General features: G+C 37.1%; 47 protein-coding genes (1 of these 47 running past the window's edge). 34 read left to right on the forward strand and 13 right to left on the reverse strand.

Annotated elements, in window-relative coordinates; genetic code table 11:
* Positions 1-651 precede the first annotated feature (651 nt).
* Together ybeY and mnmG are read left to right on the forward strand one after the other, a co-directional pair.
* Positions 652-1,071: an rRNA maturation RNase YbeY gene (gene ybeY, locus ACPDG9_RS09010; RefSeq protein ID WP_430527426.1), complete on the forward strand. Its 420-nt coding sequence runs from the start codon at positions 652-654 to the stop codon at positions 1,069-1,071.
* A gap of 21 nt (positions 1,072-1,092) precedes the next feature.
* Complete coding sequence (gene mnmG, locus ACPDG9_RS09015; RefSeq protein ID WP_430527427.1) at positions 1,093-2,970, forward strand: tRNA uridine-5-carboxymethylaminomethyl(34) synthesis enzyme MnmG; 1,878 nt, start codon at positions 1,093-1,095, stop codon at positions 2,968-2,970.
* Positions 2,971-3,079: 109 nt separating this feature from the next.
* Here mnmG and ACPDG9_RS09020 read toward each other — a convergent pair whose 3' ends face one another.
* Entirely contained in the window at positions 3,080-3,340 is a 261-nt protein-coding gene (locus ACPDG9_RS09020; protein WP_430527428.1) for a hypothetical protein, read from the reverse strand.
* 599 nt (positions 3,341-3,939) lie between these two features.
* Between ACPDG9_RS09020 and ACPDG9_RS09025 the strand changes: the two genes are divergently transcribed.
* The 3 genes from ACPDG9_RS09025 to ACPDG9_RS09035 all read left to right on the forward strand — a co-directional run bounded on the left by ACPDG9_RS09025 (position 3,940) and on the right by ACPDG9_RS09035 (position 8,045).
* A complete protein-coding gene (locus ACPDG9_RS09025; protein ID WP_430527429.1) occupies positions 3,940-4,800 on the forward strand; it encodes a class I SAM-dependent methyltransferase in 861 nt (286 codons plus the stop codon).
* A gap of 267 nt (positions 4,801-5,067) precedes the next feature.
* Positions 5,068-5,664 (forward strand): OmpH family outer membrane protein, encoded by a 597-nt coding sequence (locus ACPDG9_RS09030; RefSeq protein WP_430527430.1) that lies wholly within the window; start codon positions 5,068-5,070, stop codon positions 5,662-5,664.
* Between the two features lie 95 nt (positions 5,665-5,759).
* Positions 5,760-8,045 carry a helix-turn-helix domain-containing protein gene (locus ACPDG9_RS09035; RefSeq protein ID WP_430527431.1) on the forward strand — a complete coding sequence of 762 codons (2,286 nt, stop codon included), beginning with the start codon at positions 5,760-5,762 and terminating at the stop codon, positions 8,043-8,045.
* A gap of 5 nt (positions 8,046-8,050) precedes the next feature.
* Here the strand turns inward: ACPDG9_RS09035 and ACPDG9_RS09040 are convergent, their stop codons facing one another.
* Positions 8,051-9,196, reverse strand: coding sequence for an ATP-binding protein (locus ACPDG9_RS09040; protein WP_430527432.1), 1,146 nt, complete (start codon positions 9,194-9,196; stop codon positions 8,051-8,053).
* 201 nt (positions 9,197-9,397) lie between these two features.
* Here ACPDG9_RS09040 and ACPDG9_RS09045 point away from each other — a divergent pair, with 201 nt between their 5' ends.
* The 3 genes from ACPDG9_RS09045 to ACPDG9_RS09055 all read left to right on the forward strand — a co-directional run bounded on the left by ACPDG9_RS09045 (position 9,398) and on the right by ACPDG9_RS09055 (position 13,132).
* Positions 9,398-10,588: a phosphoglycerate kinase gene (locus tag ACPDG9_RS09045; protein WP_430527433.1), complete on the forward strand. Its 1,191-nt coding sequence runs from the start codon at positions 9,398-9,400 to the stop codon at positions 10,586-10,588.
* A 56-nt stretch (positions 10,589-10,644) separates the two neighbouring features.
* A complete protein-coding gene (locus ACPDG9_RS09050; protein WP_430527434.1) occupies positions 10,645-12,138 on the forward strand; it encodes a transglycosylase SLT domain-containing protein in 1,494 nt (497 codons plus the stop codon).
* A 67-nt stretch (positions 12,139-12,205) separates the two neighbouring features.
* Positions 12,206-13,132 carry a DUF4837 family protein gene (locus ACPDG9_RS09055; protein ID WP_430527435.1) on the forward strand — a complete coding sequence of 309 codons (927 nt, stop codon included), beginning with the start codon at positions 12,206-12,208 and terminating at the stop codon, positions 13,130-13,132.
* A 106-nt stretch (positions 13,133-13,238) separates the two neighbouring features.
* On the opposite strand, the gene rnpA is transcribed toward ACPDG9_RS09055, so the two are convergent.
* From rnpA to ACPDG9_RS09075, 4 genes are all read right to left on the reverse strand, one after another.
* On the reverse strand, positions 13,239-13,652 hold the full coding sequence (gene rnpA / locus ACPDG9_RS09060) for a ribonuclease P protein component (RefSeq protein ID WP_430527436.1): 414 nt from the start codon (positions 13,650-13,652) through the stop codon (positions 13,239-13,241).
* 127 nt (positions 13,653-13,779) lie between these two features.
* Positions 13,780-15,672, reverse strand: a complete 1,893-nt coding sequence (locus ACPDG9_RS09065) for a M1 family metallopeptidase (RefSeq protein ID WP_430527437.1) — start codon at positions 15,670-15,672, stop codon at positions 13,780-13,782.
* An 81-nt stretch (positions 15,673-15,753) separates the two neighbouring features.
* On the reverse strand, positions 15,754-17,367 hold the full coding sequence (locus ACPDG9_RS09070) for a S8 family peptidase (protein ID WP_430527438.1): 1,614 nt from the start codon (positions 17,365-17,367) through the stop codon (positions 15,754-15,756).
* Between the two features lie 73 nt (positions 17,368-17,440).
* The gene (locus ACPDG9_RS09075; RefSeq protein WP_430527439.1) at positions 17,441-18,301 is read right to left on the reverse strand and encodes an MBL fold metallo-hydrolase; all 861 of its coding nucleotides are present in this window, start codon (positions 18,299-18,301) and stop codon (positions 17,441-17,443) included.
* A 429-nt stretch (positions 18,302-18,730) separates the two neighbouring features.
* Between ACPDG9_RS09075 and ACPDG9_RS09080 the strand changes: the two genes are divergently transcribed.
* From ACPDG9_RS09080 to sufD, 4 genes are all read left to right on the forward strand, one after another.
* The gene (locus tag ACPDG9_RS09080; RefSeq protein WP_182647906.1) at positions 18,731-19,060 is read left to right on the forward strand and encodes a HesB/IscA family protein; all 330 of its coding nucleotides are present in this window, start codon (positions 18,731-18,733) and stop codon (positions 19,058-19,060) included.
* A gap of 87 nt (positions 19,061-19,147) precedes the next feature.
* Positions 19,148-20,596: a Fe-S cluster assembly protein SufB gene (gene sufB / locus ACPDG9_RS09085; RefSeq protein ID WP_430527440.1), complete on the forward strand. Its 1,449-nt coding sequence runs from the start codon at positions 19,148-19,150 to the stop codon at positions 20,594-20,596.
* Positions 20,597-20,656: 60 nt separating this feature from the next.
* Positions 20,657-21,403, forward strand: coding sequence for a Fe-S cluster assembly ATPase SufC (gene sufC, locus ACPDG9_RS09090; RefSeq protein WP_430527441.1), 747 nt, complete (start codon positions 20,657-20,659; stop codon positions 21,401-21,403).
* 55 nt (positions 21,404-21,458) lie between these two features.
* Positions 21,459-22,778, forward strand: a complete 1,320-nt coding sequence (gene sufD, locus ACPDG9_RS09095; RefSeq protein ID WP_430527442.1) for a Fe-S cluster assembly protein SufD — start codon at positions 21,459-21,461, stop codon at positions 22,776-22,778.
* A gap of 189 nt (positions 22,779-22,967) precedes the next feature.
* Here the strand turns inward: sufD and ACPDG9_RS09100 are convergent, their stop codons facing one another.
* On the reverse strand, positions 22,968-23,618 hold the full coding sequence (locus tag ACPDG9_RS09100) for a DNA-binding response regulator (RefSeq protein WP_430527443.1): 651 nt from the start codon (positions 23,616-23,618) through the stop codon (positions 22,968-22,970).
* Positions 23,619-23,708: 90 nt separating this feature from the next.
* Here ACPDG9_RS09100 and tssO point away from each other — a divergent pair, with 90 nt between their 5' ends.
* The 20 genes from tssO to ACPDG9_RS09200 all read left to right on the forward strand — a co-directional run bounded on the left by tssO (position 23,709) and on the right by ACPDG9_RS09200 (position 48,732).
* Positions 23,709-24,212 (forward strand): type VI secretion system TssO, encoded by a 504-nt coding sequence (tssO, locus tag ACPDG9_RS09105; RefSeq protein ID WP_430527444.1) that lies wholly within the window; start codon positions 23,709-23,711, stop codon positions 24,210-24,212.
* A gap of 6 nt (positions 24,213-24,218) precedes the next feature.
* Complete coding sequence (locus tag ACPDG9_RS09110; RefSeq protein ID WP_430527445.1) at positions 24,219-24,743, forward strand: type VI secretion system transmembrane protein TssO; 525 nt, start codon at positions 24,219-24,221, stop codon at positions 24,741-24,743.
* Between the two features lie 3 nt (positions 24,744-24,746).
* Positions 24,747-25,655: a PKD domain-containing protein gene (locus tag ACPDG9_RS09115; RefSeq protein ID WP_430527446.1), complete on the forward strand. Its 909-nt coding sequence runs from the start codon at positions 24,747-24,749 to the stop codon at positions 25,653-25,655.
* A 107-nt stretch (positions 25,656-25,762) separates the two neighbouring features.
* Complete coding sequence (gene tssR, locus ACPDG9_RS09120; protein ID WP_430527447.1) at positions 25,763-28,141, forward strand: type VI secretion system protein TssR domain-containing protein; 2,379 nt, start codon at positions 25,763-25,765, stop codon at positions 28,139-28,141.
* Between the two features lie 15 nt (positions 28,142-28,156).
* Positions 28,157-30,652 (forward strand): ATP-dependent Clp protease ATP-binding subunit, encoded by a 2,496-nt coding sequence (locus ACPDG9_RS09125; RefSeq protein WP_430527448.1) that lies wholly within the window; start codon positions 28,157-28,159, stop codon positions 30,650-30,652.
* 1 nt (position 30,653) lies between these two features.
* A complete protein-coding gene (locus tag ACPDG9_RS09130) occupies positions 30,654-31,094 on the forward strand; it encodes a GPW/gp25 family protein (RefSeq protein ID WP_430527449.1) in 441 nt (146 codons plus the stop codon).
* 10 nt (positions 31,095-31,104) lie between these two features.
* Entirely contained in the window at positions 31,105-33,000 is a 1,896-nt protein-coding gene (locus ACPDG9_RS09135; RefSeq protein ID WP_430527450.1) for a type VI secretion system baseplate subunit TssF, read from the forward strand.
* A 3-nt stretch (positions 33,001-33,003) separates the two neighbouring features.
* The gene (locus tag ACPDG9_RS09140) at positions 33,004-33,942 is read left to right on the forward strand and encodes a type VI secretion system baseplate subunit TssG (protein WP_430527451.1); all 939 of its coding nucleotides are present in this window, start codon (positions 33,004-33,006) and stop codon (positions 33,940-33,942) included.
* 15 nt (positions 33,943-33,957) lie between these two features.
* The gene (locus tag ACPDG9_RS09145; RefSeq protein WP_430527452.1) at positions 33,958-34,848 is read left to right on the forward strand and encodes a TssN family type VI secretion system protein; all 891 of its coding nucleotides are present in this window, start codon (positions 33,958-33,960) and stop codon (positions 34,846-34,848) included.
* 5 nt (positions 34,849-34,853) lie between these two features.
* Positions 34,854-36,005, forward strand: a complete 1,152-nt coding sequence (locus ACPDG9_RS09150; RefSeq protein WP_430527453.1) for a hypothetical protein — start codon at positions 34,854-34,856, stop codon at positions 36,003-36,005.
* Positions 36,006-36,017: 12 nt separating this feature from the next.
* Positions 36,018-36,650: a type VI secretion system contractile sheath small subunit gene (locus tag ACPDG9_RS09155; protein ID WP_430527454.1), complete on the forward strand. Its 633-nt coding sequence runs from the start codon at positions 36,018-36,020 to the stop codon at positions 36,648-36,650.
* Between the two features lie 8 nt (positions 36,651-36,658).
* Positions 36,659-38,020, forward strand: coding sequence for a DUF5458 family protein (locus ACPDG9_RS09160; protein ID WP_430527455.1), 1,362 nt, complete (start codon positions 36,659-36,661; stop codon positions 38,018-38,020).
* Positions 38,021-38,270: 250 nt separating this feature from the next.
* The gene (tssD, locus tag ACPDG9_RS09165) at positions 38,271-38,678 is read left to right on the forward strand and encodes a type VI secretion system tube protein TssD (RefSeq protein WP_430527456.1); all 408 of its coding nucleotides are present in this window, start codon (positions 38,271-38,273) and stop codon (positions 38,676-38,678) included.
* A gap of 335 nt (positions 38,679-39,013) precedes the next feature.
* Positions 39,014-40,987: a type VI secretion system Vgr family protein gene (locus ACPDG9_RS09170; protein ID WP_430527457.1), complete on the forward strand. Its 1,974-nt coding sequence runs from the start codon at positions 39,014-39,016 to the stop codon at positions 40,985-40,987.
* 2 nt (positions 40,988-40,989) lie between these two features.
* The gene (locus ACPDG9_RS09175; RefSeq protein ID WP_430527458.1) at positions 40,990-42,333 is read left to right on the forward strand and encodes a tetratricopeptide repeat protein; all 1,344 of its coding nucleotides are present in this window, start codon (positions 40,990-40,992) and stop codon (positions 42,331-42,333) included.
* Entirely contained in the window at positions 42,330-42,632 is a 303-nt protein-coding gene (locus tag ACPDG9_RS09180; RefSeq protein ID WP_430527459.1) for a hypothetical protein, read from the forward strand. The genes ACPDG9_RS09175 and ACPDG9_RS09180 overlap by 4 nt, the downstream gene beginning before the upstream one ends.
* Before the next feature lie 99 nt (positions 42,633-42,731).
* Entirely contained in the window at positions 42,732-47,288 is a 4,557-nt protein-coding gene (locus ACPDG9_RS09185; protein WP_430527460.1) for a DUF6531 domain-containing protein, read from the forward strand.
* 5 nt (positions 47,289-47,293) lie between these two features.
* Positions 47,294-47,785, forward strand: a complete 492-nt coding sequence (locus ACPDG9_RS09190; RefSeq protein ID WP_430527461.1) for a hypothetical protein — start codon at positions 47,294-47,296, stop codon at positions 47,783-47,785.
* 10 nt (positions 47,786-47,795) lie between these two features.
* A complete protein-coding gene (locus tag ACPDG9_RS09195; RefSeq protein ID WP_430527462.1) occupies positions 47,796-48,185 on the forward strand; it encodes a hypothetical protein in 390 nt (129 codons plus the stop codon).
* 70 nt (positions 48,186-48,255) lie between these two features.
* Positions 48,256-48,732, forward strand: coding sequence for a hypothetical protein (locus ACPDG9_RS09200; RefSeq protein WP_430527463.1), 477 nt, complete (start codon positions 48,256-48,258; stop codon positions 48,730-48,732).
* A gap of 331 nt (positions 48,733-49,063) precedes the next feature.
* Here ACPDG9_RS09200 and ACPDG9_RS09205 read toward each other — a convergent pair whose 3' ends face one another.
* From ACPDG9_RS09205 to ACPDG9_RS09230, 6 genes are all read right to left on the reverse strand, one after another.
* On the reverse strand, positions 49,064-50,758 hold the full coding sequence (locus ACPDG9_RS09205) for a ribonucleoside-diphosphate reductase subunit alpha (protein ID WP_430527464.1): 1,695 nt from the start codon (positions 50,756-50,758) through the stop codon (positions 49,064-49,066).
* 28 nt (positions 50,759-50,786) lie between these two features.
* Positions 50,787-51,764, reverse strand: coding sequence for a ribonucleotide-diphosphate reductase subunit beta (locus tag ACPDG9_RS09210; protein ID WP_430527465.1), 978 nt, complete (start codon positions 51,762-51,764; stop codon positions 50,787-50,789).
* Positions 51,765-52,167: 403 nt separating this feature from the next.
* On the reverse strand, positions 52,168-53,208 hold the full coding sequence (locus ACPDG9_RS09215; protein ID WP_430527466.1) for a hemin-degrading factor: 1,041 nt from the start codon (positions 53,206-53,208) through the stop codon (positions 52,168-52,170).
* 12 nt (positions 53,209-53,220) lie between these two features.
* The gene (locus ACPDG9_RS09220) at positions 53,221-53,997 is read right to left on the reverse strand and encodes a heme ABC transporter ATP-binding protein (RefSeq protein WP_430527467.1); all 777 of its coding nucleotides are present in this window, start codon (positions 53,995-53,997) and stop codon (positions 53,221-53,223) included.
* 1 nt (position 53,998) lies between these two features.
* Entirely contained in the window at positions 53,999-55,030 is a 1,032-nt protein-coding gene (locus ACPDG9_RS09225) for a FecCD family ABC transporter permease (protein ID WP_430527468.1), read from the reverse strand.
* A gap of 7 nt (positions 55,031-55,037) precedes the next feature.
* Positions 55,038-55,904 (reverse strand): heme/hemin ABC transporter substrate-binding protein, encoded by an 867-nt coding sequence (locus tag ACPDG9_RS09230; RefSeq protein ID WP_430527469.1) that lies wholly within the window; start codon positions 55,902-55,904, stop codon positions 55,038-55,040.
* A gap of 277 nt (positions 55,905-56,181) precedes the next feature.
* Here ACPDG9_RS09230 and ACPDG9_RS09235 point away from each other — a divergent pair, with 277 nt between their 5' ends.
* Positions 56,182-56,979, forward strand: a complete 798-nt coding sequence (locus tag ACPDG9_RS09235) for a M48 family metallopeptidase (RefSeq protein WP_430527470.1) — start codon at positions 56,182-56,184, stop codon at positions 56,977-56,979.
* 322 nt (positions 56,980-57,301) lie between these two features.
* Positions 57,302-57,671 carry the start of an aminotransferase class V-fold PLP-dependent enzyme gene (locus tag ACPDG9_RS09240; RefSeq protein WP_430527471.1) on the forward strand. The gene runs 845 nt beyond the window's last position, so 370 of the gene's 1,215 nt are visible here — the first part of the coding sequence; the start codon lies at positions 57,302-57,304; its stop codon lies beyond the right edge, outside the window.

Raw genomic sequence — 57,671 nt, forward strand, 5'->3', positions numbered from 1 at the left:
TGGAGTATGAGTTGAGATATGCAAAATGTAGCGCCCTGTTTTTTGTTCGATCTTTAAATTGCTTCTTCCTGTATTTGGCGTAAACAAAAATTATTGGAGTATGAGTTGAAATAGGCAAAATGTAGCGTCCTCTTCTTGCTTAACCTTCAGAGTTATTTGTCTCGTGTTTTGGTTAAAAAATAATATATACAAGGTGGTAGCAAATATGAAAAATATAACGTTTACTTTTGTTGCACAATAAAACTCCTCTAGACTATATTCGGTATAAAAAAATAGAGTAGTAGGAGGGAACAAAATAAATGAACGGAAAAGTTTATTTACTTTTTATTTTTTGGCTGCTGTATTTTGTGCAGTTAGATGTAAAATGATTTGTTTCATTTTTAATCAAAGCTAAAGAGGGTGTTTACAATGTTGTTGTAGTTTCCATATTTGTAATTTTTTATTTCCTTTTTTGTTTAAAGCAAACGTCAAGAGGTTGATTGGCGATAGGCGTCAAGTTTTCCTTTGTTTTGGTTCGCATAGTTGTAGTTTGGATGACAAGGGATGTTTTTTTAAAAGATAATAGGGACTTTTATTTGGGAATGTTTTTAGATTTCAGTGTATTACTGTTTTAATTTTCATCGTACCTTTGTCGGATATTTATATTTTTATATGATAACTTTTAATTACGAATTAGATTTTTCTCTTCAAAAGGAGGAGCAGTATGAGGCGTGGATCGAGTCCATTATTACTTCAGAGGGCTTTCATTTGGGGGAAATTAATTATATTTTTTGCACCGACGCGTATTTACATGAACTGAATGTAAAATATTTAGATCACGATACCTTAACTGATATTATTAGCTTTGATTATACTGATAATCAAGTAGTTAGTGGTGATATTTTTATTAGTTTAGAACGTGTTAAAGAAAATGCTTCTGATTTTTCAGTTGCTTTTGATACGGAATTATTGCGTGTTATGGCACATGGTGTTCTTCATTATTGCGGATATAAAGACAAAAGTGAGGCTGAAGAAACGCTAATGCGTCAAAAAGAGGAAGAAAAAATGAAAATGTTCCACGTGGAACAATAAAATGATTAGAATTTTACAAAAATGAGTATTTTTCAAGATAAATATGATGTTATTGTAGTAGGAGGTGGACATGCAGGTTCTGAAGCGGCAGCGGCAGCTGCTAATATGGGATCTAAGACCCTTTTAATTACAATGAGTTTGCAGAATATTGCACAGATGTCATGTAATCCTGCTATGGGTGGGATTGCGAAAGGACAAATCGTGCGTGAAATTGATGCCCTAGGAGGGTATTCTGGAATTGTTTCCGATCAAACAGCTATTCAATTTAAAATGTTGAATAAGTCTAAAGGACCTGCAATGTGGTCTCCTCGCGTGCAATCGGATCGCATGCGTTTCTCTGAAACTTGGCGCTTGATGCTGGAAGGAACTCCTAATTTAGACTTTTACCAAGATATGGTAAAATCACTTTTGGTTGAGAATCACCGAATAGAAGGAGTTGTTACGAGCTTGGGATTAACCATCAAAGCGAAGACTGTAATTTTGACGAATGGAACCTTTTTGAATGGATTAATTCACATAGGTGAGAAGCAGTTTGGAGGTGGTAGAGCAGGAGAAGGTGCTGCATTTGGTATCACGGAAGATCTAGTCAAACTTGGTTTTACTGCTGGCCGTATGAAAACAGGAACACCTCCGCGTGTAGATGGACGTTCTTTGGATTACTCCAAAATGGAAGTTCAAGGCGGTGATAGTAATCCTTCGAAGTTCTCTTATATGGATGTAACCTCGCCTTTAAAACAACAAAGAGACTGTTTTATGACCTATACTTCTGCAGAGGTTCATGATCTTCTTCGTGAAGGTTTTGATCGTTCTCCGATGTTTACAGGAAGAATAAAGAGTTTAGGTCCGCGCTATTGTCCGTCTATAGAAGATAAGATTAATCGCTTTGCGGATAAAGAAAGACATCAGATTTTTGTTGAACCAGAAGGGTGGAACACGTGTGAGATTTACGTCAATGGGTTCTCTACTTCTTTACCTGAGGATATTCAATTTAAAGCTTTGCGTGCCGTTGCAGGTTTTGAAAACGCCAAGATATTTAGACCAGGTTATGCTATCGAATACGACTACTTTCCGCCAACGCAATTAAAGCATACCTTAGAGACAAAATTAGTCGATGGTTTGTATTTTGCTGGTCAAATTAATGGTACAACAGGATACGAAGAAGCAGCATCTCAAGGGTTAATGGCGGGTATCAATGCACACCTAAAAGTACGCGAAATGGAGCCTTTGATCTTGCGAAGAGATGAAGCTTATATCGGAGTTTTGATCGATGATTTGATTACAAAAGGGACAGAAGAGCCTTATCGTATGTTTACTTCTCGTGCAGAATATCGCACTTTATTGCGTCAAGATAATGCTGATTTTCGATTGACACCGATGTCATATGCGATCGGTTTAGCTTCAGAAGCACGCATGAGAAGAATGGAATATAAGCGTGATGAATCTGAAAAATTCGTAGAATTTTTTAAAGAGACAAGCGTGAAAACGGAAGAGGCAAATCCTATTTTAGAGGCTAAAGGATCCTCTTTAATGAGTCAACCTGATAAGATGTTTAAGGTGTTTTCTCGACCACAAATTGAGCTAGAAGACATTCTAAAATTTAAAAAAGTAGAGGAGTATATTACAGAAAATAACCTGGATCAGGAAGTAATTGAACAGGCAGAAATTCAAGTAAAATATTCGGGATATATTGAAAAGGAAAAGAACAATGCGGATAAGTTAAATCGATTAGAAGACGTTAAGATTCCAGAGAACTTCGACTACGATAAGATTGTTTCCCTTTCGTTTGAGTCACGAGAAAAGTTCAAAAAGATCCGTCCAATAACGATCTCTCAAGCCTCTAGAATCAGTGGGGTAACCCCAACAGATATATCGATTCTCTTAATTCATATGGGAAGATAACAAATGAATTGAACGATAAGATAAGGATTGTTCCACGTGGAACAATCCTTATTTTTTTGTTGAGTAGGTAAGAAGCAATAGTCACCTTTACACCCCATTACAACGTTGCTTAAAGTAATAGATGAAGTGATAATACGTGATAAACAAGCCTAAAATACTGTATTAGTTCAGCTTTGTATTTAACGTATTCTGTTTGATAGAACGTTAGACTATCCTCTTTGAATAAATCAAAATTGATTTGTTTGCAGTTACTTTCTTTTACCGGATTGGCTGCTTGTAAATCTTCTTCAAATAAAAATATAGGCATGTCGAAAAGAGAAGGAGAAGAAGTTAGTTGAATGAGATGAAAAGCAAAAAGAGCACAATTCAACTACATGCTTTTTAAAACAAAAGGCTAGGGTATCGATGTAGTTAAATTTGATTTTTACCCTCGTTTTTTTTAAAATAAAAAATCCCCTAATAGAATAGTTGAGCAAGAATTTTTAGACCTAAAAAAAAGGATACTTTTAAAAGTAGAAAGATGAAAAAAGTTCAAAAAGAAAACTGTTTTTGCCTTTCTCTTTTTGGTTAAAAAATGGAGTTGAAAAAATGGAGTTGAAAAAAAAGTGAAAGAAGATTGAAGAAAAAAAGTTTTTACTTTTTAGTAAAAAGAGCTTTTTAACACAAGTGGAGTATTGAACTATAAATGCGGTAAAAAACATAAAAAAATATAGGGAAGGAAAAAGTGATTCAAAAAAAATTACTCGTCTTTTTTTGACAAAAAAAAGACTTTTAAAAATAGAATAGAAATTTTTGTTTTTTGGATACAATGAGGATGGAAAAAGTTTGACGTATTTTTGGAAGAAATAAAGTTTAAAAAGAAAAAGATATCCTTCGTGGTATTCTTAGAATAAATTATAATTTTGAAAGGTATACGTACTTTTTATAGAGCAATAAAAAGTGAAGGGTTGAATTAAAAGAAGCGTTGTAATGGAATACCTAAATTTTAGTAAAGACGAAAAAATAGCAGAAGTAAAAGATTATAGCGTTTCTCAAGAAGTGTTTTCTTTATACTATGATCGCACTTATGATTTAGTCATGACAGATCCAGTTCTGTCTAAAGAAAAATTAGGAGACTACTACCTAAGCGAAAATTATATATCGCATACGGATGGAAAGCGAAATTTTTTTGAACGCCTTTATCAAAGTGTAAAAAAAATTGCGTTGCGCAGAAAAGTTGATTTATTGTTTAGACAAAATAATACGGTTGGAACGCTTTTAGATATTGGTTGCGGTACGGGTGACTTTTTAGTTGAGGCAAAAAAAAGAGGGTGGACGGTTACCGGATTTGAACCAAGCGATCAAGCTCGAGCATTAGCAGAAAAAAAGGGAATACAATTGATTGCAGATTACAAGACATTAGCGGATGCTTCTTTTGATGTTATTACGCTTTGGCATGTTTTGGAACACATTCCAAATCTAGAAGAGCAGATTGTAGAAATAAAACGTTTGCTAAAAGCCGATGGAAAATTAATCCTCGCCGTGCCTAATTACAAATCGTATGATGCATCGCATTACAAAGAGCACTGGGCTGCTTATGATGTGCCTCGCCATATTTGGCATTTTTCTCAAAATTCTATCGTCCGTATTTTTTCTACCTTTCAGTTTAAGGTAGAAGAAGTTCAACCGATGATTTTTGACAGTTTTTATGTTTCTCTTTTATCTGAAGAATATAAAACAGGAAAACGAAATTGGATCAAAGCATTTTTAGTTGGCTTGCGTTCGAATGTAGAGGCGAGAAATTCTATGGAATACTCCTCTTTAGTTTACTGTTTGGTCAAATTGGAATAAAAGCTTTGTATCGTTCAAAAAAGAGGTTTATAGAAGAGTAAGAACGTTTTTAAAGCGATTTAAGACACTTTTTATCTATAAGTGGGATAATGGTATAAATAAAAAAAGATAAAGCAAGAGAGATAAGCATTTAAAACCTGTTTTAATAGTTTTTATTTATTGATTTTTATTTATCAATAAATTTAATTGATCAAAAGATATAAATACAAATAATGTAGTAAACATTAAAAGTTTTTTTAATTTTACATGTTTTTAAAAAAATCAAAAATGAAAAAAGGTATTTTCGTATTAGGATTAGCTGGATTGTTATTTTCTTGTAACAATAATACAAACACTGCTGCAACAGAATTTAAAACTGCGTATATTGATTCTTCTAAATTAATGACAGAATATCAAGAAGTAAAAGATATTGAATCAAAATACAAAATAAAATCGGAAGAGAAAGGAAAAGAGTTTGAAGGGGAAATTGCACAATTTCAACGCGAAGTTCAAAACTTTCAAACGAATGCAGCTCAAAAAGGTCAAGCTTGGGCTCAACAAAAAGGTGGTGAGTTACAACGCAAAGAGCAACAATTACAGATGAAACAGCAAACGATTTTTCAAGAATTGCAAGCTGAAAGTGCGAAAGAAATGGATTCTGTAGTAAAGAAAGTAAAATCTCATATTGCTGATTTTGCTAAGAAAAAGAGCCTAGATTACGTATTTAATACAGAAGAAGCATCTACTGTTATCTACGGTAAGGAAGAGTATAATATCACAGAGGATATTATTAAAGAATTAAATAGCAAGTACAAAGGTTCTTCAGCAGCTACTACAGTAGATGATAAGAAGGCAGAAACACCTGCAACTAAAGAAGAAAAATAAGAATATTTAATTACGTATATTATTCAAATAGTCCTAAGCATTCTTAGGGCTATTTTTATTTTGAAAGCAGTTAATGTTTTATCTTACCTAAAAAAATGGAAAATTTTTCTAGAGAAGCGAAGTATGTTTTACAGTTTATCAACGAGACCAAGCAGTCCATTTTTTTAACAGGAAAAGCGGGAACTGGTAAGACAACTTTACTAAAAGAAATCGTTAGTAGTACGCATAAGAATACGGTGATTGTTGCACCAACAGGAATAGCCGCTTTAAATGCTGGGGGTGTTACGATTCATTCGTTTTTCCACTTTCCATTGGCTGCTTTTATACCCGATGCTGTAAATCCACCGATTTTCAGTGAATATGTCAAATTTGAGAATCGCGTTTCGATTAAGAAGCATTTTCGCATGAGTAATACGCGCCGGTCTCTGTTTCGTAACTTGGAATTGCTCATCGTTGATGAAGTGAGTATGCTGCGTGCAGATGTATTGGATGCCATGGATTTTATGTTGCAAACGATTCGAAGAAACAAGCAACCTTTTGGCGGCGTTCAATTGCTGTTTATCGGAGATTTACTTCAATTACCCCCCGTAGTAAAAAATGAGGAATGGGAGGTTTTAAGACGTTATTATGACGGATCATATTTCTTTCACTCTAACGTCGTTCAAGCCAATGCGCCTTTGTATATCGAATTGGAGAAAGTGTATCGTCAATCCGATGATGCGTTTATTCAGATTTTAAATAACCTGAGAAATAATAGAATTAGTACGGCTGATTTACAAGTGCTCAATCAATATGTAAATCCAAATTTTGATCAAAGCAAAGCTGAGGGCTATATTACTTTAACCACACATAATGCTAAAGCTGATAAAATCAATTCTGATTCATTGGAGGCTTTAGAAGCTAAAGCCTATACGTACCAAGCAGAGGTTGTTGGCGATTTTCCAAATTCAATATTTCCCATTGAAAATCAGTTGCATTTGAAGGTGGGTGCTCAAGTTATTTTTGTTAAAAATGACTTGTCTTTTGAAAAGAAGTACTACAACGGTAAAATGGGAATTATTCAAAAGTTAAGTCCCAGTGAGATTTTTGTCAAATTCCCCGAAGAAAATGAAGTTATAGAAGTTGAACGCTATGAATGGCAGAATATTCGGTACAAAGTAAATCCCAATACCAAAGAGATTGAGGAAGAGCTATTGGGAACCTTTACGCATTATCCCTTGAAACTCGCTTGGGCGATTACCGTGCACAAGAGTCAAGGATTAACCTTTGAAAAAGCTATTTTAGACGTTTCTAAGGTGTTTTTACCCGGTCAGGCTTATGTTGCCCTATCTCGATTGAAATCATTGAAGGGATTAGTTCTTTTAACCCCGATTCAGATGAATGGGTTGCAAAATGACTACGAGGTAATGCAGTATGCGAAAAACAAGGCAGATAAAGAAACGTTAGAGGAGGAGATTCTGCGACAAACACTTTTGTTTTTAGAAGAGCAATTGATTGAAGCTTTTTCGTGGAAGAATTTGACGCAAAGTTGGCGCAATCACTTGTATTCCTTTGGAGAAGAAAACGATAGAAGTAAGAAGAGCGAGTATAAAAGTTGGACGCGAAAGATTGTGCAAACACTGGAGGAACTTGTAGTTTTAGCTGAGAAGTTCACCAACCAATTGAGGCATATTTTTTATCAGCAACCCGTTGATATCAAGTATGTAAAGGAGCGCGTTGATAAAGCTTATACCTATTTTTTTCCTACTTTGGATCACGTGGTTTTCGAACTGCTCTTTACCCTGGCTCAAGTTAGGGGAAAACGACAAATGAAAGCGTTTTTTACGGAGTTGGAAGAGTTGGAAGATCAAACGATTAAAACTGTACTAACGCTAAAAAAAGCGAAATTGCTCGTGGAGTTAGTCCGTAAAGAAGAGCGAATAACCAAAGAAAATCTTCGTAGTTTGGAAGTAGGGGAATATCGAATTAACCACTTGACACATATTGCTTCTCTGTTGAGAACTAGTCGTTTAGATTTACAGGATGACTATGATCTCCTAGAGGATTTAAAGTCGAAAGACAAGGCAAAAAAAGAAAAAAAGAAGAGTACTTTTTTACTGACGTATGAATTGTGGAAGGAAGGGCTTCGCGTCGAAGAAATTGCCGAAGAGCGCAAGCTTACAACAACGACGATATTTTCGCATTTAGCTAAGTTAATTAGCGATGGAAAGATTGAGTTGAGCGAAGTACTAGACGAAACTAAAATAAAGCGCTTAGAAGAGGTATTTACCCAAAATGAGGGCAAAACCCTTGCGGAAGTTAAAGTGGCTTCTAACGACGAATTTACTTGGGAAGAACTCAAGTTATTTCAACGAACAATACCGAATAGCGAAACGAATTAGTTTCGCTATTTTTTATGGATTAATCGCGTTAGTTTAATGGATAAATCAGTAAAAATCATCTTGCTATTGCCGTTTCTTTCGATGTGATAGATCGCATTCGACAATTCTTCAAAGATCTCGTCTATATTGGCTCCGTTAACGAAAGGAGCGAAGTTTTCGAGTTTGAATTTATCTACGGATGTTTGATAGTAAACTAGGTTTGGCGATTGGTAATTGCAAAGTAAGGCCTGTCTAAAGAGCTCAATGCAAAATTCGAGAAACTGTTTTTGTTGCTCACGGCCTAACGTGGCCAAATCTTCACTCCAGTCTACTAAATCTTTGATCACAGCAGCATTTCCTTTTGCGCGAAAAGCAGCTCTAACCCAAGAGACAAATTTATGTTCGAAATCAGATGAATCTGTTGCATTAGAAAGCAATTGAAGGGCTTTGTTGTAATTCCCCTGTGCTTGTCGTGCTAGCAAAGTTGCCTGTTGTTTAGCGCAACCTTGTTCACTTAAAGCTTGTTCGATTTCAACACTGTTTAACGGATTGAAACGCAACAATTGGCAGCGGGATAATATGGTTTGCAAAATGGACGTTTCACTTTCTGCAATCAGAATGAAAATCGTTTTGGCAGGTGGTTCTTCTAAAATTTTTAAAATCTTGTTTGATGCTTCTGTATTGAGTTTATCAGCCATCCATATGATCATGATTTTATACCCACCTTCATATGATTTTAACGCAAGTTTTTTGAGAATTTCTCCCGCTTCATCAACGCCTATTTGCCCTTGTTTGTTTTGTATATCAATGTGATTATACCAATCATTTAAACTCCCGTAGGGATTGTTTTTTATGAAATTTCTCCAAGGTTCTGCAAACTTATCACTCGTTGGGTGTTTTGTTACTTCACTCGTTGTCGCAACGGGATAAACGAAGTGTAAATCAGGATGCATTAATGCATTAAACTTGGTATTACAACTTTCATTTCCCCCTGTATTTTCTCCACCAACATTGCGACAAAGCAGGTATTGAGCATAAGCAATAGCCATAGCGAGTGTTCCTGTTCCTTCCTGTCCAATAAACAATTGAGCGTGAGGGATTCGACCTGATGTAGCACTTTGTACTAAGTGATTCTTGATGTGGTTTTGACCAACGATTTCTGAAAATAACATAATGCAAATATAAGTGAATTCTTTGGGTATGAATAAGCCTTGAAAAAGAAAACTTTCTTTCGCTCTAGGTTCTTTTCACCTCAAAGTACTCTTGTCAAATAGAAGTAGAAAATTAATATAATAATCTAAAATAATCGCACTTTGGATTTTAAAAAGATTTATATTTGCGTTAATTGGAATATATTTTAGAAAAATACAACTATGAAAACAATTGATAATGTGAATTTTAAAAATAAAAAAGTATTAATTCGCGTTGATTTTAATGTCCCTTTAAACGATGCCTTTGAGGTAACGGATACGAATCGTATTGAAGCGGCAAAACCTACGATTGAAAAGGTTATTAAAGATGGAGGAGTGGCTATTTTAGTTTCTCATTTGGGACGTCCTAAAGGAGAGCGAAATGACGCTTTTTCACTTCGTCATATTGCCGATAAAACGGCTGAAGTTTTGGGTACTAAAGTTACTTTTGTAGAGGATTGTATTGGAGAAAAAGTAAAAAAAGCAGTTGCCAATAGCCAAGCAGGTGATGTTCTTTTGTTGGAAAATTTGCGTTTCTATGCACAAGAAGAAAAAGGAGAGGAGCAATTTGCGAAAGAGTTAGCTTCTGTTGCGGATTTTTATATTAATGACGCGTTTGGAACAGCACACCGCGCACATGCGTCTACCACAATTGTTGCTCAATTTTTTCCGAATGACAAGTGCTTTGGGTATTTATTGGCCAAAGAGATAGAAAGTATCGATAAAGTATTACACAGTACCGAAAAACCTGTAACGGCTATTTTAGGTGGATCAAAAGTTTCTTCTAAAATTACGATCATAGAAAACATTTTAGACAAGGTAGATCATATGATTATCGGAGGAGGAATGGCCTTTACTTTTGTAAAAGCATTAGGAGGAAGTATTGGAAACTCTATCTGTGAAGACGATAAAATCGATTTAGCTTTGCGTATCTTAGAGCAAGCTAAAGTTAAGAATGTTCAAATTCACTTGCCTATTGACGTGGTTGCTGCTGACGCTTTTTCAGCTGATGCAAATACCCAAATAGTAGATGTAAATGCAATACCAGCAGGCTGGCAAGGGCTTGATGTGGGGCCTCAAACTTTGGCTAGCTTAAAGAAAGTGATTTTAGATTCTAAAATCATTCTTTGGAATGGACCTTTAGGGGTTTTTGAAATGGAGAAATTTGCCAATGGAACCATTGAATTAGGAAACTTTATCGCTGAAGCAACGAAAAAGGGTTCTTTCTCTTTAGTAGGAGGAGGTGATTCTGTTGCAGCTGTGAAACAATTTGGATTAGCACCTAAAATGAGCTATGTATCAACAGGTGGAGGTGCGATGTTAGAAATGTTAGAAGGACAAATATTGCCTGGTATCAAAGCAATACAAGAATAATTAGTTTAGGGTATAGCTACTGATAGTAGTTATACCCTATTTCAAAATACAATATCATGAATTATAAAGGAGTAGCGTTATCCCTTATTAGCCTATTATCTTTTAGCTTAATAGCACAAGAACAAACAGAAGGAAATGATTTTGGGAAAAAAGAAGTAGAACCACAGGTCTATTTAGATTCTATTAAGGCAAGTTTTGTCAATCATTCTGCTAGCCAACGCATCGAGAAGCTTTGGCTAGATGAATTGATCAATCAAGAGTTGTATGAAGAAATGAATGCTGATTTGGCGGATGATTCTTTTTTTTCGAATGAAGATGGAGAATGGGATGGTTTAACTACCGAAATATTGAAAGAGCGCTTAGCTTTAATCAATGAAAAAACGCCTTTCAATGTGGAGTATAACGAGTCATTGGAACGTTTAATCAAATCTTTTTTAAAGAAGAGAAAGAAGTCCTTTGAGCGTTTATTAGGGCTTTCGGAGTACTATTTTCCTATGTTTGAAGAGCAACTAGCAAAAAATAATATTCCGTTGGAAGTTAAGTATTTAGCTATTGTTGAATCGGCATTGAACCCTAAGGCTGTTTCTCATATGGGGGCAACAGGGTTGTGGCAATTTATGTATGCAACGGGAAAGCAGTATAATTTAGAAGTTTCTTCCTTTAAAGATGATCGCATAGATCCGTTAAAATCATCTGAAGCAGCAGCTAAGTTTTTGAAGGATTTGTATGGTATTTTTGGCGATTGGGATTTGGTTTTAGCTTCTTATAACGCAGGACCCGGTAATGTTTCAAAAGCTATTCGCCGTTCTAATGGTTTAACCAATTATTGGAATATACGTCCGAATTTACCGCGTGAAACGCAAAATTACTTACCTGCATTTTATGCGACGATGTATATTTTTGAGTATGCTAAAGAGCATGGTATTCAAGCCGATAGCAATATTCCAATGAAGATGGTGCAAACGGATACCGTGGCTATAAAACGCATGATGAGTTTTGATCAAATCTCTAAGTTGTTAGATGTTAGTCAAGAAGAACTAGAGTTTTTGAACCCAACGTATAAATTAAAAATTATACCTTATTCGTCAAGTGAATTGAACTTCGTGCGTTTGCCATTAGACAAAGCGGGGGTTTTAGTGTCGAATGAAGAGAAAATTTACGCTTATGTCGATTTTGAAGAGGAGCGAAAAGAAAAGCCTAACTACGATATTGCCATTGCGCAAACATCGGGCGTTCGCAATAAGTATCACACCATTCGCAAGGGTGAAAATGTTGGAGTTATTGCTAAAAAATACGGACTTTCGGTGGTTGAATTGAAGCGAATGAACAACATGAAAACCAATGTTATTTATCCGGGTAAAAAGCTAATTGTCGGTAAATCTACAATTGCACAGGCTTCTACTAATGGTGTTTATGTTGTTAAAAAGGGAGATTCCCTGTATTCAATTAGCAAAAATCTGCCGGGGGTGACTATTTCTAAGTTGAGAGCTTTAAATAATATGGGTGAAAAATCAACGCTTCAACCAGGAATGAAATTGAGAATTAATTAAGAGTCTTTTGAAACATTTTGTTGTCTATATTGCTTGTTTTATCTTTTGCATAAGTTGTAAAGAGCCTATGCGAAAACAAGATACACTTACTCCTTCTCAAGGACCGATCAATCAAATCTTGGTGGTCATTGATGATGATTTGTGGTTGAGTGATGTAGGCGACACGATTCGAAATTATTTAGCAGCCCGCATAGATGGTATTATTCCAGCTGAACCTACGTTTGATATTGATCAACAATCACCGCGAATATTTGCCAATACAGCTAAAAGCAAAAAAAACATTGTTTTCGTGAGTACAAAGGCGGAACAAAATAACTTTCAGCTCTTTGTAGATCAATACGCACAACCTCAAAATTATTTTTTAATTGAAGGAAAAGACCATAGAAGTGTAATTGAAAACTTTAAACAACATAAAGATTCGATCATCAATTGTTTCCACCATCAAGAAATTGAAGATATTCAAACTCGAATTAAGGAAGGACCAATGTATGAAACGGTGTATTTACACGATCATTACAACATTGATATCGATTTACCTGCGTCGTATAAACGCGTTTTAGTAGAGGATAATTTCGTTTGGTACAAAAAGGAAATTGCCTCAGGAAATAACAATATTTTGGTTTATAGTTTGCCTTTCCATGTGGTTAAGCCCTTTACAAAGAAAATTGAGTTTATTCAAGATATGGATTATCTGAGAGATTCCGTTGTTGGGAAATTCATTCGCGGTTCAGAACCAGATACTTTTATGAATATGAGTGTTGATTTTGAACCTTTTAATCGAACGATTTATGTAAGAGGGCAAGAAATAACGGAGGTCAAAGGAACTTGGGATATGGAGAATAGTTTTATGGGTGGACCTTATTTGTCCTACATCATCAAAAAAGAAAACTACTACCTTATTTTGGAAGGTTTTTCTTATAAACCGTCAATGAGTAAGCGAAATGAGATGTTAGAATTAGAAGCAATATTGCGCACTGTAAAAGTATATAAATAAAAGAGCGGGTCAATGACCCGCTCTTTTATTTTGAAGCTAAATTAATCGTTTAGAGGGATTGTATTTTTTAAAGGGATTAAGTTGTCTTTTTGTTTTTAAAAAGGGCTTAAATTGCTTTATTTTCCTCTTCTGATACTGTAGCCTTGTATTGTTTGACAAACTTTTCAAACAAACCCTTCATTTTGTGTTCTACTTCTTGATAGTTTAAGCGATCTTTAGTTTGATAAAAAAGCATCATAGCAAATTTTTGATCTAATTGATCGAGTATGATGGTTTTGTTTTTTCGGTAATTTTCTCGAAGCAAGCGTTTGTAATAGTTGCGATCTACGGCCTTTTTAAAGTGGCGTTTAGACACGGAAACTCCTGTTTGTAAAGGTGGGGCTTGTTCTTCGTTAACCTCAATATAAACCAAGCGAAGAGGGTATTTACTAACAGATTTACCTGTTATAAATAATTCATCTATAAGCCTTTTAGCTTTTAGTTTTTCTTCTTTTGGATAAGTTTCGTTTTGTTTTGTCATAGATCCTGCAAAGGTAGAAAAGGAAAGTGATATGTATAAAAAAAGTCCTAGAAAATGCTAGGACTTTTTTTTATACTTTTCGTGTTTGTGTAAACCACAGTTGCGTATTGTATAGATCGCGCTTTTGTTAATTGTTGTACACGTTGTTTTCTTGATTGACATCTGCCATAAATTGACTAGGGTCAATAAGAATAGTTTTAATCGTACTTTTTGGCTTATTGATAATGAATTTGTACTCAGGTTGAGCCCATCCCCATCCTTCTAAGATCGTGCGTTCATATTCGATGTACTGATTGGGTTTGCTCCAAAGCATGGCTGTATAGGGGATGTAAAACGTCTCCATAGTGCCGTCTTGATAGGTCACCAAAATATCTAATGGCATGCCCGCTCGTCCGATGCGTTTTAAAGTAACTAACGATTGATTTTTCTGAATTTCTTCAACAAACATGATACCGTAATCGACCGTATTCGTAGTCATCGTCCAATCGGTCATATACCAGTCTAAATTTGCTCCAGAAATGCGTTCTGCCGTGCGCTTAAAATCGTTTGGTGTTGGATGCGTAAATTTATACTGACTATAAAACTCGCGAAGTGTTTCCATCATGTTATCCCACCCAATGATATACGCTAATTGCGTTAAGAAAATTGAACCGCGACTATAAGCAGAGATAGAGTAAGCTCTATTGGTTAAATAGTGATCAGAATGCGTTGTCAAGGGTTCTTGAATGTTGCGTGCGATCATGTTGTAATAGCTTTTATACGTCGAAGCAAATGGATTTTCATCTTCTAAATTTTCTTTGGGCAAAATTTGTAGAAGTGCAAGGTCTGAAATAAAGGTCGTAAACCCTTCATCCATCCATTCGTGTTTCGTTTCATTCGTAGCTAGAGTGTGTTGAAACCAGCTATGCGCTAGCTCATGAGCAGTTACGCCTACTAGACTAGCAAAGTTTCGTTCGCCTGTAATCAGCGTACACATAGAATATTCCATTCCACCATCACCTCCTTGGATTACTGCGTACTGTGTGTAGGGATAGTCTCCAACATTTTTATTGAAGAAGTCCATCAATTGAGCCGTTATCGGCTGTAATTTTTTCCAATTTTCGATAATCGCAGGATTGTTTTTGTACAAGAAGTGCAATTTAACGCCGTTAGGTCCTTCATAGATGTCGTGCAGGTAGTTTGGATCTGCAGCCCAAGTAAAATCCAATACATTTTCAGCTTTGAAATGCCAGGTCAATGTTTTGCCTTTGGCAGGTGCTACTTTTACCCCTACATCTTCGTAACCGTATCCGATTTCATTGTTATTTTGCAAGATACCTGTTCCACCTACAATATAGTCTTTATCTAGTGTAATTTTAACATCGTAGTTGCTCCAAACGCTGTGAAATTCTCTTCCTAAGTATTGTTCTGTATGCCAGCCTTCGAAATCATATTCTGCTAATTTTGGAAACCATTGTGCCATAGATAAAGCAACACCTTCTTTGCTATTTCTACCTGCTCTGCGGATCATTTGCGGAACTTGTCCTTCAAAAGTCATATCCAAAACAGTTGTTTGTTTGGGTGCTAGAGGAGTTCGCAAGGTTACTTCTAATACAGTTCCAACGACTTTACTTTCTAAAGGAGCTCCATCTTGTGCTAGTTTTTTTACCTTTAGAAAGCCGATTTCGTTTTCTTTTAACTTGTTAATTCTGCTTTCGAATATTTTTCGACCTCTGATTTCTTTGGTATCAACCATACGAGGATCTGGATCTGGAATACTCATTAGCAAGGCATCCATATCGCTATTTGGTTGGAAGGCATTGAAATACAAGTGATAGAAAACTTTGCGTAAGGTATCAGGCGAATTGTTCGTATAAGCAACCGCTTGTGTACCTGTATACGTGAATTTTTTCACATCCATTTTCACATCCATGCTGTAGTCTGCATATTGTTGCCAATACCCAGGGTTAGGGTTCTGTTGTGCATTTGCCTGTTGCATGAAAGGCAAACACAGAAATAAAGCTACGATTAATTTTTTCATGTTTCAGTTTAAATTAAAACTCCACAATAAAGTAATACTTTGTTGTGGAGTATAAGATCTTTTTCTTTGAGAATAAAAAGTTTATTTTTTTGCTTGAGCTAATTTTTCTGCTAAAAGCAATGCATTGTATGCATTAACAAATTTTCCAGAAGTAGAAATGGAATTAAAATTTCTCACCTCTCTTTTTTCTCCAACGATTACGTCCAGATTTACTGGTACCCCTGAGTCCATGATGATTTTTTTCACTTCAGCAGCTGTAAATTGCGGATAGTATGCGCGTAGTAAAGCAGCAACTCCAGCAACGTTTGGCGATGCCATAGACGTTCCTTGTAAATATTCATATGAATTGTGTGGCGTTGTCGCGTATATTTTTACCCCTGGAGCAAAAACGTCTACATCGTAATGACCGTAGTTTGAGAAAGTAGCCACCATGTTTTCTCCAAATTTAGGATTTAAAGCTCCTACTACTAAGAAGTTGTTTGCTACTTCAGGTCCCATTTTTACGTTGTCATTGGGATAGCGCTCTACACCACCTTCGATGTTTAAATCCATCGCGTCATTTCCTGCCGCTACAACGATTAATACATCTTTAGACTCTGCGTAGATTATTGCGTCGCGTACCCATTGGCTATTTTCTTCAAAATACTTTCCGAAACTACCGTTGATTACTTTCGCTCCGTTATCTGCTGCATAGCGAATTGCTAAAGCAATGTCTTTATCGTATTCGTCTCCATCTGGTACCGCACGTAAAGCCATAATTTCAGCTACATCTGATGCAACACCATCACCCCCTAATTTGTTGTGTCTGGTTTGTGCAATAATTCCTGAAACGTGTGTTCCGTGTTTCGCTTCATCGCGATCAGGACCAATTACATCATTGTTTCCGTATACGCGATCATCAATATTGGTATGGTCATCACCTACAAGCTCACGACCATTGAAATCAATATTTAAGTGATATTTTAATTTGCTATCTCCGTAGTTTTTGAACGTTTCTAACCAAGAAAGCTCACGACCATTGTTTAAAATATTAGAGATTGCGTTTTTAGAGTGTATGATTTCTTCAGAGGCATCATCACCAATGCTTTTTAAATCTTCTAACGTATAGTCTTTTTTGCCTAAGAAAGTAGCTAATCTCTCGTTAGCACGCATTAACATATCTGCTCTAACTTGTATTTCTTTTGCTTCTTGTATTTCTTTTGCAAGTTCTTTTACTGCTCTTTGGTATTGTTCAGAACCATCATTTCCTCTTCTCACTACACGAACCATTTCCACATTTTCATGTACTGATTTTCCTAAGAAATTCCACCCGTGGATGTCGTCGATATAACCATTGTTATCATCGTCAACGTTGTTTCCTGCGATTTCTTTTGGATTGGTCCAAACTTGATCTTTTAAGTCTTCGTGGTCAATTTCAATTCCAGAATCAATTACCCCCACAACCACTTTTTTAGGTAGTGGTTTTCCTTTTAACAACTCTTCGTAAGCACGGTCAACAGACATACCAGGAACGGTGTCTCTAAGGATGTCTAGGTGACTCCATCTTTTCATTTGTTCTTCCGACAACGGAGTTGTTCTCGTTGGTAATTGATCTACAGTTGAGATTGGATTTTGTATGATAGCTTTCGAGCCTCCACAGCTAGTTAAAGCAAATGCCAAAGCTGCTGAAAGATAAATAGGTTTAATCAAACGCATTGTTCTTGGTTTTAAATTTCGTTTAAGACCGATAAAAATAGTATATAATTGGTTGAAAACGTTCAGCTTAACATTAAATTAAGATATCTGATACTTTATGTGTTTCATTTAATCGCACTCCTTTTTCGGTATGTTTTACTGTAATTATTTCGTTATGAGCATCATGTTCTAAGAAGAGTAGCCAGTTTTCATCAGCAGCCAGATTTAAAAATTTTTCTTTTTCACTTAACGTTAACAAAGGACGTGTATCATATCCCATGACATAAGGCAAAGGAATATGACCTGCAGTTGGCAACAAGTCAGCCGTAAAGGCAAGCTTGCGCCCTTTGTAGTCGAGAATGGGAATCATTTGCTTGTCTGTGTGTCCATCGGCAAATAAGATGGAAAAACCTAACTCGCTATTCGCTATGAAGTCTGTTTGTTCTCTAGTGATAAATTGTAGGGCTCCACTTTCTTGAATGGGAAGGATATTCTCCGGCAAGAAAGAAGCTTTTTCTCTTGAATTGGGATTTATAGCCCAATTCCAATGTTCTTGATTTGACCAATATTGGGCATTTTTAAATGCATTAACGTAACCACTTCGATCGGCATTCCAGTTAACCGCACCCCCTACGTGATCAAAGTGCAGGTGAGTCAAGAATACATCTGTAATATCATCTGGGTGAAATCCGTGATTGGCTAGTGATCTTTCTAAGGTGTGTTCACCCCAAAGGGAGTAATAACCAAAAAATTTATCCGATTGTTTGTTACCCATTCCCGTGTCAAGTAAGAGAAGGCGATTTCCGTCTTCAATGAGTAATAAACGCGCCCCTAAATCAATTTGATTGTTGGAATCCGCAGGGTTGGTTTTATTCCAAATCGATTTGGGAACCACGCCAAACATCGCTCCACCGTCTAGTTTAAAATTACCGCTTTCGATACTATATAGTTTCATGCTCTTTCCTTTTTTGGATGTGATTGGTGCAAAGTAAGAAAAATATTAGGAATGGGAAAGGAGAGAAAGGTAAGAGGTAAACGTGATTTGCCAATCGACAAACACCTCCCAAAATCAACTTTCCTTCGATTTGTTCAATTCTTTCTTTTATTTGTGTCTTGATAATCAAAAAATAGATACGAAATTTGTAATGAAAGCTTTTTAAATAGAAAAAGAATTTATTTACCGTATTAAACCGATTTGGAATTGGTAGTGAATTAGCTAATCTACTGCTTAATAAGTAATTAAAAATGGATTCAAACAATAGATTTTATCGATTTTAGTATTAAAACTTCTAATCGTTATAAATATGTTAGTTAGTGTCAGAAACCATTTTTTTATAATACCTTTGTCCATCGGTATAGAATTAATCTATTTTAAGCAAAACGTATGATAAAAGTTTCAGATATAGCAAGTAAGCGCGTAGCTCTTTTAATGGAGGACGAAGGTTTCGATTCTACCATAGACTATGTTCGCGTAGGGGTTGAGAGCGGAGGATGTTCCGGCTTATCGTACCAATTGAAATTTGACCACGGAATCTCAGAAGATGACAAAGTTTTCGAAGATAATGGGGTAAAGATTGCTGTTGATAAAAAAAGCTTTTTGTATTTAGTAGGAACGACTCTTGAGTATTCAGGAGGGTTAAATGGAAAAGGTTTCTACTTTAACAACCCAAATGCAAGTAGAACTTGTGGTTGTGGAGAAAGTTTTTCTTTATAGAACAAAAAGGGGAGGATTTTTCCTTCCCTTTTCACAAAGTAAAGTCTAATGTAGAAGCAGGTAATAATTGCTTTTAAGTACCAATATATGAGCAAGTATACAGAAGAAGATTTAAAAAAAGAATTAGAAGGTAAGGAGTATGAGTATGGATTCTATACAGATATAGAGTCAGAAACATTTCCGATTGGATTGAATGAAGACATCATCAGAGCTATTTCTGCGAAGAAAGAAGAGCCTGAATGGATGACAAACTGGCGTTTAGAGGCATTCCGCATTTGGAAGGAAATGACCGAACCGGAATGGGCGAATGTGCATTACGAGAAACCAGATTTTCAAGGGATCTCTTACTATTCAGCGCCAAAGAGTAAAGATAAATATAACAGTTTAGATGAAGTTGATCCAGAATTGTTGGAGACCTTCAATAAGTTGGGGATTTCGATTGATGAACAGAAACGTTTGTCGGGTGTAGCAATGGATATTGTGATGGATTCCGTTTCTGTTGCCACGACGTTTAAAGAAACATTAGCAGAGAAAGGAATTATTTTCTGTTCTATTTCTGAGGCAATTCGAGAGTATCCAGAATTAGTAAAAAAATATTTGGGAACGGTTGTACCGCAAACAGATAATTTCTATGCGGCATTGAACTCGGCTGTTTTCTCTGACGGATCGTTCTGTTATATTCCAAAAGGCGTTCGTTGTCCGATGGAGTTATCGACGTATTTCCGAATCAATCAAGCGGGAACCGGTCAATTTGAGCGTACTTTAGTAGTTGCGGATGAGGGAAGTTACGTTTCGTATTTAGAAGGGTGTACGGCACCCTCTCGTGATGAAAATCAATTACACGCAGCTGTTGTAGAATTAATTGCTTTAGACGATGCAGAAATTAAATATTCAACTGTACAGAACTGGTATCCTGGAGATAAAGAAGGAAAAGGGGGAGTATTTAACTTCGTTACCAAACGCGGATTGTGCGAAACAAACGCGAAGATTTCTTGGACACAGGTAGAAACAGGATCTGCGGTAACATGGAAATATCCATCTTGTGTATTGAAAGGAGATAATTCAGTAGGAGAGTTTTACTCTGTTGCTGTAACAAATAATTTCCAACAAGCGGATACAGGAACGAAAATGATTCACTTAGGAAAGAATACGAAATCGACGATTATATCGAAAGGTATTTCAGCGGGTAAATCTCAAAATAGTTATAGAGGTCTAGTACAAGTCGGTCCACGTGCCGAAAATGCTAGAAACTTTTCTCAATGTGATTCTTTGTTGATGGGTAACGAATGTGGAGCGCACACGTTCCCTTACATTGAAGCAAAAAATTCAACGGCTCAGATTGAGCACGAGGCAACGACAAGTAAAATTGGGGAAGATCAGATTTTCTATTGTAACCAACGCGGAATTCCTACAGAAAAAGCCATTGCGTTGATTGTTAATGGGTTTTCTAAAGAAGTGTTGAATAAATTACCGATGGAATTTGCCGTTGAAGCACAAAAATTACTAGAGATTTCATTAGAAGGAAGTGTGGGTTAATCGCCACTTATTCTGATGAAAGTATTCGTATCATTACAAATTTAAAATAACAAACAGTTTATGTTACAGATAAAAAACCTACACGCAAGTGTTGAAAATAAAGAAATATTAAAAGGAATTAATTTAGAAGTAAAAGCGGGTGAAGTCCATGCTATTATGGGACCTAATGGTGCTGGTAAGAGTACCTTATCTTCTGTGATTGCTGGAAATGAGGCTTTTGAAGTAACGGAAGGTGAAATGTTATTGGATGGAGTAGAGTTAGGTGAATTAGCTCCTGAAGAAAGAGCACACAAGGGCGTGTTTTTATCTTTTCAATATCCAGTGGAAATTCCAGGGGTTTCCGTAACTAATTTCATTAAAACGGCAATCAATGAGGCAAGAAAAGCAAAAGGAGAAGAGGAAATGCCTGCCAATGAAATGTTGAAGAAGATCAAAGAAAAATCAGAATTACTTGAAATCGATAGAAAATTCTTATCGCGTTCATTGAACGAAGGGTTTTCGGGTGGAGAGAAAAAGAGAAATGAAATCTTCCAAATGGCGATGTTAGAGCCAAAAATTGCAATCTTGGATGAAACGGATTCAGGATTGGATATCGACGCTTTACGCATTGTAGCGAATGGAGTAAATAAATTGAAGAGCGAAGACAACGCCGTAATTTTAATTACACACTACCAACGTTTGTTAGAATATATCGTACCTGATTATGTACACGTTTTACACGATGGTAAAATTGTAAAAACAGGAGGAAAAGAATTAGCCTTAGAACTAGAAGAAAAAGGATACGACTGGATTAAAGAATCGCTATAATCAAAGCGATTGAAACAGGATACAGTCATTTTAGTCTAATAGGTAAATAAGGAATATGGAACTTAAAGATAAATTAATAACGTCTTTTGTAGCTTTCGAACAGCAATTGAGAGGAGAACACGATTCACTTCACAATATTCGCTTGGAAGGTTTAAAGACATTTGAAGATAAAGGCTTCCCAACAAAAAAAGAAGAAGCGTGGAAATACACTTCGTTGAATTCAATTTTAAAGAATGACTTTTGTGTGGTGCCTAAAAAAGAAGTTGCTGTTGAATATAAAGATGTAAAACAGTACTTTTTGAGCGATTCAGATACGTATAAATTGGTGTTTATCAACGGTATTTTTAGCTCACATTTGTCCTCAACGACACATGATGGACTTGATGTATGTTTGATGTCGTCTGCTTTGACTAAGCCAAAGTACAAAATGATAATCGATACGTATTACAATACCATTGCAGATAAAAGCGATAGTTTGACTGCTTTAAATGCAGCCTATGCTGTTGAAGGAGCATTCATCAATGTTCCTAAGAGTAAAGTGGTTTCTAAACCGATCGAAATCATTTATTTGTCAACTTCAGGAGAACAAGCACTATTGGTTCAACCGCGTAACTTGATCATCGTTGGTGAAAATGCACATGTTCAAATTTTAGAACGCCATCAAAGTTTAGATGAATGCAGTGTATTCACGAACTCGGTAACTGAGATTTTTGGACATAAACGCGCAATCGTAGATTTCTACAAATTACAAAATGATTTGGATACAGGAACTTTGATTGACAATACATTCATCAAGCAAAAGCAAGAGAGTAGAGTTGCAGTACACACGTTTTCTTTTGGTGGTAAATTAACGCGTAACAACTTGAATTTTTATCAAGATGGGGAACGCATTGATAGTACAATGAAAGGAATTACTTTAATTGGAGGTAAACAACACGTAGATCACTATACTTTGGTATCTCATGATAGTCCTAATTGTGAGAGTCACCAAAATTACAAAGGATTGTATGACGACAATTCAGTTGGAGTATTTAATGGTAAGATTTACGTGGATAAAATCGCACAAAAAACAGACGGTTTCCAACAAAGTAACAATATTTTGTTGAGCGATAAAGCACAGGTATATACCAAACCTCAACTCGAAATTTTCGCGGATGATGTTCGCTGTTCGCATGGTTGTACGATCGGACAACTGGATGAAGAGGCTATGTTTTATATGCGTCAACGCGGTATTCCACAACGCGAAGCAAAGGCGTTGTTGATGTATGCCTTTACAGATGAAGTAATGGAGTCTGTAAAAATTCCAGAATTAAAAGGAAAACTAGCAAAGTTAATCGCAACCAAGCTAGGAGTATCGATGGGATTTGATATTTAAACACATTTCGTTTATACAACATATACAAAAGGGTAATTGACTGAAAAGTTAATTGCCCTTTTTCATTTTAGCGCTTTTAAGCCGCTAAATTTGGTTAGCTACGGAAAATATTGATAATGAAGATCCGCGACCTTAAATCGACTCTATCAAGCTTAAATAGGCTTGTGGCTGACTCCTCGCTATTGTAATCTATTTGTACGTGTGTAGACTCTGTTCTACACAGTAGGTGATCAATTGAATCTTGTTTTTAACCCGAAACTTTTCCGTTAGTTTTTTGATGTGTGCCTCTATCGTTCTTCCGCTGAGGTGTACGCGTTCTCCGATTTCTTTGTTTGTCAGTCCTTGACAGGCATGATTGATGATTTGCAACTCTAAGGGGGATGGGTTGTATATCGTCCTCTGTTCTGAGCTAAATTGAAGGCCTATGTCCGTCTTGATCTGTTGCCATTGTGTGATTTGCTCTTGATGAAAAGGAAGGTTACCCTTGTGTAATTCCGACAACAAACCAAAAATTAAAGTACTGTTTTTCGGGCAATAGTACACCTGTTCATATTGAGAAAGTACGGTATGTACATCTTCTTGATAAACTTGGGAATAGGCGATAATCGGCGTGTTATTTTTTTTATTTCTCAAAATTTTAATGGCTTCTATACCCGTCATAATTGGTGTAAAAAGATCGATTAGTAGAAAATTATTCTGTTTGAAATATAATCGGTTAATTAACTCAAAACCATTGCAATAATGATCAACGAGATTGTATATACAGCTGCGATTTATAGCATCAAATAAGAGATTTTTAAAGCGCAAGTCTGACTCGCAAATTGACAGGAGAATAGGCATTTGTATTTTTTTGATTTGGATAATGTAAAATTAATATTATTTTTGAAGTAATTAAATTTTTCTCATTAAAAACTAATAATTTATTATTTTATGTATTTGAAAATTGAAAATATAAAGCATATTTATTTGAAATTACTGTATTTTATTGCTAATTTTTTATTTTTGATATTGATATGTTTTTTAAGTATTTATTTCTTTTTTGAAACCTCTGATCGTCAATTTAAGCAAGTGGAAAGAGGTGTTATATTCTATAAGAACAGGCTTAATCAACAGTATGTTTTAAAGAATAAAGTAGATACACTTTACTATCATATGCGTTTGCTAAATACGGGTAAAGTAGAGCACAATCACTTCTTGAAACAGTATATTTCAAAAGAAATTGTAGAGATAAAAAATCTACTAAAAGAAAATAATACAGATAATTTCAATTGTTATGAGATGCTGCTTACTCAGCTGGATAGTATTTTATTGTTAAAAGCTCAACTGATTCAAATTGGCAATAAAGAAAGTTTAGCACTGAAAGACTTGAATGAATGTATGTTTCGATTCAAAACGGTCTACACTGAATTAATGGACGATCCTAATCGCAAATAATGTATCATGTCACAAAATAAATTTCAAACGCTTTCATCCAGTGAAAAGATTCATCAATTTTTCTATTTATTGGGCATGCTAATTTTCACGCAAGTATTACTTGGTTTTATTTGTTTGAAGAATTACCACTCTCCTTTTTCCCAATCGGCAATTTTAGATGGACAGTTATTGGAACAAGAAAACAAGTTTAACAATCAGCAGCGCATTGTCAAACCGCTATTGGAATCTGCCTTTCACAAAATCAATGTACTTGCTGATGTAAGTCCACAACCTCAAGAGGAGAATGAGATAATTACGAGTATCAATGCAGTGGCAAATTCCTTTGCTAACACAGCAATTTACGATCCGCGTAAAGAGGCGTATATGCAGATTAGCTATTTCTACCAAATGTTTTTTGAAGACAAAAAAGTTGCTGCAAAAAAAATGGAAAACATCCTGCAGTTTTCTAAGCAGTTTGAGGAATGCTCTATCGGTTTTAAGGATAAAGAACAGCAGTTAAATCAGCGAAAAAACGCGCAATCAATTAGGTAGACGATGATGAAGTACAAAAGAAAAAATAGCGATAGGATTATGCTTTATCTCGGCGCTGTGATGCTTGTCCTCTTTTTTGGGATTTATCTTTTTCAAAAGAAGTTCTATTACTATAGGGGGGATTTTGATATTGCAGTGTATCCTGCCTTACTACAGGTTGGAGATACGCTGTATTTTAGGGAAAATTCACCGGTCCACGGAATAAAAAAATGGACGTTTGGCGATGGGAACTTTTCCTTGGCTGACCAAGGGTATCACCAGTACAAAAAACCAGGATTTTATCAAGTAACCTATACGGTGAATGACGAATATACGCAACAGTATTCGATTGAGGTAAAACAGCGTGAAAAAGAGGATTTTGGCGACTATTTTACTGAGATAGATGCGCCTTCGGAAGCGATGCAGTATGAACACATCGTTTTTCGCGCGGTAACGGAAAAAGCAACTATGTTCAGTTGGAAGTTTGGTGAATCGGGTAGTATAGATGCTAAAGACCCCTTTGTTATTTATGAATACAAAGAAGCAGGGGATTACGAAGTTTTTCTTTATACGGATGAAACAGCCTATCCTGTGGTCCATCAAATTAGAATTCTTCCCTCATTCAAAAATTTAACGGACGCATTGAATATGGAGGATACTTACCGAGCAATTGACTTTGATTTTAAAGAGCACTTGCAGCAGATAGCGTTGGGAGAGAATTTTAATTTTCATTACAACTATTTGGTAAATAAGTATTTATGTAATAATGAGAATGTCCCGGTAACGGTGAATACGGATAAGCGAAATTCCTTTTACTACTACTGTATGGGGTTGAGATTTGATCGAAAAGCTGTTATTCAATCTGTCAAAGTAGGCTTTGACGAACAGGCAAAGTGTGTAAGTAAGGTTGCGGTCGTTCAAATTAGCAAGTAAGTATGATGGTAAATAGTAAATATAGAGCATGGAGCGGTATTCTTCTTCTTGGGACCTTTCTTTTGGGGTGTGGTGCAAAGAAAACAACAGTTCAAAAGACCCCCAAAATGAGTGTAGTTTATACGGATCAAACACGTGGTTTTCTTTCGGGTTATCCTGCGTATGCAGTACCGTGGATTGTTTTTTCGGCTCAAGATGAAATGCGCGTTTACGCTTCTCCTACAGCGCAGACTGCAGATAAAAAAAGTTTGTTTTTAGAACCCTTCCTTGTTTTAAAGAAAAAAGCAGGGCGTTTGCAAGTAGCAAAATACGCGGTTGGAAGTGTTGTTGATTTTAAAATGGCTAAAAATCTCGCTCAGCCTTATGGATGGGTAGACGAAAAAGATGTTTTGTTGTGGATGGGATCACTTTCTAATGCCTACAATGGTTTTAGTTTCAAAGGGTTCTTGGGGATACACGATCAATCGATCATGGCACAAAGTGAAAGATTTATGGAAAGCGATTCTGTTTTTGTGTATAAGGACCCTAGTCTGTTACATAAAACTGCGGTTAGATTGCCGATTAATTCTATCGTCTACCTTTTTAAATTTACAGGAGACCAGAAAAAAGTTCTCATTGGGGGGCGACCGAGAATTGCGGTAGATGATCTTGAAAGTATGCCATACGGATGGATAGATGCGCGTATGTTGGCTATTTGGGGTGAGCGAACCGCTTTGCGAATGAAGCCCACTCCCGCTGTTGATGCGCTGCAGATTGGAATAGAGAAAAAAGGACAATTTTCGTCAGTTTTTACGCCTATTATTTCTTCTAGTACGCAAGTAGATCGCCTAGATCTCTCTTCTATTTTTCCTCTGTCTTACCACAGGGGGACGGATAGTTTTGACCTTCACTATTTGGATCATCAGCTGGATTACAGTGAAAATTGGGTGTATACGGTCAATGGAAAACAGTTAACACAACCAGAGTATCGATCTATAGTAAAGAACAATAAAAAGTTGAACTTTATTTTCCTTGTGGAGGAATCAGAAGAGGTTCAGCAGCATTTGCCTTTGTTAACAGCGCTATTCCAAGGAATGAATCCTCCAACTTATTTTGAGAAGGTCACTTATGCAGCCCAGTTATATCCTGTCCATAGAGAAGTTAACGCTCATGCTAATCCCAACAGGTTGAATTGGGAGACTTGGATTAAGTCTTTTCCCGATTCTTTGCAAACGCAAGCTTCTGAACAGCATCACGGCAGTTTGTTAGATTGTATGGCAGAGGTGACTGACCGTTTTGATTCAAACCAAAGCAATGTCATTGTGATTTTAGGTCAAGAGATTAGTACTGAAGATCAAAGGCAAAAGTCCGAAATCATCCAGCAAATTGTGGCGTCTAACAGTCGGGTTATCTTTTATCAAGTTAAGGCCAATTACAAGGATAAATACAACGATTTTGTTCTTTTTGGAGAAGAGGTTATCAAAACATCTGCGGATGAGCTAATACCAAACAAAAAACAGCGCTTGATTGATAATCGAGAGGTTGTAGAGGAGAATTTATTTGATTTGTCACAAGGCGATCAAGGGGTGTATCAGCTTGAGTATCCCAGGCAAAGTATGCATCAAGGAGCAGTTATTTTTCCCAAGAAAGGAGAGGAGAATAAGCCTTTACTTCTGCAAACTACCCTTGCAAAGTTAATGCGTGACCTTGCCTCAGCTAATCAAAAAACCGATAGCACACTAACGGCAGCGTTTCAAAGTAATCTAGGGGTTAAACGTACGAAAATAAAGTCGGCCTACCTTCCGTGGTCTCAACAAGAGCAAGTTTATATTCCTGCAATATACGCTCAACAAGTGGTCCATCAACCCTACACTTTTTTACATCCTGGTGTGCTTAAAAAAGACGAATGCGAAGGGTATGAACACTTGGAATACGGAGTGCTTTTAAATGAAGAAGAAATAGAACAGTTGAGAGATTACTATGTAAGCGTATATACCAAAGTATTTGCAAGCAAGAACTTGAGCAATAAAAAAATGATTCGAAACTACGTCAAGGTTACCAGAGAGAGACAACTAGTTCCTATCCAATGGACTAAAAAGTTTCTGTATAACAATTCGTTGTATATCAGTTTTTTTCAAAATACAGGTTTATACCAAACGAATGTCGATTCGCTGTCTCATTTACCGCTTAAAAGCTGGAAAAAAGAGACAACAATGAACAAAAAATTATTGGAAGACTTTTTTAGTAGTTTTCAAACAAAGGCGGATAAAATAGAGGAGTCTAAAGGAGATCAGAAGGTACGCTTGCAAGAACATCAATCAAATTTTTATTGGTTGAATCAAGCTTTTATCCCTGTTTTAGATCTCAATAGCAAGAAAATAAAGGATCAATCTTTTGATCTTTTACCGATAGAATTAGAGAAAATAGAAACTCAACCTGCTAAAAGTGAAAGTAAGACAAAACATGCAAGGGAATATATTGAACGGGTTAAAAGAGGAATGCCCTAAACACACATAAGAAATATGAATGTATTATTATCGAATGAGTCACTACAAGAAGTGATTCACATTGCCAAATCGATTGCGAGAGAAAATTATAATTCAAGGTATGCAGGCCCTCATATTTTACAAGCCTTGATGCATAAAAATATCGATTTACAAGATTTTTTACAAAGCTTAGGAAAAGAGCCATCCTACTTTTATGAGTGGGCGGAGGTACGCATAGAAGCCTATCCAAAGACCACGCAACTTGCGGAAGAAATTAGAGAAGACCATACGCTTGACACGATGTGGGAAAGTGCAGAAGATGTTAGATGTAAGCTCGGGTTAACAACGGTTACGCCCTTGTGTCTTTTAGCTAGTATTGTGAAACCTAATGTTGTATTTAACACAGAGCAACTGAAGTCATTGCCTTTGCGTGAATCAGAGGTGTTTGCTGCCTTTCAATCAAGGGATAAGCATCCTTTTCACCTTAATTCACAGGTGTTTGATACGGGTTTGTATGGGAAAGATGAAGCGAATAAATCATGGAGCGACGCACTAGCTAACTATGGTGTCGATTTACTGGAAAGGGCCAATCAAAGTCAAATTAAAAAGATTGTCGGACGCGAGAAAGAGACGCGAACCTTAGTGGAAATTTTGGGAAGAAAATCTAAGTCTAATGTTATGCTTGTTGGTGAACCAGGTGTAGGTAAAACTACATTAGTCGAGGGATTTGCTGTGCAATTGAATCAAGGGCAAGTGCCTTCACTGCTCAAGGAAAGCAAATTTTACCAATTGGATTTGAGTTTGCTTGTCGCTGGGACGAGTTATAAAGGCGAGGTTGAGGATCGACTGAAAAAGGTTGTAATGGCGAGTAAAGCACTCGGGCGTACAATTTTGTTTGTCGATGAGATTCACCTGTTAGTAGATCAAAAAACAAATTTGGGAGGTATAGCGAATTTACTCAAACCCGATTTAGCTCGAGGAGAATTGACAATTATTGGATCGACAACAGTGGAAGAATATCGAAAACTCATAGAACCGGAGTTGGCTTTTAGCAGGCGATTTGAGCGTATAGAGGTTGTTGAACCCGATGAGCAAACGTGTATTAAGATGATGGAAAGTCTTGTAGAACACTATGAAAATCACCATCAGATTCGAGTAGAAAAAGAAGCATTACCGACCTGTGTAGCTCTAGCTAAACGCTATGCTAAGGAGCAAAAATTGCCCGATACGGCTTTTGATTTATTGGATCGAACTATGGCCGCTATCGGTCTTTTAGACGAGTTATCGACGAAGGAACTCGAGCGTTGGAAAGCAGATTATGATTGTTGTTGGACAGGAGCTTTTGTCGATGATCAAGCGAAAGCAGGTGAAATGGTTTGGCTCTACCAGCAGTTACCCAATAGAATAAGTCCAATTTTATGGGGATTATTACGAGAACAACCCGTATTAGATTCTAGTATGTCTATTGAATATATCCATCAAATCATCGTGGCGATATACGAAGAATTAAAGGACAATACCAAGCAAAAGGTAAGTAGGGTATCTAGTTTAGAGTTAGCTGCTGTAATGGCCGCCAAAACAGGAATTCCTCTAGGTAAGATACAAGCACAAGAGAAGGAAAAGCTCCTGGCTATGGAAACGCTTTTGTCTCAACGTGTCGTTGGACAAAAACAGGCGTTAAAAGTTGTTGCTGATGCGATTGTTGAAAGTCGAAGTGGATTGAACAAACCTGGGCAACCCATTGGATCATTTTTCTTTTTGGGTCCCACTGGTACAGGAAAAACGGAACTTGCTAAAGCCATTGCATCGCTGCTTTTTAACGACGAAAAAGCCATGATTCGCTTTGATATGTCTGAATTTAAAGAAGAACACGCTGCGGCGCTCCTGTACGGTGCGCCTCCGGGATATATTGGCTATGAAGAAGGGGGAATGTTGGTCAATAAAATTCGACAACAGCCCTATGCTGTAGTATTATTTGATGAAATAGAAAAAGCGCATCCCTCGGTTTTTGATGTCTTTCTTCAACTGATGGACGAAGGTAAAATTCACGATAAACTGGGCAAGGAAGGCGATTTTAGCAATGCTCTTATTCTGTTTACTTCAAACATTGCAAGTGAAAGTATAAGTCAAGCTTTTGCTGAGCAGCGCATACCGAGTTCAAAAGAACTGATGGAGCAAATGAAAGGTCATTTTAGACCTGAGTTCTTGGCAAGAATCACCGAGATTGTTCCTTTTTCGCCCATTACAGCGGATATGGCACAGCAAATTTTCACGCTTCAATTGCAAGGATTAATGACCGCTTTTAACCGCATGAACATCATTTTAGAAATCTCAGATGTAGCAAAGAGTATGTTGGCGATTTCGGGATTTAACAGCCAATACGGAGCAAGGCAAATTGGCGGTGTAATTCGACAAGAAATTGCCCGTCCTATATCTAAAATGCTCGTTGCGGAAGATTTAGTTGCAGGGCAAACTATAGCGGTGGATTGGCAAGAGGATCAAGTTGTTTTTCACGTATATGAAAGTAAGTAAGATGCAGCAGTCCTTTTTTAAATTTCCGTTTAATCCTGAATATGCAATGGTTGAGGGGCTTCATATACCCACGTGTAGCTTGGCCGAAAGTATTGCTCAACACATCATGTTATTGGTGTTAACGCGAAAAGGTGAAAATAGATTTAACCCAGATTACGGCAATGCGGTATGGGATCTAGAATTCGATAATGCCGTTACGGCGGTGGATTGGGAACGCGTTTTTGAAGAGAGCTTGCAAGAGCAAATACAGCAATATGAACCTCGTATACGTTTCGCGCAAATTCAAGTCCGAATCGAGTATGTTGAACACACGTATGGAACAAAAGACTTTGTTGAAATAAGAAAAAAAGCAAAAATAGGAATCAATGCTGAGTTAACAGAGCTAGGGGAACTTTTTACTTTCAGTACGCATATCTATTTGAGTCCAATGTCAATAGACTAATACAATACCAATGAAAAAGACCATAAATAATAATGCAAAAGAAGGAATTAGATCAAGAATACTTCAAAATGTAGCAATGCTGTGGGGAGTGGCTAATCCTCAAGCCTTGGATCCTTTTGTAACCTTATTGGTTGACGCTTTTAGTACAGAGATTTTCAAGGTAAACAATGATATTGAGAATATTAAGGGAAGTATTTTAGAAAAGCTGGCGAAGTTGTTAACGCCTAGTATTTACACCTATCCTAGACCGGCTCATGCAATTGCGATTACCACCCCATTTGAGTCACAAGAAGTATTGGTCAACCAGCTGGAATTTTTCACGAAGAAGGTCTTTACTTCTAACGTAAAAACGGTGAAAGATCTCAATTTAGATATTCCCTTTACCGCAGTGGATCAAGTTACGTTGCTTAAAGCTGTAGTGAAATACAGCGTTATTGGCGATGTGATTTGGGCGTATGACGATTTTTATAACAGCATACCAGCAGCAAAAATCAAGCAATCCATTGGGCGCAATCAGTTGTTTTTAGCCCTAGATCTTAGTGCCTATGAAGTAGAACACACACCTGAGCGTTTTAGTTTATACTGTGACAATCCGGCCTATGATAGCCTAGAGTTTGTGTATAAACTATTGCCATTTGTCTCAATGTCTTACAAAGGAAATCCGCTAGAAGTTAGTAAAGGGTTGACTTATCCCGCTAAAAAGAGCAAGGAAGGGTATGAAGCGACTTTTGACGATTACGCTATTGAAAATCGCATACAAGAAAATATTAAGAGTATTTATGCGGGTAAATTTATTGAAGTAAGAGGGTTTCAAAGGAAAATCAAGGAGCTCGAACTGGGGGTTTTACCTCAAGAACTTACTTTTTTAAACGAAGATAGTCAGATTCGAGAGTTAATCGACGGGCAGCAATTGTTGTGGATTCAGTTGGACTTTCCTCCGCAATATACACGAGAGATCATAGAGGGATTTTCGTTTTACCTCAATGCTTTTCCGGTTTACAATAGAGGATGGCGACAAAATGAATCGAGTTTGGATATCATGGGCAATACAATTCCACTTGTAACACAAATAGGAGAAGCATTTTTGTACACCAACAAAGTGGTGGATAGTTCTTCAAGACTTTATAGCGAAATACCCTTTTCGGAATCTGCTAGTTTACAGCATGGGGTGTATACAGTACGCAAAGGAGGAATGGAGCGTTTTAGTGAACGCAACGCGATAGATTTAATCGCATATGTCATTGAATTAACGCGTGATGAGGTATCTGCGTTCGGTATTTTAGATCGGGATAAAGTCATTGAAACCCTGCGTAAAATGGTGCATCAAATGCGCGACTTAAACCAAAAGGTCAAGACAGTTGATCGTCAAGTTGCTAGTGATGTTCACTATATTATTGTTGAGCCTCTTGGAAAAACAGCGTATGTCAAAGCATCCTATTGGATTACGCATTGTTCGCTTGCTAATACCATTCGCAAAGGAACACAACTAATCCAACAGAATAAAGTGTTTACTAATGTTAATCGCCATCTTGTATTACTGAGTACGACTAAAGGCGGCGATCAAGAAAAGACGGGTACAGATGCAATTCAAGCGTATAAGTATGCATTAACCACTAGAGATAAGATTATTTGCAAAGAAGATATTAAAAATTACTGTCAAATGGTGTTGCAATCCCATTGTAAAGAAGTAGTTGTTTCTAGGGGAATTAAAGTGGGAGATCATCCAAAAGAAGGTTTCGTACGCACGGTGAATATTGAAATTATCGTTGATAATTATGAAGAGTGGAGTTATCAGTACTGGATTGATTATGCCCGTAGTTTACAAGAGCAAATTACAACTCGAGCCATAGATGGCGTTGATTATTTGGTGGAGTTTAAAGGTGAAATGTTCAAGGAAGAGATTTAGTGTATGAATGATTTTAATCAACTTTATCTTCAAGACTTTAACAGCCTGTATACGGACTATAAAACAGAAGTCATAGCATACCATATTTGGAAGTATTACCACGAGATAGATGGCGTTTACTTGAAGCGTTTAGGTGGGAATAGTCGAAGCTTTAGCAAAGATTTAAAGCGAATCAAAGCGGAATATATTGAGGTGAAAAAGCGAATCATCAGTGTAGAAAGTTTTAGAGAAGGTATTTACGACTACTTGCCAGAGGGACTATTTCACGTGCCTTCTTTTAGGAGTTCCCGTGAGAATATTACTGATGTGGTTGAACAAATTCGACAGGAGAAGCGCGTTGAACAAAAAGCTCGAGCCTTTTTTCAACCCTTCGAATTAGAGGTGTACTTCTGTCATTTAAAGGCTTTAGATCTCGCCTATAGTTTTGATAAGCTTACCAAAGAAGATGAACTTTTTAAGAGGATTGAAGAGTTATGGCCACTTTTAAAATTAGTAGACGATAAAAACGCCCAAATATTTGCTTGTTTACTACCTAATTTTCACGCGGAAAGAGGGAAGAAAACATGGATAGAAAAGTGCTTAACCGCCTGTTTAGAGGTACCGGTCAATATTAGTTTCGTTCCCAGTGAAATTGCTGAATTTGAGCAGTTTTCTTCGACGTTGGTTCTAGATGCGATGTGTTTGGGCATAAACTGCGTTTTGCTTGGGACACACGCTGATGGAGAAAAAGATTGGCACGTCGAAATAGGACCTATTCGCTATGATAATTTGCACAAGTACCTCGAGGGAAGTCCCTTGAGAATCCTGTTACAGACAATTTACGATCACTGTTTACCCCTTGCGGTAGCTGTTATAGAAACCTTTATAACACAGAGAGAAGAGGAGTCTTTTCGGTTAATGAACAACAACAATAGTTTGCTCGGGTATTCTACCTATTTGTAAAAAACAACACTAGTTATGTATATAGAATTTATAAAAGTCTTTTTCGTAAGCCATTTACTTATACCTATAATCCTTGTTTTCCTTCTTTTTCCTTTGGCTTTCCTCAAGAAGAAGATCCCCTGTATCAAATCAAAAGAACTCGTTTTTTATCTGTTGATTAGCAGCTGCATTTTGGCCTTGCCTGGTGTATTAGGATGTACTGGAGTTGAGTTTATTCCCTTTTGGTACTTAGTGGGAAGTGTACTTTATTTGCTGTTTGGATGGATTCATTTAAGACAATTGCATCATCGATTTAAAACACAAGATAGCTCGCCGTGGTTAGCGGTGACTTTCGAACTCCTACTAACTTTTTTTTCCCTGCTATTGGGCGTGTATTTATTTACTTATCTCTTCAATTGGTTAAGTCCTTTTGAGGGGCATGCCTTGTTGTCCGCCAGTTGTAGTCTATCTTTTTTGATTCCCCTTTTTTTTAACTATAGCTACATTCAGTTTTTAACTATTCCTTTTAGCATCTATAACACATGGAGCTATGAACCTAATAAACAAGCGATAGATTTTGATGGTTTTGACTTGAACAAGCTTAAAGTGGTGACCATAGAACTGACAAAAAATGTGGGGGATGGAAATCAGTTTAGAATTAAAGCAAAAATGCTCGCTGAAGGGATCTCTTTTGGCGATTGGTTCCAGAAAGTATTGGAGGATTATAACTTTAAAAATAGGACTGACCAAATTGAATTGAATAGTGAAGAAGGGGTTTATTACCACTGGATTTTTTATGTGAAACGATCCTTTTTTCACTTCAGGAGATACATCGATTTCGAAGGAGATAGTATCCAAAATAAGATTAAAGAACACGATATCATTGTTTGTAAAAGAGTCGTAGAAAATAAACAACATACAAATTAAATTTTATGATCAATCACCCCCCCTATGATGCCGTAAATTGGGTTGACGGCATGAAAATTTCGAAGAGGCATTTTGATGCACATACCAATTTCATCCTCGATGAATTAAGAGAAGTACGCGCTGTGTTTTGCAAGTGGTTTAATTACGGGTTACTTCCTGTAGCCTCACACAAAAGAGATTCCTCTTTTTTTTCTATACTTGGTTCATCTACTGGAGATATTGAAGTTATTATCAAACGTTGTAGGGCCATTACACCTTCGGGATTTCGAATAGAGCTTGCGGATTTTCGCGTTCATTTAAAAGCGTTAGTTCCTCCAGTTGGCGAAGAATTATCCCAACAATCTTTGGCGTATTATGTAGTCATTCTGGTCAATCCGTTTACTAAAGTTCCCTATGGAGAACTTGATTTAGAAGAGACTCCTCCTCGCTATCCCTTTACAAAAGCTAGCTACCATATAGAGCTTATTCCCGTTGAGTCTTTTGACCATACAGGAATGAGCGAAGGAGGAAATTTTATTGCGCTTGGAAAGGTTTACACCCAAGGAGGAACCTTAGCAATCGACGAGCGTTTTATTCCGCCTTGTACGAGTGTAATTAGCCATCCTCTTTTACTTCAACACTATAATACGATGGAGAGAACGATGGCGGTTTTGCAAAAGTGTGCGGTAAAAATCATTCAAAAAAACCTAACCGAAAAACAAAATACCAGCGTCGTATCGAGTGTTAAGTTGATCTGTCAAGGCTTGATTCATCAAATAGGCAGTATATACTATGAGTTTAGAAATATTATCCCTCATGTCTCTCCCGTTTATTTGGTTGAGGTATTTTCCAAATGGGCCATTCACTTGCATCTGACCCTGCAAACTTTGGTTCCTTCAGCTGTTGAAGAAATGCTTAACTACATTGGAGAGTGGAGTGAAATAGCGCCCCACACTTTTTTAAATCAGTTGTCAACGGTAGCTGAGATCAAGTATCAACATGTGAATTGTGCCGAACATTTAAATGATATTCAAGCACTATTGACAAGTTTGGAGAAAATAGTGTTGAAGTTAAGTGAACTCGATTATATCGGGCAGCGAAAAGAGAACATCATCGTTAATGAAGTAGAAGTTACTCCACCTTCTAAAAGTAATCGAGGGTGGAGTGTACTCGATTAATAATAGAGCCGTATGGGTTTGTTTGATCAGGTAAAAAAAGTAGTACAGGCGATCACCGGATCAGTCGAAACAAGGTCAGAGCGTACTGCTCAAACCATCAGCGTAGAGCAAACAGGCAGTAAGGGGTTGGAAATCAATAAAAAGACTGCTTTAAAGAATAAAAAAGTTAATAATAATAATTTAAATAAAAAGCAAAAAATGACAATGTTTAATTATGGCGTTGGCGGAAACGAAGTAAAGGTTGACGCGAATGAAGCAATCCAAGAAATTCAGGGAAATAAGAGTTTATTAGTAGCTAAATTAACTACGGAAGATGCGGTTTCTCCAGAAATTGTAACGGGTTTGAAAACGGTGGAAGAAGTGTTTAATTACTATGCTCCTACGATGGAAATAGAGCATGAAACACCAGAGGGTTTACCTGTAAAAGAGGAATTTAGATTTAAGAATTTGGGTGATTTTACACCGAAGAAGATGATCGATAATTCTCCTTTTTTAAAAGGGTTAAAAGTAGATGAGGAACAGTATAATAAAATTGTTAAACAATTGAGAGTTAATAAGGTACTTCGAAAAATGTTAGAAGATGACGCTGCCAAAAGCGAATTTGAAGCAACCTTGAGAGCAATTGCAAAAGAATTGGAAAAATAAAAGAAAGTATGGCAAAATTAGAGCAAGAAACACAAGCAGTATCTACTCAAGTACAAGAGATCAAAGGTGAAGTAGGACAACCCACAGGGGTCGCTTTAGAAAAGCTTGGAGGATTTGGATTTGTTGAAACCGTTGTAGATGGGATGGCAAATATGAATCCTGAACGCAAAGCCCGAAAACAAATTTTTCTAACCGATTCAAGTAAAAAAGACGAGCGAGAAGATTTGTTGAAAAACATTAAATTGTGGTTAGAACTGCTTGAGTCGGGGCAGTCAACGGAAGAGCTTATTGAGCAATGTAAGCAAAAATCAAGTCAAGCCGTTCAATACTTGAAAACGAATGTCAAGGCGTCTTTGGATCAATGTCGCGAATTAGAAGTTTCCTATCGTACCCTTGCACAGTTTTACAAAAACACAGAGTTAGACAAGGTCGACAATGTCCATATTGTCAATGCTTCAATGGAACAAATGACCGACTTAGACAATCCTGTTTTCATCAATCATATTGCAGAAGAATTCAAATTGTTCTATGATCGTTTAGATTTAAGAGATAATTACTCCTTGCTGTCTATACCTGGTTATATGGGATCTAATATGGTAATTGATAAATGGGCAAAAATTTGCAATGAAAACAAGGTGATGCTCGTAACGGATTTTGCCAATTTGGATAAACCTGATGATGTTGTCGATTTGTTTAATGCCGCTAATTTGACTAGTGGAGATGTACACAAAAGCAATGTAATTATGACTTGTAATTGGTTGGTAGGACGAGGAAAAGCAGAAGAGGTTGGCGAAGAAGAGGATGTCTTTATTGCTCCTTCGACCTCTTTAACAGGTAAGATTCACAAGACGCTGATGTCTCAAGTTGCTGCAGGTAAAAAGCACGGCGGAATTAACGAGGTGGATGCTGTGAAGTTTGAATTGAAGAAAAGCGAAATCTCTCAATTGGAAAAGATGGGGCTCGTACCCATGGTTAATGAATATGGCAAAATTATGGCGTTCTCCGCTAAAACTTTATTTGATGGCGATAATATTGGACTCCAAACCTATTCTGTTGTTCGTGTCTTTGATTATGTAACGAAGGTTTTGCTAGATTTTTTAAATCGACGCGCTTTCGAAAACTGGAACGCCAAAAATGAGGATGATTTACGCAAGCAAATTGTGATGTTCTTAGATGGAATAAAAGGTGCAGATAAATTAATTGAAAAGTTTAAAATCGTTCGTTTTGAACAAGATAAACACCAAAAAGATCGTGTTTGGTTAGATATTCGCTTGACGCCTTACTTTCCAGCAAAGAGCTTTGTAATTAAGTTAGATGGACACAAAGGAGACGATGGAAATGATTGGGAAGCAGAATATGTTCAAGAATAGATTTGATTGCTAAAACAAGAATTATACTCGTTTATTTATTGATAATCAAACTTGTTTTACGATCAAAAAGGGGGATGTTTTATTTTTATTTGAATAGTGTATTTTTTAAATAAAAATAATTGAATTGATTAATATTAACGTATTTTTTACAGTAAATACACTATATTGATTCAGAAATGTTATAAATTTACTAAGTAGTAAAAAAAATGTTTTTAAGTTTGTTGAAGTAATAATTTAAAAACAAAAACATATGGCAGAGAATAATTCAAGAGCCGTTTTAAAATTCAATGGAGGTGATGCACAAAAAGTGCTTAACCTTAAGTATGGTGTATCAAGATCAGTTGACGTTTCAGGACGTGTAGCCTCTGATCCTTCTAACGCACTAATCACAATCACAGTAGAAGCAACAGATAAATCTGAAATTTTAGAGAGTTTGCTTAATGGCAAGTACAAGCCAACAACAGGTGAGATTATCTTCAACAAATCGCACGAAGAGGGAACCCTAATTTCCTTAAAATGGTCCAATGGATATGTGATCCAACATCATGTTGATTTCGATGCAATTAATTCAAATGCGATGTACATCAGTTTTGTCGTAAGTGCAGAGCAAATTGATTACGGAAATTCTGCTTATCAAGGCGTTTGGCCCAGTGCATAATTAAACTGTTAGCGGTTAATACACTGTTTTTCTAGGATCCGGCGTAAGTATGAAGTGAAGGTATAGATCACTTATTTAAAATGTGGTTTATATACATATGTGGATGACTTACGCTGGATTTTATAGTGTTTTTAAATCTCTTACGCAGAGGTTTTATATTGAAATAGGCTTTCACTAGAGGCGATTTAGCTTTAGCGAAAGTAAAAAGAAGAGGGTTGATATACTACCACATAGAAGGCTCTTATCTTTTTATTACTAGCTACTCCAAAAGTGTTGGAGTACTTCCTACAGTAAAAGGAACTAATTATTAATGATTTATTAAGGCCACTTAGCCCATGACAAATAAACTTTTATTCGATGCTAAGGAAGAAGAACAAAGGAATATCCCTATAGCATATTCGGATCAATCACCTGTAGATTCAGCAAATTACCAAGTAGAGAACAACGTGAGTGCCATTGCGAATCAAGCGCTTTTTGGCGTTACTCATCTTGTCGATCTCACAATTGTTGTAGAAGGTACTACATGTAATAGTTTTCAAAACTTTCGATTGAACCAAAGTATTAAAGGGCATCATACATTTGAATTATCCTTACATCACAATGCACTTGGAGCGGTAGAAACCTATCAAATGGTGCATGCAAGAGAATTATTAGGTAAGCGTATCCTAGTGCGTTTTACTTTTAAAAATAACAAAGACAAACCTGAACGCGATTTTATCGGTATTATTACAGATGTTAGCTTTGAACAAGTTCAAGGAAATCGAGGCGATATTATTCTTTCGGGCTATAGTCCTACTATTCTACTCGATAAAGCGCCAAATATTCAAAGTTTTGGTGGAAGTCATCCCATTTCTCTAGCTGTAATAGTAAATCAACTTTTAGAAGAAGGCTATACGCAGAGGGGTAAATACAAGTATAGCATACAGTCTGATAATCAGACAAATATTTCTTATAGCTGTCAATTTAATGAAACCGCCTATAACTATTTAGCGCGGATGGCTGAAGCTTATGGAGAACAATTTTTTTATGATGGAGAAACGCTTCACTTTGGAGAGGTCCCTCCAATAGCATCGCCTTTGTCTTTAGTGTATGGACGTGATATTGACCAAGTTAAAGTCAATATGTCTGTACAACATGTCAACCGAGAACTCTTTGGTTATAATAGCTTAGACCACGAACTTTTATGCGCAACTGAAGATACGAAACTGCCTATTAAAGGAACTTTAGCTAAAGTCGCGTATGAAAAATCTCGCCGTGTTTTTACGGCACCTTCTTTACAAGTAGCGCCAATTAAAGCATCAACGAATCAAGATATTACACAGGCACAACGAGGGTTAGTCGGAAGTGTTGGACTAGACGTTTTCGTTATTTCAGGTACGACTACGGTACCTTTTTTATACCCTGGTTGCAAAGTAGAATTAAATGTGCTTCAACCTGAAACAAAAGAAAACCAGTACTTTACTAAATTGATGATTACGAGCATCAAACACGAGGTAGATGCACTTGGAAGATATAAAGGGTACTTTGAAGCTGTGGATGCAGAAACAGGTTTTATTCCTCGTATTAACTATCAAAATCCGCTAGTAGAGCAACAAATTGCCACTGTCGTCAGCAATACAGATCCGCAACAGAAAGGGCGTGTACAAGTGCGATTCGATTGGCAAGATGTAGGCGCAAGTACTGCTTTTATTCGCGTTATGACACCCGATGCGGGAAACAGTATTGTTATCGATAAAAACCGTGGTTTTGTTACTATACCCGAAGTTGGTGATCAGGTTCTGATTGGTTTTGTCGGGCAACATCCAGATCGTCCTCTTGTTATGGGAAGCTTGTTTCATGGAGCGGTTGCTGCAGGTGGAGGTAATGCAAATAATAGAAAGACTTGGAGTACCAAAAGCGGACATATCATAGAGCTTGATGATCATGGAGGTATAAAAATCTTGGACAAAAAAAAGAACGTATTCCTTCTTGATGGTGAGGGTGGCATCTTTATGAAAAGTGCTCAAGTAATTTCTTTGCAAACAGGACAATCAAGTCTCACCTTAGAGGAGGACGGAAAAATTACACTTGAAGGTGAAATAGTGTACTTCAAAGGAAAAACAATTCTACAGGAAGCCTCTGCTAAGCTTGTGGGACAAAGTGGATCCGCAAGGCTAACTTTAGATGCGGATGCGAATGAGGCAACTCTTACCGCAAAGAACGCAACAGTAGAAGGAACAAGTGTTGCAACTGTAAATGGAGGTCTAAGTGCCAAAGTGGCTGCCGGAGGTGTGGCTGCAATTGAAGGTGCTATCGTTAAATTAAATTAGGAATGAGGTATAACAATCCTATTCAGCAAAGGGTAGAAGAGTTTGAGTTAAACTACTTGGAAACGAAGTACACCCATACTTACACCTATCTCATCTTTCGAACGGCACAAGACGATTGGGAGATGATCGACGCTTTTTACGACTATATGTTGGGGGTAGATAATGAAATTGAAGATGTTGTAGTGGTATTTAAATCTCCTTTACAACACGTACAAAACTATAGTGAAGCTCTTGTAGAAGAGCTTTTTATGTCTACTTTTCTGTGGAATTACGCAGAAAAACCCAAAGAAATTGAAGATAATTTTATCCATTGGGAAATGGATCTATCGGCTACTTCCGAAAAGAATGTAGCAGCGTTGTTTGTTGCTAATATCAATGCTTTTTGTGAGGTAGTTGAATTTGAAGAAGATTCAGATTTAGTCTGCGTTTTAGATTATCAAAATGAGGAGGAACAATACATCTTACATTGGCTTAAAGATTTAGCTAAACTAGAATTACACCCCAAAGTTCGCCTCGTTCTATCCGATACGATTGAAGACCCGATATTCGATGAACTGACGTATTTTACTCCTAATTCAATCCATTTTTTGGTGCATCGCTTTGAGCTAGCTCAAGCGATTAAGGAAGTTGCGGCCATGGGTGATCCCGATGCGCCTGATACCCAATACAGGTATCATCTGGTTCAACTTTACGAAGGAGTCAACAAACAACAAGAAAAGGAAATAGAGAAGCACGCTACTAGCTGTCTCGCTATCGCAAATCAACAGAAAGAAAAAGATGCAAATTGGCTACTTCAACTAGTAAGTGTGTACTGTGCATTAGCAACGGCTGCATTTGGAAAGAAAGAGTTTAAAAAGGCAATTGTTCAAATGGATGAAGCCCTTGCAATTTTGCAAGAAGGTCTCGGAAAGCTAGCGGCGGAACTTCTAGATCCCTTATTTGGGCAAGTGTATTTGTTTAGAGGTAATTTATTTCTGATGATTAAATCGTATCCCAAAGCAATAGCGGATTTTCAGAAAGGAGAAACCTATTATGAACAACAGCAAAACCACCTGATGCGCGTAGAAGCTTTTCGATTATTGGCGATGGCAGCAACTAAGAATGGGGATCATCAACTGAGGTATGAAGCCCTTGATAAAGGGATTCGGTTGGGGGTACACTTAACTGAATCTCTTGCTCTAGCATCTACTTATACCTTGTTGGCGAAAGATGTACTAGACTCTCGATATACGGAGTATATCTCTGATCGTGAACTGGATTGCCTCGTTGAGCCTTTATTGGGGAAACAATGGAGAACAAAAACAAAAAATGTCAAAAATAGTATTGCAAATAAAGATATAAAATGAAGGAAGAAGATAAGGGTTGGTTCATCAGTCTCATGCAGGTATTTCCTGAATTGCCAGGAATAATATTGCTTTTGTTTGGGATTGTAATCTGGTATTGGTCAACTAAGGGAAATGAATGGATGTACGATACTGGTGGACCAGGGGTGTTTACGAATATTACTTGGATTCGAAATACGTTTGGTGAAGCCGTTGCTCGACGGTTTAATATTATTATTTCATGGGGAATTATTTTTTCAGGAATTTTATTTATAGCTATCGGTGTGTGGTTACGGGTAGCTATACGCTATGGAAAAGGATAGTATCGTAGATACCGTTTATTAAGCATACTAGGGGGGAAGTATGAAAATTAGTAGGAAAAGAAAGTCGTAATAATTTTCATCACGGATAGAATAAGCACAATGAGAGATAATGAAATTCAAAGAAATGAATGCTTGGCAGATCAGACCGATAATCTCGGTAATGAGGAAGAAAAAGATTCTTTTTATACCGAAACCTTCAAAGATATGTATGGGACGTATAAAGATACTTTTGTTTCCATTTGGGATAAGCAACATAATATTATTCAGGATTCCAATTTAAATACAGCACAAAAAGCAACGGCAACGGTTGTTAATCTAGTTAATGGTGGGATATCTGCCTTTTCAACGGTAACAAATTTTACAAGTAGTATTAGCGAAGCTTTGGTATTGCCTTTGCTTCGCACGATTAACGTGGCGAGGGGAATCGGGTGTTTACCTGTCGGTAAACAGTTGGATCCTGTACTCAACTTGATGGATATTCACATGGTATTAGCACCTCCATCACCTTCTCCCGTACCGAGTACTCATCCTTTTATGGGGTTATCCTTTCGAGCGAAGGATTTTCTTGCTATTGGGTTACTGCGGATAACTGTAGATGCGCTAGCAGGAGTGAAAGCAGTATCGAATAACGCAGTAGATAATGGAGCATTATCCGAGGAAAATGCGGAATTAGTCATTGATTCGGCCAGTACAGTTACGAGCATAGGACGTATTTTTATCGGCAATCTTGGCGCTTCAGTTATAATAGGGTATGTGTTGCCCCGAAGTGTTGCAGGTACGGGTATTCGCTGTTTTCAACATGCACCAGCGGGAGGGGGATTTCACCCTGTTGCAGAAGGGACTATTATGAAAAATAGAGGGCATGCTTTTACAGGAAGTATGTTCGTTGTGGCAGATGGATCCCCTTTGGTTGGTTCTATTTGTCATGCGCAAAATGCATGTTCTGATATTGGAATACGCTCTATTCACGATAGTGGACCTAAACCTGATCCGGATAGTGGCGTGAAAGCTAAACGTTATATTCCTACGGGAATGCTCATACCTATTCCCTTTACAAGGATGGTGCTAACGAATCCGATTCCTTCGCCTATTAATATTTTACAAGCACCTGTTAAGGCGTTGAGTGCAACGTTTAAAAGGCTAAAAAGTAGACGAGCGAAAAAGGTTAAACTAAACGCGGAGAATGGAAAACCGTGTAGTAACTTTTCTAAGGCATTAAATAAAGCAAATAACAAGCTGTTTAAGCATAAGTACACCCAGGGACTTTACAACAAAATAGATAAGTCTATCAAAACTTATGTGGGTCATCCCATTGATGTAGCGGGAGGTGATCTTTTTACGGATAGTAGGGATTTTAGTTTTGCAGGTATTATCCCTTTGTCGTTTGAACGGGTGTGGTACAGCAATAGTGATTACAACGGACCTTTGGGCTATGGCTGGCATCATAGCTACGATATGGCTTTATTCGTCAATACTGATTTCCGCAGGGCTCAGGTACGATTGGCAGACGGGCGATTGATCAATTTTGATCGAATACCCACAAGAGAATTACCTACCCCAAGATACCATCGTTCAGAAAAATTGTGGTTATGTTATCAGCAACTGGGGGGATATTATTACCTCAAAGATCAAAAAGATGAAGTGTTCTCGTTTAATACTCCTTTGTACGCGAGCAGACAAGAGAGTTATTTACTGTCTGATATTTCCAATAATAAAGGATTTTCTATCCGTTTTACTTATGATGCAAATGGAACTTTAACCCAAATTATTGATTCCGTTCATCGGGTATATACGGTCGAAAGTGATCATCAAAGACGCATTGCTAAAGTTTGGACAGATGCACCAGAAGCTGGGGTACCAAAGGTCTGTCTTGCGGAGTATGGCTATAGTGAAGAAGGGGATTTGATTGTACACTATGATGAGATGCGTCAACCTTTGAAAATGAAGTATGAACATCATTTGCTGCTAGAGGAAACTTGGCGAAATGGACATCATTGGTTCTTTAAATATGACGGGAAACACACGGGAGCAAATTGCATAGAGACATGGGGAGATGGAGGGATTCAACATTTTAAATTGACGTATTATCAAGGGGAAACTCATGCGGTAGACGGGGAGGGAAATACCACAATCTATAAACATCGCAACCAAATAGTATATAAAACCATTGATGCCAAAGGGGCTGTATGGGAGAAATTTCACAATAAGTATGGTGAGTTAGAACGAAGTAAAGATCCTTTGGGCAATGTGTGTAATTACCTCCATGATGAGTGGGGAAATGTGGCGTGTATCATCGAACCTGATGGACAATTTACGCAGTTTCAATATCTCGATGGAGATTATCCTTATTTACCGACTGAGGTGATTGATTCACGTGGGGGGAAATGGAGTTATACCTATTCTGCTGATGGTCGTTTACGTGAAAGGCGAAATCCGCTGGGAGCGAAAAAGAGTTATGTTTATAACGAGAAAGGACTTCTAGCTGAGGTTACAGATGGATTAAACCGATCAACGGTGTTCACTTACGATTCTAACTATAATGTTTCGAGTAGGACTACGAGTGGAGGAAATGCGATACACTATCAATATGATTTGTGGAATCGACGTACCCATTGTATTAATGCCCATGGAGCCCAACAGAAAAGAGTGTTAGATCATCTAGGGCGTGCGTTGATCATTTACGATTTTGATGGCAACACGATTCAGATGAAATACGATGCGTTGGACAATGTCATTCAGTATGAAGATCACCATCGAAAAGTGCTGTTTAGCTATAAAGGCATGCATAAACTAATCAAAAGAAGTGAAGGGGGTAAAGTTGTTCGCTTTCGTTACGATTCGAACGAGCGATTGCGCTGTATAAGTAATGAAGAAGGGCAGCACTATTATTTTGATTTAGATGCAGTAGGACAGGTTATACAAGAAAAGGGATTTGACGGTGTTGAAAAGAAGTATGAACGCAACGAATGTGGTTGGGTAACCTCTATTCAGCGCCCCGCTAAACGCTGGACAAACTTTGTTTATGACGAGATGGGGCGGGTCATTCAAGTGAATAGCAGCGACAAGACAAGTGAAACCTATGTTTATGAATTTGGAGCAATGGTTCAAGCGGAGAATGAGACAGGAGTTGTTGCATTTAAGTACGACATAGAAGGGCAGGTAGTCGAAGAGAGCTTCAACGGACAGAAAGTGCAAAGTACTTATGATAGCTACGGTCGACGTACAACGTTGAGCAGTAGTTTAGGCGCTCATTTTGTTTATCAATTTGACGAGTTGAACAACGTAGTTGAGAGTCGATTGAACGATTGGAAGGTGGAGCAAATGTACGATGCCTTAGGTTTGGAGTGCAGTAGAAATTTTGAAGAGGGGCTGCAACAAGTGTGGTCCTACGATTCACTTGGTCGCTTGAAGAGTCAAGGGATCAACAAAGTTAAAGGCGACCGAGTTGTAGTACCACAGTTTTATAGACAGTATGCCTGGGCAGAAGGTAGTTTGTTGTGTCAAATAACCGATCAAGGGCAAAAGCAAACGCGCTATCAACGCGATCAAAGAGGGAATTTACAGCGTATTCGCTATTCAGATGGTGCCGTTGAAGAAAGGGGAGTAGACGCTAGTGGAAACTTGTATCAGCGCTTGAATTGTAAGGATAGAATGTACAGTAAAAATCGCTTGATCGAAACGGATAAAGCTCGGTACACCTACGATAAAGAAGGTTTTTTAATTGAAAAAGAAGAGAAAGAAAGCGGGAAGAAATGGAGGTATAGCTGGAATAGTGTAGGGATGCTCACTCAAGTGTTGAGGCCTGATGGTTATTCGGTTGATTTTCAATATGATGCTTTGGGTAGGCGGGTGAGTAAAAAGTACAAACACACGATCACTCATTACCTTTGGCAAGGTGATGTTGTCCTACATGAGTACAAGCGCTTTGACGCAAGAGAAACAACAGCTGAAGATATGATCACTTGGGTGTTTGAACAGGGAAGTTACAGCCCTATGGCCAAGATTAAAGGGGATAAAAAGTACAGCTTGGTAGTTGATCACTTAGGTACACCTATTCGTGCTTATACCGCTAATGGAGATAAAGTTTGGGAACGCGAGCTAGACAGCTGTGGAAATGCGCGTATTGCAGTTGGTGAAGAGGGATTTTGTAATTACCTTTATCAAGGACAGACCTATGACAAGGAGATAGGTTTAGCCTATAATCGCTTTCGTTATTACGATCCGGAAACGGGAAATTATATTTCCCAAGATCCCATCGGTCTCGCAGGTAATAATCCTACCTTGTATGGGTATGTGGCCGATCCTACGGGATGGCTGGATGTGTTTGGGTTGGATCTAACGGATCAGATGACTTTTAAAGAAGCCTTTAGAAGAGCTAAACAGCAATTGAGGATCCCAAAAGCAGTTAATAATCCAAAACCGGTATATGTTTATGATAGTCAATATGAAAATAGAACAGTATGGGCTTTCACAGGAGATCATTCTGGGAAATTTATTATTATGCATGGTGAGGATAAATTTGGTAGAGGACCTCACTTACATACGGCGGATGATAAAAAAGGTTCTCCACTATCACCTGGAAAATATAATCAACACGATGGACATATACCTGAGAATATTAAGGGAATTAGTAATATCAAAAAGCACAGTTATTGATTAAGATGAATGCAAGCTTTGAGGAAAAAAAGATCAGTTTGTATAAGCAACAGCTTACGGCGATCTATGCAGATAGTGGAATTATACAGGTTTTTCACGGAGAAGAACTCGAGGTGTATTGGAAATACAACCAGCGTAAAAGTCTAGCGTCATCTGTTGAACGCAAAGCTTATAGTTACTACGATTCGGCTAAGCATGTATATTTGGATAAGGGAGAGCCCTATGCAAAGGCAAAGGCGTATTTCTTAGCTAATAGATCCATTTTTAGCAAAGGAGAAGTCGTGATCTTTTTCCTGCTATTTAAGGGAGAGTACTTTGGGTTGAAGCTGTTGTTTGACAAGGAGGAGATAGCGAAAATGACAACTAATCACCAAGTTGATCTACTGTTGATTAACGAGGATTTGACGAAGTTACTTGGATTAGATATACTCGAGTATACGATTGAAGTGATTGTGGGTACGAAAGAAGATGAAGAAGATACTGCTAAATCGAACTAGCACTTACAGGATGAATATACTCGATATCGCAACCCATAATAGCTTCATAAAGAAGTTATATCCTACCGGTTTATCTTGTTTCTCTGTGAGGTCATTAGCCTTGTCACAAGACAGAGTAACACTGGTGTTACACGAAGAAACAGCTCCAGCAATCCAAGTGGAAAAATGGGGTGTTTGGGGGAAGGATTACAGTATTATCACCTTTGAATTCATAGGTTTACCCCTTCACAAAGCAACCATTGACAATTGGCAAAACAACAGAGAAGATGTAGAATTTATATCGACAATTCTCGTGCAGGATGATTTGTTGCATATCCAATTCAAAGGAGTAGATTGGGAAGTAGAAGTTGTCCTATCGTCTTTGGTTTTTCAACGAAATTCAACGTATTTAAAAGGTTGAGGTGTTGCGTTTTCCAATCAATTGGAAATAGAGAATGAAATATTTTTAGTTTGATTTTAATGATAGCACAATGAATCCTGCCATTCAACAGAAAAAAATGAAGCTGTATAAAAAGCAGCTTTTGGAAGCATACGCTCCTTTTGGAGTAGTTGAGGTATGTCATGGAGAAGAATTGGCTATGTATTGGGAATTCAATCGAGAGAAAAGTCTTTCTTCGTTTATTCACCGAAAAGAATTTAGCTTTTACCATCCAATAAGGCATGCCTATTTGGATAAGAAAGAACCTTATGCAAAAGCATGGGATTACTTCAGCGGGCATAGTAACATTTTCTGTGAAGGCGAAAGGCTTATTTGTTTTATTCAGTTTAAAGAGGAATACTTTGGTTTAAAGTTGAGGTTTGCCAATCAGGTCTTTCAAATCATTTGTGAATTGAATCAAAGTGAATTGCTTTTAATCAACGAAGAGCTCAGTAAGCTACTTGGGTTAGATCGTTTAGAATATGTAATTGAAGTGGTTGTGTTTGATGAAAAGAATGAAAAAATATAAAAAAGCGTTACAGCAAATCGAGAAAGAGTAGATTTACTTCTACAGAGCAATGGGTGATGTACGTTGAAGCGATATTGTTTCATGATTTAGTTATGGCTTAACAAATTTTGGCGACGACTATACAAAAGTACGATTAAAGATTATTTTAAGGCACATCCCAGAGATTAAGATGAGATTAGCGAAACAACAAAAAAAGAGTCTAAAATAGCCTTTAAAATCGTTTTTGACGAAATTGAAGCAGTGTTTAGATAAATCGATTGGCAAAGAGTATAAAAAAGCCTCAAAAAGTATATCTTTTATATCTTTTTGAGGCTTTTTTTATCGTTGTTGATTAAGATTCACAACTGCTGCAGTTTACCAAGTTGGTTACCATTTCTTTCGAAACGCTTTGACTTCTTTGGTAGTATAGCGTTTTAACTCCTAATTCCCATGCTTCAATCATCAAGCGGTTTACGTCTTTAATAGGCAATGTAGAAGGAATATTCAAGTTCAAACTTTGTGCTTGATCCACGTATTTTTGTCTGATCGCTGCTTGTTGAATAATCTCCAATTGGCTGATCTCTTTAAATGTCTTGAATACTGCTTTTTCTTCTTCTGTTAAGCCTTCTAGTTGTTGAACACTTCCTCCAGAAAGCATGATGTTTCTCCAAGTTTCTTCATTGTCCATCCCTTTTGCCTCTAATAAAGCAGTTAGGTACTTGTTTTTACGCATGAAGTTTCCTTTTGATAACCCAGCTTTGTAGTAGTTACTACTGAAAGGTTCAATTCCAGGAGAAGTTTGTCCTAAAATAGCAGAAGATGACGTTGTAGGCGCAATCGCCATTGTTGTTGTATTTCTTCTACCATAGCCTTTTAAGATTTCTGGTTCGCCATAGATACGAGCTAATTCTTGAGACGCTTTATCCGCTTTAGCACTGATATCCTCAAAAATTTTATTCGTCAACATTTTAGCCTCTAATCCTTCAAAAGGAATCATGTTCTTTTGTAAGTACGAATGCCAACCTAAAACACCTAAACCTAAAGCTCTGTGTCTCTTCGCAAATCGATTTGCAGAAGCTAAGTAGTAGTTTCCTTCTGTTTTTTCGATGAATTCTTGTAATACTGCATCCAAGAAGAAGATCGCTAATTTTACTGCTTCTGTATCTTTCCACTCGTCGTATAACTCCAAGTTCATGGAAGATAAACAACAGATGAAAGACTCATCATCAGAAGAAGGTAACATAATCTCAGAGCAAAGATTACTTGCGTTAATACGCATATTTAAATCTTTGTATACCTGAGGTTTATTGCTATTTACGTTGTCTGAGAAGAATAAATATGGCATTCCCTTTTGCTGTCTGCTTTCTAGAACTTTGGCCCATAATTGTCTCTTTTCTTTATCTCCGTCTATCATTTCTTTCATCCAATAATCAGGAATACTTACACCATAGAATAAGTTTTGAATTGGATTTCCGATATTTTTAATGTTTAAAAACTCATCACAGTCTGGGTGATCAATATCTAAATAAGCCGCAAAAGCACCGCGTCTTACACCCCCTTGAGAAATTGTATCCATTGCCGTGTCAAAAAGCTTCATAAAGCTAACGGCTCCACTACTTTTACCATTATCTGTAACCGCACTTCCTCTTTCGCGTAAGCCTCCGAAATAACCCGATGTACCCCCACCAATTTTGGTTTGCATGATAACTTCTCCTAGTTTGTGTGTAATTCCCTCAATACTATCTGGAATATTGACATTGAAGCAAGAAATAGGCAATCCGCGTTCTGTTCCCATATTGGCCCATATTGGTGAACTTAAACTCATCCAACCGCGTTCGATCATCTCTTGAAAAGATTCTTTTAACTCGGGTTTGAATAAGCGTTTTGCCGCTGCCGTTGTAATACGGTCAATGGCTCCTTCAACTGTTTCTCCTTTCAACAAATAGCCTCTGTTTAGGATTTGCTCACTCTCTGAGTTCTTCCACCATAGCTTTTCTTGTAGGTTGTCGTTTTCTTTTACTTCTAATGGTAATGCGAAATTGTTCATAGTGTTTTTTGTGCAATTAAAGGGGTTATTAGAATAAATCTTCAGCAGTTATACTCTTGTCGTGCTTCGTATAATCTACAGGTCGTTTGGCGAAGAAATCATCTAAACTATTAGCAAATACTTCTTCTTCAAACCACGCCATCGGTTTATATTGCTCTTGGGTGATATTGTATACTTTTTTCAAGCCAATTTTCAACATACTCTCATCTACTCTAAATTTCATAAAGTTCAATAAGTCTTGTTTATTCACTGTTTCAATAGCACCTGATTCAAAAATCCAATCTAAAATTTTAGCTTCAATGTCGATTGAAGTTTTTACTACATCATTCACGTGATTGATTAACTCTTCATCGAAGAAATCAGGATATTCTTCGCGGATGATATTGATAATATAGATTCCTGCATTAGCGTGAATTTGCTCATCAACAGATGTCCATGCAATGATGTTGCTTACGTTTTTCATCAATCCTTTGAATCTTGTGAAAGAAAGGATGATGGCAAATTGACTGAACAAAGATACGTTTTCAATAAGTAAAGCAAATAAAATTAGCGATACAACGTATTTTTTTCTGTCCGTGCTGTTATTTGAATTCTCTAATACAGAAGAAAGATATTCTACACGCTCTTTAATTACGGGAATAGTTAGTAAAGCTTCAAATTCGTCGTTATATCCTAAAACATCTAATAAACGAGAATAGGCTTCAGAATGTCTAAATTCACATTCAGCAAAAGTTGCCCCTAAACCATTAAATTCCGGTTTTGGAAAATGCCCATAGAGATTTCCCCAAAACGTTTTCACTGCTACTTCAATTTGAGCAATTGCCAATAAACTGTGTTTGATTGCCAGTTGTTCATCTTTACTCAAGTGAGAATGGAAATCTTGTGTATCGGCTGTGAAATCCACTTCACTATGTACCCAAAAAGACTTGTTAATAGCTTCTGTGAATTGATAAATACCTGGGTATTCAAATGGTTTATAGTTCACTCTTTTATCAAAAATAGACATAGCAATATATTTTTAAATTAATAACAGACGTAGGTTTTACAAAGGCAATACTCACGAGGTTTTTTAAGAAAATTAAACCGGTGTTTTTGCCTAAGTCACTTGCTTTTACATGGTTATAATTACAGGTAAATGCAAAAGTGAATAGCGCTAAGTTACTATTTAGATGCTATGATGTCAACTTTATTTCAGATTAAGTTATCAAATATTGTTAATAACTTTTGTAGGCCTTAATAATACTAGATTTGACGTTGATTGAGGAAGAAAAGTAGGGTCTTATTTTGCAGATTTCGTATAAAATTCAAGTTATTTTTACTACCTAAAAATCGCAAAATAGAGAAAAAAAAAGCAAAGCATGTCATGCTTTTTTGATCATGACATGCTTGTGAAAAAATATAAATTCGATTTAGCTTAGTTGAGCAACAATAGTTCTCCAAGCTTCTAATTCAGGAATTCCCGGTTTTCTTTTTCCAAAGAATTGAACGATGATTTCTCCCATTTCGTTGAAAACTTCTACAGCCGTAACGATACCGTCTTCTGTGGGTTTTCTTACAATCCAAGTTTGTGCAACTTTATCCATGTCTAAGTGCATATTGAAATCAGGGTCTAAAACGTTGTACCAATTTTGGTGCCACATGGTTTTGTTGATTTCGCCTGTGTGGATTTGAATATTACCGCGATTACCTACAAAGACCATGATGGGCGTTTTTTCTGCTGAGGCTTGCTCTAAAAGCGTAATAATTGCTTCTTTTGAAATTTGTTTCGCGTAGAAGTCGCTAGGAGCTAAGCGCAAGGCTTGCGTTCTTGTGACATTGTATTTCTTGAGTAAGCTAAAGAAGTTATGCGTGTCTTTTAGACTTTCCCATTCTTGTTGGAATCCTTCAACATCTACCTCTTCATCTAGGCGTTCATCTAAATCCTGAAGATAAGGTTCTGTTTTGTCTGTGAAGTCTTGCACTGCAGCTTTGTATTTTTCAACTAAAGTGTCAAAAGCATCGGCATTACTAATTGAAGTAAGGTAGATTTTGTGAATAGCCTCACCATCTTTCCCGAAGAATTGTAGGCTTTTACGCACAATGTTTCCCGTTTCTTCCACCACGGCAAAAACGTATTTCCAATGCGATAAGAAGATGCGTAAATCGATATCTGGATTTACGAATAGACCAGCATGAGGATTAGAAAAGTCAGGATTGCTGTAAATACCTTTTCTTTCGTGCACGCATTCATCGTTGCGCGTTAAGGCCATAACCTTGCCTAAGGATTCGATCTCGCTTAAAATGGCTACCATTTCAGGTCTGAGCAAGGTTGCTGTTTCCCCTAATGTAGTAGCTAACAATTCCATTTCGCTTGCATTTAATTCAGCAGCTGCATTTCGGATACGCAAACGCGGATTATCTTCTTTTAGTTTTGCCCAACGTTCTTTTAAAGCTAATATTTCAGTATTCATTTTTTACTATTTTTATACTCCAAAGATGATTAATGGAGCGTTATTAACTGGGTTTTTTGTTACGATGCACGGAAATTTATACACTTGAGTAATAATTTCTTGTGTCAATACTTTCTCAGGTGCGTCATAGCATACCTTTTCTCCTTTGTTTAGTAGAAGGATGCGATCGGCATATTGTGCGGCTATGTTGAGATCGTGGATAACAACGATCGCTGTATTGCCTTGTTTGGTAAAATCTTTAATAAGATCGAGGATTTTATGCTGATGGAGAACATCTAAATTATTGAGTGGTTCATCTAAAAACAACAATTTGTTCTCTACAGAATTGTTGAGTTGAGAAAGCACGCGCGCTAAATGCACACGCTGTTTCTCTCCACCTGAAAGGTGGTTGTATTCGCGGTGCTGTAGCGGACATACATCAATGCATTCCATGCTGTGTTGAATTGCTTTTTTGTCTTCTTCCGACGGGGTGTGTTCAAAATAGGGATAACGTCCCATCATGACAACATCCTCAACTTGTAGCGGAATATCTGTATTGAATGATTGAGAGAATTTAGCTTTGTGTTTAGGAAGCGTTTTTTTACACCATTTGGGGTACTCACACTCTTTGAGTAAAATGCGATTACCTGGTTGATGTAATTCATCAGCAAGTAAGCTTAAAAAAGTTGATTTACCTGCTCCGTTGGGTCCTAAAACAGCAATAAATTCTCCATTATTACAACTAAAATCAATGTTGTTAATAAGGAAGGTATCTTTTGCTTTAAAACTAACTTTTAGTGCTTCAATCATTTTACAGTGATTTTTTGAATTTAATTAAAATGGCAATAAAAACAGGTGCTCCCATAATCGCCGTTAAAATTCCAATAGGAACTTCTGTTGGGGGAACAAGCGTTCGGCTAACTCCATCTGCTAAAAGTAATAAAATACCTCCAGCGAGAATAGATAGTGGTAGGATAAAATAGTAGTTCGACTTAAAAATTAAGCGTAAAATGTACGGAACTACTAAACCAACAAAACCAATGGTTCCCGTGAAGGCGACAATGGTTCCTACCATAAGTGCAGTAAACAATATGATTCTCTTTTTAATGCGCTCTACCGTTATTCCTAAATGATTGGCGTCTCTTTCTCCTAACATCATTGCATTTAGAGCTTTGCCTAAACGAAGTAGATAAATGAGCGATAAACCGATAACAACGGTTAAAATTGCAATTTTTGTCCAAGTAGCACCAGCTAAACTACCCAATGTCCAGAACGTTAAGTTTCTCAGCTCTTCATCATTAGAGATAAAAGTCAATAAACCTGTAACGGAACCCGACAAGGCCGTAATGGCTACACCGGATAGCAATAAAACACTGATATTCGTTTTTCCGTTTACGGTGGCCATTTTGTAAACAAAACTCATCGTCAGAATAGCGCCAAAAAAACTCATTATACTCAAAAGCGAATAATGGAGGAATTCAGGGATAAAAGGCTTGATAAAAGCTCCTAGAACGATGGTTATAGAGGCGAACAGGACGGATCCAGAGGTAATCCCGATTAAATCGGGCGAAGCCAAAGGATTCTTGAACATTCCCTGTAAAGCGGTACCAGATAGCGCTAAACCACCACCTGCTAAAATAGCCATCACAATACGAGGTAAACGCACATGAGTAATCACATAATGATCACTCGGATTTACTAACTCAGGATGGAATAGTATGTTAACAAGGGTCTTCAAACTGCTATCCTCAAAATTGTATACTCCTAGAAAAATAGACACAAAGGCCAAGCATAACAATACAAGGCCTAGGATGACTACATAAAAAGAGAGTCTTTGCTGCATGTTGTCTTTATTCTGATAACTGTTGATTTAATTGCGTAATAGCTGTTCCAATTCGAGGAGTAAAACCTGTTAGTAACAAACCATCCATCGCGATTATTTTCTTGTTTTTTCCTGCATTTGTACGGTCAAGCCCTTCGATTTTCAATACGCCATCTACACCACCCATGCTTTGTAAACCTGTATCAAACAGCAAGATGTAATCTGGATTGCTGTTTAGTAAAGCTTCTGGTGTAAGTGGTTTGAAATCGTCGAATCCCGTTACAGCATTTTGTCCACCTGCTAATTCAATGATGTTTTGCATTGGCGTGTTGTTTCCTGCAACAAATAAGTTAGCAGCACCTCTAGCATAGATAAAAAGAACTTTAGGCTTGTTCTCAAATGTTTTTAATTGCGCTTGATCTTGGTCAATTTTAGTGAGTAAAGCCTCGTAATCTGTTAGATTTAACGAAGAAGCAACATCTTGAATTAACTTTTTAGTTCCTGCTACAGAATACGCTTGATCAATAACCACAGTTTTGATCTTTGCATCTTCTAGTTGCTTTTTCAAATTGTCGTTTAAATCTTTTTTAGCAATGTAAACAAGCGTCGGTTTTAACGCCATTAAAGCTTCAATATTAATCTTATTTACGTGCTCTAATTGTGCTGCTGTAGTATTCAAATCTGTAGGATATGTACTTGTAATATCGATTCCTACAATATTTTTGCGTTGACCTAAATCAACCAATGTTTCTGTAATAGCTCCATTTAAGGAAACAATACGCTCGTTCGAAGTAGCTACTTCTGTGTTCGTTGTCTCAACAGTTTGTTCTTCTTTACTGTTTTTACACGCAACAATTGACAAGGCGAGTAAGACTAAAATTGCCGTTCTTTTCATACCGGATGCTTATTTTAATTAAATCTGAATAGAGGCAAAAATAGGACTTTTTACACTCATACAAAATATATTAAGATTAATTTTAAATAATAGACTGAAGATGGGAGTAAAATTGCTTCAATGAGACAAAAATCGCAAGTTAACAGATTAGAATTAGGGCCTTTTAAGGTAAGGGTACAAACGACAAAGGAGCGTTTGGTTTAGCAGTTATTTATTCTCTTTTTGAGGGGTATTCAATCTTAAATTTGAATTATCTTTGCGCTTTAAAAAAATAAAAATGAAAAAAATTGTTTTTACAGCAGTAGTTGCTTGTTTGGGAATGACCACTACTCATGCTCAATTGGGAAAATTGAGTGGAAAGAAAATCGAAGCTTTAACTACAGTAGCTTCTGCATTTACGGTATCAGATGCTGAGATTAAGCAATCGGCAAAAGATGCGGTTCAATGGATGGATGAGAATAATCAAGTATGTGCATTGGATTCGAAACAGCAGGATATGCGTGAATACGCAGAGCGTCTAGAGCGTATTTTTAGTCCATATAAAAATTACGATGGATTGGATCTCAATTACAAAGTGTACTATGTAACTGACATCAACGCATTTGCTTGTGCAGATGGTAGTATTCGCGTATTTTCTTCTTTAATGGATATCATGACGGATGACGAATTATTAGCGATAATCGGTCACGAAATTGGACACGTGAAATTAGAGCACACCTTAAACGCGTATAAGCAAATTTTGATTGCAGAAGGTGCTGTGAAGTATGTGGGATCAACACAAGGAACAGCGGCAGACCTTATGAATTCCAACTTAGGTGGAATGGCAGAGAAATTCATGGGCGCTTCTTTCTCCCGCAAACAAGAGACGGATTCAGATGATTATTCGTATAAATTCTTAGTGTCAAATGGCAAAGATCCTAAAGCACTTGCTGATGGATTTCAAAAGTTTGCCGATATGGAAAAAGAATATGGAGCAGATAAATCACTAGGTGCTAAAATGTCGTCAAGTCACCCAGATAGTGAAAAACGCGTGAAACGCGTTTTAGATAAAATAAAAAAAGGAGATAAAAAGTAATCTTCTTTCAAGAATAAAAAAGGGCGGTTTTACTTGTAAGACCGCCCTTTTTTTGTGGACTTAGTAACGAAGTAAGTTTTTCGTTTAATAGGAGGTAAAAGCAAAAAGAAAGTTAAATACAAAATCTTTAGGTGTTGGAAGGGAGGTATTTAGTCGTAGAGTTTTTAAATTTGATCTTTTAGAAGTAAAAGGTATAAGGTGTTTTGGCAATTTATACAGCTATTTTTTAAAAAATAGCGCATTGTATTGCGAATAGATTGTTTTCTGCAAACCAATGGGATTCACTATCTTTGTCTATAATTTTGATTTAAAAAGACAGATTATGTTAGATATAAAAGCAGTTAGAGAAGATTTTCCGATCCTGAAACAACAGGTGAACGGAAAACCCTTAGTATATTTTGATAATGCTGCTACAGCTCAAAAGCCCAAAGTGGTTGAAGAAGCAATCAAAACATATTACGAAACAATCAATGCAAATATCCATCGCGGTGTGCATACATTAAGTCAATTAGCGACGGATGCATATGAAGAATCGAGAAAAAAAATACAACACCACCTCAATGCTAAAGAGGATCGTGAAATCATTTTCACTCCTGGAACTACGTTTGGAATTAATCTCGTAGCTAGTGGTTTTGGCGCCTTATTACAGCCTGGCGATGAAGTGTTGATTTCTGCTTTGGAGCATCACTCGA

It is taken from the genome of Myroides sp. C6-3 (assembly GCF_050522425.1).
Taxonomy (GTDB): Bacteria; Bacteroidota; Bacteroidia; order Flavobacteriales; family Flavobacteriaceae; genus Flavobacterium.

What these genes read in the sequence shown, in the direction of transcription:
- ACPDG9_RS09075 (WP_430527439.1), bottom strand. Translation starts at nt 18,301, where the DNA reads ATGAAACTATATAGTATCGAAAGCGGTAATTTTAAACTAGACGGTGGA.
- ACPDG9_RS09215 (WP_430527466.1), bottom strand. Translation starts at nt 53,208, where the DNA reads ATGAATACTGAAATATTAGCTTTAAAAGAACGTTGGGCAAAACTAAAA.
- ACPDG9_RS09180 (WP_430527459.1), top strand. Translation starts at nt 42,330, where the DNA reads ATGAAGGAAGAAGATAAGGGTTGGTTCATCAGTCTCATGCAGGTATTT.
- tssO (WP_430527444.1), top strand. Translation starts at nt 23,709, where the DNA reads ATGTATTTGAAAATTGAAAATATAAAGCATATTTATTTGAAATTACTG.
- ACPDG9_RS09230 (WP_430527469.1), bottom strand. Translation starts at nt 55,904, where the DNA reads ATGAAAAGAACGGCAATTTTAGTCTTACTCGCCTTGTCAATTGTTGCG.
- ACPDG9_RS09025 (WP_430527429.1), top strand. Translation starts at nt 3,940, where the DNA reads ATGGAATACCTAAATTTTAGTAAAGACGAAAAAATAGCAGAAGTAAAA.
- sufD (WP_430527442.1), top strand. Translation starts at nt 21,459, where the DNA reads ATGGAACTTAAAGATAAATTAATAACGTCTTTTGTAGCTTTCGAACAG.
- ybeY (WP_430527426.1), top strand. Translation starts at nt 652, where the DNA reads ATGATAACTTTTAATTACGAATTAGATTTTTCTCTTCAAAAGGAGGAG.
- ACPDG9_RS09185 (WP_430527460.1), top strand. Translation starts at nt 42,732, where the DNA reads ATGAGAGATAATGAAATTCAAAGAAATGAATGCTTGGCAGATCAGACC.
- ACPDG9_RS09080 (WP_182647906.1), top strand. Translation starts at nt 18,731, where the DNA reads ATGATAAAAGTTTCAGATATAGCAAGTAAGCGCGTAGCTCTTTTAATG.
- mnmG (WP_430527427.1), top strand. Translation starts at nt 1,093, where the DNA reads ATGAGTATTTTTCAAGATAAATATGATGTTATTGTAGTAGGAGGTGGA.
- ACPDG9_RS09195 (WP_430527462.1), top strand. Translation starts at nt 47,796, where the DNA reads ATGAATATACTCGATATCGCAACCCATAATAGCTTCATAAAGAAGTTA.
- ACPDG9_RS09130 (WP_430527449.1), top strand. Translation starts at nt 30,654, where the DNA reads ATGCAGCAGTCCTTTTTTAAATTTCCGTTTAATCCTGAATATGCAATG.
- rnpA (WP_430527436.1), bottom strand. Translation starts at nt 13,652, where the DNA reads ATGACAAAACAAAACGAAACTTATCCAAAAGAAGAAAAACTAAAAGCT.
- ACPDG9_RS09220 (WP_430527467.1), bottom strand. Translation starts at nt 53,997, where the DNA reads ATGATTGAAGCACTAAAAGTTAGTTTTAAAGCAAAAGATACCTTCCTT.
- ACPDG9_RS09200 (WP_430527463.1), top strand. Translation starts at nt 48,256, where the DNA reads ATGAATCCTGCCATTCAACAGAAAAAAATGAAGCTGTATAAAAAGCAG.
- ACPDG9_RS09050 (WP_430527434.1), top strand. Translation starts at nt 10,645, where the DNA reads ATGAATTATAAAGGAGTAGCGTTATCCCTTATTAGCCTATTATCTTTT.
- ACPDG9_RS09175 (WP_430527458.1), top strand. Translation starts at nt 40,990, where the DNA reads ATGAGGTATAACAATCCTATTCAGCAAAGGGTAGAAGAGTTTGAGTTA.
- ACPDG9_RS09070 (WP_430527438.1), bottom strand. Translation starts at nt 17,367, where the DNA reads ATGCGTTTGATTAAACCTATTTATCTTTCAGCAGCTTTGGCATTTGCT.
- ACPDG9_RS09125 (WP_430527448.1), top strand. Translation starts at nt 28,157, where the DNA reads ATGAATGTATTATTATCGAATGAGTCACTACAAGAAGTGATTCACATT.
- tssR (WP_430527447.1), top strand. Translation starts at nt 25,763, where the DNA reads ATGAGTGTAGTTTATACGGATCAAACACGTGGTTTTCTTTCGGGTTAT.
- ACPDG9_RS09030 (WP_430527430.1), top strand. Translation starts at nt 5,068, where the DNA reads ATGAAAAAAGGTATTTTCGTATTAGGATTAGCTGGATTGTTATTTTCT.
- ACPDG9_RS09210 (WP_430527465.1), bottom strand. Translation starts at nt 51,764, where the DNA reads ATGTCTATTTTTGATAAAAGAGTGAACTATAAACCATTTGAATACCCA.
- ACPDG9_RS09140 (WP_430527451.1), top strand. Translation starts at nt 33,004, where the DNA reads ATGAATGATTTTAATCAACTTTATCTTCAAGACTTTAACAGCCTGTAT.
- ACPDG9_RS09110 (WP_430527445.1), top strand. Translation starts at nt 24,219, where the DNA reads ATGTCACAAAATAAATTTCAAACGCTTTCATCCAGTGAAAAGATTCAT.
- ACPDG9_RS09155 (WP_430527454.1), top strand. Translation starts at nt 36,018, where the DNA reads ATGGGTTTGTTTGATCAGGTAAAAAAAGTAGTACAGGCGATCACCGGA.
- ACPDG9_RS09135 (WP_430527450.1), top strand. Translation starts at nt 31,105, where the DNA reads ATGAAAAAGACCATAAATAATAATGCAAAAGAAGGAATTAGATCAAGA.
- ACPDG9_RS09100 (WP_430527443.1), bottom strand. Translation starts at nt 23,618, where the DNA reads ATGCCTATTCTCCTGTCAATTTGCGAGTCAGACTTGCGCTTTAAAAAT.
- ACPDG9_RS09190 (WP_430527461.1), top strand. Translation starts at nt 47,294, where the DNA reads ATGAATGCAAGCTTTGAGGAAAAAAAGATCAGTTTGTATAAGCAACAG.
- ACPDG9_RS09235 (WP_430527470.1), top strand. Translation starts at nt 56,182, where the DNA reads ATGAAAAAAATTGTTTTTACAGCAGTAGTTGCTTGTTTGGGAATGACC.
- ACPDG9_RS09225 (WP_430527468.1), bottom strand. Translation starts at nt 55,030, where the DNA reads ATGCAGCAAAGACTCTCTTTTTATGTAGTCATCCTAGGCCTTGTATTG.
- ACPDG9_RS09065 (WP_430527437.1), bottom strand. Translation starts at nt 15,672, where the DNA reads ATGAAAAAATTAATCGTAGCTTTATTTCTGTGTTTGCCTTTCATGCAA.
- ACPDG9_RS09170 (WP_430527457.1), top strand. Translation starts at nt 39,014, where the DNA reads ATGACAAATAAACTTTTATTCGATGCTAAGGAAGAAGAACAAAGGAAT.
- ACPDG9_RS09150 (WP_430527453.1), top strand. Translation starts at nt 34,854, where the DNA reads ATGATCAATCACCCCCCCTATGATGCCGTAAATTGGGTTGACGGCATG.
- ACPDG9_RS09160 (WP_430527455.1), top strand. Translation starts at nt 36,659, where the DNA reads ATGGCAAAATTAGAGCAAGAAACACAAGCAGTATCTACTCAAGTACAA.
- tssD (WP_430527456.1), top strand. Translation starts at nt 38,271, where the DNA reads ATGGCAGAGAATAATTCAAGAGCCGTTTTAAAATTCAATGGAGGTGAT.
- ACPDG9_RS09145 (WP_430527452.1), top strand. Translation starts at nt 33,958, where the DNA reads ATGTATATAGAATTTATAAAAGTCTTTTTCGTAAGCCATTTACTTATA.
- sufC (WP_430527441.1), top strand. Translation starts at nt 20,657, where the DNA reads ATGTTACAGATAAAAAACCTACACGCAAGTGTTGAAAATAAAGAAATA.
- ACPDG9_RS09035 (WP_430527431.1), top strand. Translation starts at nt 5,760, where the DNA reads ATGGAAAATTTTTCTAGAGAAGCGAAGTATGTTTTACAGTTTATCAAC.
- ACPDG9_RS09040 (WP_430527432.1), bottom strand. Translation starts at nt 9,196, where the DNA reads ATGTTATTTTCAGAAATCGTTGGTCAAAACCACATCAAGAATCACTTA.
- ACPDG9_RS09045 (WP_430527433.1), top strand. Translation starts at nt 9,398, where the DNA reads ATGAAAACAATTGATAATGTGAATTTTAAAAATAAAAAAGTATTAATT.
- ACPDG9_RS09055 (WP_430527435.1), top strand. Translation starts at nt 12,206, where the DNA reads ATGCGAAAACAAGATACACTTACTCCTTCTCAAGGACCGATCAATCAA.
- ACPDG9_RS09115 (WP_430527446.1), top strand. Translation starts at nt 24,747, where the DNA reads ATGATGAAGTACAAAAGAAAAAATAGCGATAGGATTATGCTTTATCTC.
- sufB (WP_430527440.1), top strand. Translation starts at nt 19,148, where the DNA reads ATGAGCAAGTATACAGAAGAAGATTTAAAAAAAGAATTAGAAGGTAAG.
- ACPDG9_RS09205 (WP_430527464.1), bottom strand. Translation starts at nt 50,758, where the DNA reads ATGAACAATTTCGCATTACCATTAGAAGTAAAAGAAAACGACAACCTA.